Genomic DNA, 57,671 nt, shown 5'->3' with positions numbered 1-57,671 from the left:
GTGCAAATGCAAGCTTAGAGAACTCAGTCGAGACCAAAGTGCGTATTGATACAATACGTGAACTGGTAGAAAACCATGGATACCCCGATTACTTATACGAAAAAGGCAAACCAGTTATTTTAAACAATGGTATCGAGTTTTCAGCGATATATTTTGCAATGTTACTCAGTTTATTTTTCAGCGGTGGCGGGCGTGTAGTGAGTACAGATTATTGGTTAAAAAAGCGGATAAATTTAAAATAATGCAGGATTAAACTATTTCACATGCTCTTACAGCAGAATTGCAATTGTAAGAGCATGTAAGTTCAATAAATATAGGTTGTGTTAAGTGGTTCTATTATTAAAATCAATAATGCAGGAACATCACTTTTAAACCAACCCTTTTGGCATTTTTAGGTGATTTGGATGCATCACTCAACACCGATAAAGCCACCCGTTTGATGTGCCCAAAGTGCAGCATAAATACCATTTTGAGATAATAATTCCTGATGACTACCTTGCTCAACAATGCCGCCTTCATCTAGAACAATTAATCTGTCCATTTGCGCAATTGTAGAAAGCCTATGAGCAATGGCGATAACGGTTTTCCCCGTCATTAAATCATCTAAACTGGCCTGTATTGCCGTTTCAACTTCCGAATCAAGTGCACTCGTTGCTTCATCTAAGATGAGAATTGGGGCATTTTTTAATAACACACGAGCAATAGCAATGCGTTGTCGTTGGCCACCTGAGAGTTTTACACCACGCTCGCCAACTTGAGCGGCAAAGCCTTTATTGCCTTTACTGTCTTCTATATCCTCAATAAACTCGAGCGCTTTGGCTTGCTTTGTTACGTTAAGCATTTCTTCATCGGTTGCATCTGGTCGACCATACAGAATATTTTCTTTAACAGAGCGATGTAACAAAGAGGTGTCTTGCGTAACCATGGCTATATGCTGTCGCAAGCTCTCTTGTGTCACCGTGGAGATATCTTGTCCGTCAATATGAATTGCACCTTTATCAACATCATAGAACCGCAATAAAAGATTAACTAATGTTGATTTACCCGCACCAGAACGACCAACTAAACCTATTTTTTCACCCGGTTTAATTGTTAAATTAAGACCATTGATTACAGGCCCACGGTTGGTCTCGTTAGCTGCTTTACCATAATTAAAATGGACATCCGTGAAACAAATTTGACCTGTATTTATTTTTAGAGATGTGGCATCAGGTTTATCATCAACATCAATAGGCGTTGAGAGTGTTTTCATGCCATCACTGACAGTGCCAATATTTTCAAACAGGCTACTTATCTCCCACATGATCCATTGTGCCATACCATTTAACCGTAAAGATAAGCTGACTGCGATTGCTATCGCACCAGCACTGATTGCGCTCAAAGACCACAAATACAGAGAAAGCGCAGCCACACTGAAAACTAAAAGGTAATTCAGGCTATTGATGCATAAATTTAAACTTGTAACCAATCGCATCTGCTTATATACAGGCTGTAAGAATACATCCATACTTTCTTTCGCATAGTGCTCTTCGCGCTGCGTATATGAGAAAAGCTTAATCGTAGAAATGTTTGTGTAACTGTCGACTATTCTGCCTGTCATCTCTGAGCGAGCATCAGCTTGAGAGCTGGCGATACGTTTTAATTTAGGAACAAAGTACCACTGAATAGCACTATAAAGTGCAAGCCACGTAAGCAGCGGTATCATCAATCGCCAGTCAGCTTCGGCTACTAAAAATACCATCGCACCAAAGTAAACCACTATGTACATTAACACATCTAGTAGTTTCATTACTGACTCTCGAACAGCAAGAGACGTTTGCATTACTTTGGTTGCTATGCGTCCAGCGAATTCATTTTGGTAAAAACTAACACTTTGGCGAAGTAAATAACGATGGGCAAGCCAACGTATCGACATCGGGTAATTCCCCAAAAGTGCTTGGTGTAAAATAGCGGAGTGAAAAAATACGACCAAAGGTAGAACCACTAGTAGCACCAGGGCCATTTTAATGAGTTCAGGCTTTTGTTCTGCAAATAATGTTTGTGGCGTGTAGATAGCTAGCCAATCAACAAGCTGGCCCATATAGCTAAATAATGAAACTTCTAAAATAGCGAGCATTGCAGCACTGATGGACATGAAGAAAAGGGATATCTCCATCCCTTTCGTGTAATGTCGGCAAAATGCAAATAAACTTGCAGGAGGTTGAGTCGGCTTATGATCTGGAAACGGCTTGGTCATTCGCTCAAATAATCGATACATTTTAATATCTTAAATAGCAAAAATTACCGCTACTATAGCACTGTGGGTAATTAATTAAAGGGACTCTACCATGGGATTCTTCCGACAAGTACATCTTTAAACATAACCCAGTCACCCAATAAACTATAAAAGGGGTGTTTAAATGTAGCAGGTCGGTTTTTTTAAAGAAAAGGTGGCCAATCCACGCAAAACCATAACCAATAACAGGGATGAACCAGAGTAAATAAAACTGCTCAGTTAAAATTGAATAACCAAGTAAACACACAACAAGTACACTGCCAATAAAATGAAGTCGCTTACATGTTTTATTTCTATGTTCAGATAAGTAATAAGGATAAAACTCTTTAAATGAAGTAAAAGAAGTGGACTTATTGTTGTTATCCATATTTATTCCTTAATTTTTAAAATAACAGTGTAACGTTTTATTTGTAAAGGTTTACATATTTTTACAGTATACAGGTGCACTTGTCGCATTAGACTAGACAACACCCCGGTTACTAAATAACGTGCATGATTAAGTTAATAATCAAAAAAGAAGATACCATGTTAAAAAACGTCTTAGCTTGCGCAGTCATTGTAGCGCTTGGAGGGTGTACTGATGCACCTACTACTTCAACTGAAAATAATGCCAAAACTGAAACACCTGCTGAACAGTCATTAAAATACCCTGAAACTAAAAAAGGGAGCGTTGTAGACGTTTATTTTGATGAGAAAGTAGCTGATCCATATCGTTGGTTAGAAGATGATATGAGTGAAGAAACCGCTCAATGGGTTAAAACTCAAAACGAGCTGACTTTTTCATATCTTGAAAATATCCCTTACCGTGACAAATTGAAAGCAAGCCTTGAAAAATTAATGAATTATGAAAAGGTCACTGCACCTTTCGTCGAAGGTAAATACACGTACTTTTACAAAAACGATGGTTTGCAAAATCAATATGTGTTGTATCGTAAGTTAGGCGACGCTGAAGCTGAGGTTTTCTTAGACCCAAATACGTTTAGTGAAGATGGTACCACTTCAATGTCAGGCCTTACATTTTCTGAAGATGGTTCGTTAGCTGCGTATCAAATTTCAGAAGGTGGAAGTGATTGGCGTAAAATCATTATTATTGATACAGAAACCAAACAACCAATCGAAGAAGATCTCGTGGATGTTAAATTCAGTGGCATTTCATGGCTTGCAAATGAAGGGTTTTACTACTCTAGTTATGACAAACCTAAAGGCAGCGAGTTATCCGCTAAAACAGATCAGCACAAGGTTTACTTCCATAAACTGGGCACAGCGCAGAGTGAGGATGAGTTAGTCTTTGGTGGCTCTGACGCTGAGAAACACCGCTACATTGGTGCATCTGTAACCTCTGACAATCGTTATTTAATTATTTCAGCTAGCGTGTCTACTTCAGGCAATAAACTGTTTATAAAAGACCTCACTAAACCTGATAGTGAGCTCAAAACGATTGTAGGACACACTGAGTCAGATACCTACTTGCTTGATAATGAAGGAAGTAAATTATTCCTTGTTACCAATTTAAACGCACCAAACAAAAAAGTGGTCACTGTTGATGCAGCAAATCCAACACCTGACCAATGGCAAGATTTAATTGCACAAACTGATAATGTGTTAAGCATGTCAAAAGGTGGCAACTATTTCTTTGCTAAATATATGGTTGATGCAATTTCTAAAGTTCAGCAATTTGATAAGTCCGGTAAGTTAGTGCGTGAGATTAGTTTGCCAGGCGTAGGCACTGCACGTGGTTTTAGTGGTAAAAAAGAAAGTGAAACGCTGTATTATTCGTTTGCAAATTATATCACTCCTGGCACCACCTTTGCTTTTGATGTAAACACAGGTGAGTCTGACGTGTATCGCAAATCAGGTGCTAAATTTGAATCTGATGCTTATACATCTGAGCAAGTATTTTATACATCAAAAGACGGTACCAAAGTACCGATGATTATCTCGTATAAAAAAGACACTAAACTCAACGGTAAAAATCCGACAATTTTATATGGCTACGGTGGTTTTAACGCCAGCATGACACCTGGGTTTAGCTCTGCGATTGCTGCATGGCTTGAACAAGGTGGCGTCTATGCAGTGGCAAATATACGTGGCGGTGGTGAATACGGTAAAGCGTGGCATGATGCTGGTACACAGCTGAAAAAACAAAACGTGTTTGATGACTTCATCGCTGCAGCTGAATACTTAAATGAGAAAAAGTATACATCTAGTGACTACTTAGCACTGCGTGGTGGCTCAAACGGTGGTTTATTGGTTGGCGCTGTGATGACACAACGCCCAGAGCTATTCAAAGTCGCGCTTCCTGCGGTAGGTGTCCTTGATATGCTACGTTATCATACGTTTACTGCTGGTGCAGGCTGGGCGTATGATTATGGTACCAGTGAACAAAGCCAAGAGATGTTCAACTATCTTAAGGGTTATTCACCAGTACACAATGTAAAAGAAGGTGTATCTTACCCTGCAACATTAATAACAACTGGTGATCATGATGACCGAGTTGTTCCTGCGCATTCATATAAGTTTGCTGCAGAGTTACAAACCAAAGGAGCGGGTAGTAATCCTTACCTTATTCGTATTGAAACAAATGCGGGTCATGGCGCTGGAACACCAACAAGCAAGATCATTGATCAGTATGCTGATATTTATGGCTTTACCTTATATAACATGGGTATAAAGTCACTGTAAGTTATCAAACGCCGGAGTAATACCTTCGGCGTTTATTAAACTATTTTAAGCCCGTTTGAGATTCGATAACGCCGAATAAACGCCGCTCATACCTTATTCCCCTAGTTACTGCTTGAAAAAAGACGTTGATGTGTTTTAAATGCATATTCATCCGTCATGCCACTTAGGTAATCACAAATAACACGGTGTGTATTCATTCCATGATCAAGAGCATGCTGATAGGCATTTGCTGTTGTCTCTGGTAATAACCGAAGAGGATCACATGAGAAAGCTTCAAATAACTCAATAATCAATTTTTGCCCTTTGAACTCTATCTGTTGCATGTGAGAAGCACGTATTAAACGCTGGTAAATAAATGATTTTAGTGTGTTTAACAGGCTTTGATATTCACTTGATAACTCAACAGTAAAATTTAGAATAGGGCAGTCGAATGTAACCTCTGTTGGGGTAATACATGATTGTGTAATAAATAAATTAACTAACTCACCAATTACATCTTTTCGTTGTGCTTCAGAGTTTAAAAATAATCGCTCGGTTAATTGACTGGTTTCTAGCCATGGGCAGTTTACTTTTTTAAAAGCAGGCAATGCATAACTTTCCCATTCTTTTAATGTAATTTGTTCTGTTGCAATCGCATCTTCTAAATCATGTACGGCATAAGCAATATCATCAGCTAATTCCATAATAGCAGCATCAAGTGATTTAAAGCGTGTTTTTGATCTAAACGAGTCAAGCTTACTAAATTGGCTTAAGTTGCTTTTATCTTTTGCTGACAATGGGGCAACTATCCAATCAAATGTTTCTTTGTCATCTTGATAGAGCCCTTTAGCTGGGCGCCAATCATCCGCCTTTATAAACGCTCTTTTAGGATTATGCTCTGGTATGGTGTGCCATAAATCGTCGATAAACGCAGGGTATTTAATAAAGCCCAATAATGTTCGCCGTGTTAAATTCATGCCATGACCGTCACTATATGGCTCTAAGCGCGATACAATCCGAAGCGTTTGTGCGTTACCTTCAAACCCACCATGCTCTCTCATCATATAATTAAGTGCTATTTCACCGCCATGACCATAAGGCGGATGGCCAATATCATGTGCCAAACATAATGTTTCGAGTAAGCTTTGATCAGGAAAGTATTTAAAATCAGAGTGCTGTTTTTCTAAATGGCGTAACAAACCACTGCCAATTTGCGATACTTCTAAGGAGTGAGTTAAACGTGTACGATGAAAGTCATTTAGCCCTATCCCCATTATTTGGGTTTTAGCTTGTAGGCGTCTAAATGCTGCGGCATGTATTATACGGGAGCGGTCAACTTGCCAAGATGAACGGTTGTCATTTGGTCTCGATTTATTCTGATTAATGATCCTGCTTTGCCACTCTAATTCCATTAATACATTCCACTTAACGCGTTGGTTTTATGTATCGATTGTAGCGGATTTATTCAAATTAAAAATCCCCCTGTAGGTTATATTTTTCATATAGAAAGAAAAACAAATTTTACAAATTAGCCTTTATTTAGTGCCTTAGGTATAATAGATAGAATGCATGCATGGGGATAAACCATGCATCGGAGTCAGATCTCTTGGAGAATACATGCTAAAGCACATAATTAGTTTTTTACTAAGTTTGTTTTTTATTTGGGCGTTACTTTACCCATTTATTCAGACAACGGGGCCAGTTTCTGAGCCCGAGGTAGAAGCACAAACCAAACCTTCAGTGAAGAAAAAAGAAAAACCTCTGCACAGCGTCGACTTACCAATATTTAGTGCTCTTACTGATGTAAAAGAAAAGAAGCAAGCCTTCTTTGATTTCATTCGTCCACATGTAGAAGCGGAAAATAAGAAAATATTACAGCAACGCGCAACGCTGGAAATTGCTTTGATGATGCTACAGTATGATGAACCGATTAATAAAAAGCAGACTAAGCAAGTCAAAGCAATTCTTAATCAATATAAGTTACCCGACCTAATTAATACAATTTCATTAACACAGGCACTAAGACGGGTTGATATCATTCCAAAAGAAATGGCACTAATGCAAGCTGCGAATGAATCTGCGTGGGGAACATCGCGTTTTGCACGTATAGGTTTAAACTTTTTTGGCCAGTGGTGCTATAAAAAAGGTTGTGGCATGGTACCGAGTAGGCGCAACACAGGCGCTGCTCATGAAGTTGCTGCTTTTCAGTCTGTGCGTCAAGGTGTTGCTTCATATTTTAAAAACCTCAATACACATGCAGCCTACAAAGGTCTTCGTACTATACGTGCTGATTTACGTCGCCAGCAAAAACCGCTCGACGCTAATAAACTAACCTATGGTTTGATGTCTTATTCAGAGCGAGGCGAAGAGTATATAAAAGAATTAAACCAAATGATTAAACATAATAAGGCATATTTTAATGAATAATTTTAAGGCAATATTTTTCGCCTTCACTGTTATTTTCACGCTGCTTAGCACTGGCGCTCACTCTAAGGAGTTTGTTGTTTCATACGACGGATTTTATGATCGATTAAAAGTGGTTAACAAAGGGGATTTCGAATTTGCCCAAGTGAATTTTTATATCACTGATATTGCAACTGGCGATGCGTGTTTGATCAAAACAGGGCGAATTATTACGGAGCGACAGGAATTTGCACTTAATTATACAGATCAAGCACAGTTGTTGTTACCTTACGATCAACAATTAGATAAAGATAAAGCTGTTATTGTTATTGAACCAATTAATGAACAACATGATTGTCAATTGAAACTACAAATAGAGGCACGAGAGTTTGCTAATGGCGACTTGAATAAGCACCAAATGTTTCAATTAAATGCAGAGTTTGATGATTTACTATCAGATTTGTCAGGTTTTTTTATTAGTAAATTAATGAGCTTTTTATTACCAGAGCAAAAGGGTCTTGTTCTCACTTTTGCGCAAACAGTAAACATAGATGACAAAGCATTTAATTGTAAAGACGCTGTTTGCCATGTTGCTATACCAGGTGACTGGGAGGATGATAATACTGCGTTTACTACGACATCTCCTTTGCTGAAAGTGACTCCCTGGATCACTAAGTAAAAATGAGCTGAAAAGTAATGCATTGATTATCAATGCATTACTTTTAAAAATAGTCAATTTACTAGCATTGCCTAATTTACTCCCACATTAAACATATCGAATTACTAATATTAATGAATAAATCACATATTATTGAGCATTTGCGTTTTGCCCTTCAAGCGCAGCTTACAACTGCTCAAGTTGCAGCCAAAACGGCCCATGATGCAGCTACTCATGAAGAGAACATTGCCGAGAACAAGTACGATACGCTAGGACTTGAAGCAGCTTATTTGGCACAAGGACAAGCTCAGCGAGTGAATGATTGTCATTTAAGCCTTGTTGAGTTTGAAAAGGTATTCAAAGAACCTATCAAAGATAAAGTGTCTCTAGGCTCGCTTGTGGCTGTGTGTGATGAAAATGAGCATCGAAAATGGTATTTCTTAGGCCCGATGTCTGGTGGTTTATCGGTTACTGTTAAAGGGGAGTTAGTCTATGTTCTGACACCGCAATCTCCTTTAGGTAATGTTCTGATAAATAAACAAAAATACGATGAGGTTAGTTTCACTATGGCAGATGAATCTCAGCTATTAGTGATTGATGAAATATTGTAGTCGTCGATTAATTTTACTTATCCTAACGTGAAAAATATCTTGCTGGTCAGTTGATTTAAAACCATTTATAAATAGCCAATAGCAACAGCTAAAGCACCCATCTTGTTAAGTGATAGTGTTATCTAACCTAAACTTAACATGATGGGTGTTTCTATATATAACTTATTATTTTGACTTACTTTTAGGAAAAGTCGTGTTTAAAACCTTAATTGTGGTTGATAACAATGAGCAATTTTTAGCTCACTCATTTGAAAATGTCATCTCCTTTAATACATATTTACGTGAATACCCAAAACATAACGAACCCAAAACACGTATCATCAACTTGTGTGATTCGAGCCAATATTTAAGCAAAGGCTATTATTGTTCTTTGCTAGCAGAAGCTCGCAAACATCAAGTACTGCCAAGTGTAAAAACGATAAATGCATTGCGCAATGGACATTCTGTGCCTATTGAACATAGAAATGTAAAAGACGTAATATATTTCGGTCAAACGGATGATGAGTATCAAGCAAAATCTGTAAAAGCACTATTTAATTTGTTTCCTGTGCCTATTCTATTCGTTAATGAATTGGGTAAGCTCAATCAGAGATCACTCTCATCATTAACGACAGAACAACAAACTGTATTTGTTAACAAGCTAACTCAATTTACCCAAACTCAATGGCGAATGAGTGGTTCTAAACGTCGTTACAGGTGGGATATGGCCATTTTGGTTGATCATAATGAAAAGGTACCGCCAAGTGATAAAGATGCGATTGCCCGCTTTATAAAAGCAGCCGCAAAACATGGTATTTATGCACAGGCATTAAGCCTTGAAGAAATTAGCAACATCGCTCAATTTGACGCGTTATTTATCCGTCAAACAACTGCTATAGATCACCCTACCTATCGGCTAGCCTCCAAAGCACAAAACTTAGGTTTAGTTGTAATGGATGATGCTGATTCAATTTTACGCTGTTGTAACAAAGTATATTTACATGATGCCTTTAACTATCAAAAAGTACCGAGCTTGAAAACTCTTGTAGTGGCAGAACAGACTAAAGAGACGATTGAACAACTTGAGCAAAACTTTACTTATCCGTTGGTCTTAAAAATGCCTGAAGGATCATTTTCAAAGGGTGTTTATAAAGTAAGTAATAGGCTAGAGCTTGAGTCCAAATTGTCTGAGTTATTTGCATTTAGTGCATTAGTTTTGGCACAGGAATACATGTATACCGAATATGATTGGCGAGTAGGCGTGTTAAATGGACGTGCAATTTATGCATGCCGTTACTTAATGGCTCGTAATCATTGGCAAATTTATAATCATGATGCTAAGCGCTTTTTCTCTGGTGGTTTTGAAACATTACCAACATTTGAATTACCTAAAGTGGTTTTAGATGCTGCATTGAAAGCTTGTAAAACCGTGGGTAAAGGCCTCTACGGTGTTGATGTTAAAGAACATCAAGGACGTGCTTATGTTCTTGAGGTAAACGATAACCCAAGCATTGATCACAAAGTAGAAGATGCTTACCTCGGTGATGAGCTTTATATGATCATTATGGATGAATTTAGACAACGCTTAGAGTCACGAGGTCGCGGTTAATGGCCGATATTTCAATGTCAGCGCGAGTAGCAATTGAGAGTGATTTGGCTGAATTAGTTAATATAGAGCAAGAGTGTTTTTATTTAGATAGACTGAGTGCGCGAAGCTTAAAACGTTGGATAATAGCAAAGCATGGCATAATGCTGGTGGTTGAGCACAACAAAGAAATAATAGGTTATGGCTTGGTTTGGTGCCATAAAGGCACGCGCTTGGCTCGCTTGTACTCACTGGCGGTTAAACCTAGTGCCCGAGGTAAAGGCGTTGCTAAGCATCTTCTAACTGAACTTGAGAAAAGTGCAGCTATGCGTGGACGGATATATATGCGCCTAGAAGTTGCTGTTAATAATAAAGCAGCAATTGCTCTATATGAATGTGAGGGTTACCGAGTATTTGGCCAATACAGCGATTACTATGATGATCATAGTGATGCATTGCGAATGCAAAAAAATATTAGAGATACTCGGCCGCAAGTGTTGTTGGCGCCAACACCTTGGTATCAGCAAACCACTGAATTTACGTGTGGTCCGGCGGCATTATTAATGGCTATGGCACGCGTTAATCAGACACAACAGCAATCTCAGCAGTTAGAACTAGATTTATGGCGAGAGGCGACCACCATTTTTATGGCCTCTGGGCATGGTGGATGCCACCCATTGGGGTTGGCATTAGCTGCAAATAAACGCGGATATACTGTATCTGTAATGTTAAACACCCAAAACGCTTTGTTCGTTGATGGAGTACGAAGTGAAAGTAAAAAAGCTATTTTGCACACTGTCCACAATCAATTTTCACAGCAAATAGCACAGCAAAATATTGAAGTTAGCTATCAAGATGTTGAGCTTACTGATATTGAGTGTTGGCTTAGTCAGGGCAGGGCGGTGTTACTTTTGATCAGTACTTATCGTTTTGATGGTAAAAAGTCACCACACTGGGTCTGTGTAACCCATCTCGATGAACACTGTTTATATGTTCATGACCCGTATTGCGAAACACAGAAACAATTTGCCATTGATTGTCAGCATGTTCCAGTTTCAAGAGCCGACTTCAGTAAAATGGCAGCATTTGGTGTAAGTAGATTAAAAACAGCATTGGCAATTAGCTATAATGACAATTTATGAACTTGTAGATATAACTCCTTATTCATGGACTGCAATCGGCACAGCTGCTTTTTGTGGTGCTCTTATTGGTGCTGAACGTCAGCTTCGGGGTAAGCCTGTTGGTATACGTACTTCCGTACTGATTATTTTAGGCACCTATTTGTTTCTTGCATCTGCATTTATGTTACAGGGTGATGTAATTGATCATTCACGCGTTGTTGGGCAAATAATTACAGGAATTGGCTTTTTAGGTGCGGGTGTTATGTTAGCGAAAGATGGCGCTGTTGTTGGCGTAACCTCGGCTGCAACCATTTGGGTACTTGCTGCTATCGGCGTAATGATAGCAACAAAGCATACTGGTTCTGCTATTAAATTATCTGTGCTCGTTGTTGGTATTTTGTATGGTGTTGATGTGCTTGAGGCTCAGTTTAAAAGCTTGAGTAAAGGCGTGCACCGTCATGTTAAAATTTATACCAAGCGATATTACAGACACGCTGAACCACCGAAGCCGCCGAAAAGATAACGTATATCTATTTATAATCTCCCATGGCTGAAATAATTTCTTGAGCTACTAGTTCAGGGTCATCAATCATGGGAACATGACCTAAATTTGGCAAAGTGACAAATTTCGCAGTTGGGAACATTTTTTGCGCTGACTTAGCCGTTGTATCAATTGGGAATAATTTATCTTGAGCGGGCCAAAGCAATGTCATAGGGCAACCTAGTTTTGCTGCAGATAAAGCTTTTTGGGAAGTGAGAAAGTCGTGTTTAACGCTACATGCACACATATCTTTTACCGCTTGCTTGAACTGTTTTGGTGTAAGTTTTTCACCTTTTACGGCTACTTTCTTTAACGAAAAATGGCGTAATATTGCACTTTTAGACAAAATGGATACAAAAGGCAGGCAAAGAGCCGATAACCGAGATAAGTATTTAATTTGTTTAAGTGCATGTCTTTGCTTACTGCCGTTTACTTGCCATACCCCAGCAGGTGATATGGCACAAACACCGCACGCTCGACCACGTTTAGCAAGTTCAATGGCTACCCAGCCACCCATAGAGTTACCAACAATATAGGGGGATGTTAAATTGTGCTGATCAAGTAATTGTTCTATGTCATCCACAAGATCGTCAATCTCAATTTTACCAGTGGGTTTGTTTCCCCCATTGTGGCCTAATGCAGTGAACGCGTATACTTTATAATCAGTACTTAAATAAGGAATAACATCTTGCCAAGCGAAACAAGACGAAGTGACCCCATGAAGTAAAACAATTGGTTTACCTGTTCCTTGAATTATCATATGTATCCTTAATTTATTTAGCCAAATAACTTACGTCTTACTATGGCACGATAGTCAGTAGGGGTCTGCGATAAATATTTCCTAAAAACTCGAGTTAAATGCCCTTGATCGTTATAACCAACCTCTAAAGCAACTTCTTGGATTGTAAGATTAGATGAAGCCAACAGCTCTTTAGCCGTTTGTACTCGTAATTGCTGCCAATACTCAACCGGATTTTGATTTGTTGCATTTCGAAAACGGCGAGTAAATGTACGGTAACTCAAACCAAATAATTCTGCCACTTGTGCTAATGTATGCTCACCAGCCAAATTATTTTTTAGCCAAAATTGTATTTGCGCAATCAATTCATCAGGGTGTTTATCAACAGCCCCTTCAAGGTAACGTTGATCTTCATAAGGCTTCCTAATTTCATGAGAAAAGTTACGCTCCACGTGTTGTGCAGCCTGTTGTCCGTAATATTGACTAATAATATGAACAATAACATCGGCAAGCGCATTCAAACTTGCAACACTGTATAAGCGCTCAGACTGCGTAATGAAGAAATCGGGCTTTAGCAACACTTCAGGGTAGTCTCGTTTGAATTGCTCAGCATAGTGCCAGTGAGTTGTTGCAGGGTGACCATCAAGTAATCCTGCCTGTGCTAGCAAGCAGTTACCGGTACCAACCCCGATAACTTGACTGCTGTCTTGCCAGCTTTGATCAAGCCAATTTACTAAACCATTATTTTTTTTGACAACAGGGCGTGGGTTTCGCCAAATTCCCGGAACAATAATGAGATCACTGTTAGGCGCAGTGTCATAAGTACAATCAGGTACGATTGATAAACCGGTGCGATTTTTAATTGGCTGGGGGTCTTCTGCCACCAAGTAAATTTCCAATGGTCGAAATTCACCTTTATTTAAATGGCTCTTTGCAAATGCCTCGCCCGCTCTAAGCATTTCAATTGGCAGTGTTAAACTAGTGATTAATAAGTGCTGATAAACCAATAAACTAATTTTTAATGGGGTGGTTGCTATTTTTTTGTCCACTTAATTGCTCCGACCAGTTCGTTTTGGCATTTTAAGCCTGATATTTGGCTATTAAAGCACAATTTAAATGTGGGTATCCAACTAAACTGAAGATATATCCATTAACACGTTTTCTTCAAGGTAAAATATGACAGCATTACCCGTTATTGTCGGTATGGGCGGAATCAATGCCGCAGGCCGCACCTCTTTTCATCAAGGTTATCGCCGTATCGTGTTAGACAGTTTAGATGCAAAAGCACGCCAAGAAACATTTTTAGGCCTTGCCACTTTAATGAACCTTGTTAAATTAGAACAAGGGCAACTAGTCGATCAACATGGGCAAGTAATTGAACAAAACCAGATTGAGTCAACGTTTGGCGAGCAAATAATTGCAGGTACATTGATCAGAAAAATTGAGAAAAATCACTTTGATGTAGATGCCACACCTTGGCAACAAAAAATGACCCTCAGTGTGTCAAATGATGAAAAAATTGTATTTGAAACTCGCGCACGTGATTTACCACAGCCTGTCCCTGCATCTTGGCAGGTAGAGCAGCTTGAAGGTAAAAAAGTAAAAGTAACTATTGCCGCTGATTTAGAAGTTAAACATAACAGTACACGTGACAATCCGATAAAGGCTGCGGGTCAACTACCAACAGGTTTTGATCCTGCGACAATGTACAATAGCCGTTATCAGCCACGAGGTTTACAAGCAACGATCTTTGCCGCTACTGATGCCATTCGTTCAACAGGGCTTGATTGGCAGCATATTATGAATAGTGTGCAACCCGATCAGATTGGTACCTACTCAGCTTCCGTTGCAGGACAAGTTAATGATGAAGGTTTTGGCGGCTTAATTCGATCTCGTCAGCAGGGTGAACGAGTTAGCACAAAACAGTTGGCATTGGGTTTAAATACTATGTCGACAGATTTCATTAATGCCTATGTCACAGGAAATGTCGGAACGACTTTTACCACGTCTGGTGCGTGTGCCACATTTTTATATAACCTACGTGCTGCCGTTAACGATATTCAAGCAGGACGCACGCGTGTTGCTGTTGTGGCTTCATCTGAGTGTGCGCTAACCCCCGAGATAATCGAAGGGTTTGGTAATATGAGTGCATTAGCTAATGAAGAAGGTTTAAAGCGCTTAGACAATACTGACGTTGTTGATCATCGCCGCACAAGCCGCCCGTTTGGTGAAAACTGTGGTTTTACAATTGGAGAGGGGGCTCAAGTTGCCATTTTAATGGATGACGAATTAGCATTATCACTTGGCGCAGATATCATGGGTGCAGTGCCAGATGTTTTTGTTAATGCTGACGGTGTTAAAAAGTCAATTACTGCGCCTGGCCCGGGTAATTACATTACGATGGCCAAATCTGTCGCACTTGCATCAAGTATATTAGGACAAGAGTCAGTACAAAAACGCAGTTTTATTTTGGCACATGGTTCAAGTACACCGCAAAACCGGGTGACAGAATCTTTAATTTACGATCGTTTAGCGCAAACATTCGCTATTGATAATTGGAAGGTGGCAGCCCCTAAAGCATATGTAGGCCACACTATTGCACCTGCAAGTGGTGACCAACTGGCTATGGCTTTAGGTGTATTCAGCCATAATATCATGCCAGGGATCACTACAATTGATAAAGTTGCTGATGATGTGCACGCTGAACGACTCGATATTCGTACAGAACATTATAAATGTGATGACATGGATATTGCATTTATAAACTCCAAAGGCTTTGGCGGAAATAATGCAACAGCCACAGTGATTGCGCCCTCGGTTAGTATGCAGATGCTCTCAAAACGTCATGGTGAGCAAATTATGAGTGATTATGCCAAAGCGAATAAATCTGTTCAAAATGCTCAAGCAGAGTACCAGCAGCAAGCTGATTTAGGGAAGTATGAGCTTATCTATCGTTTTGGTGATGGCATGATCGATGAAAACGAAATTGTTATTACCGACGAAGATATGCAAATTCCTGGCTTTGAAAAAGCGATTGCATTCAGTAAATCTAATCCTTATCGAGATATGTTTTAAGCACATTCTTGAGTGGCAAGGCGCTTTTATAGCGCCTTTTTTAATGCGTGTAGATAATAGAACTTTGTCGTTGGCTGCATTTTTTTGTTGAATCACCGCACTTTACGCGACCGGTACAATTTCCTTGTTATAATTTCACGCTATTACAAAGGCTAATGTTAGAGAATCCTATGATCGCCAGCTTACTATTGCTCAGTGCCACTGTCACCTTAGATAGTCATCTTCCACCGCTTTTGCCATGGCAAGGTAAAAGCATACAATTAATGCAAACTGATGGTCCTTTAACAACAGATTTTGAACTCAGTGAAGGGTTTAATTCTCCTAATTACGAACAAACAATGGCCTTTGTTGATCGTTTAGTTGCTGCTAATCCTACTCAGTTTCAAGTTCAAACTATTGCTAAAAGTAATGCTGGTCGAGAAATCAAAATGCTTGTTGCAAGCGAGGATGGTTCGTTTTCAGCTAAGCAGCTAAATAACAATTCCAAACCCACTATTTTTATTCAAGCGGGTATTCATGCTGGTGAAATCGATGGTAAAGATGCAACATTTATGTTGCTCAGGGACATAGCTACAGGCAAACGTCGTGACATTTTAAATAAGGTAAATATCTTATTTATCCCTATTTTAAATGTAGATGGTCATGAACGCCGAAGTCAATTTAACCGCATTAATCAACGTGGCCCAGTTGAAATGGGGTTTAGAACTAATGCAAATAACTTAAACCTAAACCGTGATTACACTAAACTCGATACACCGGAAGTGCGAGGTGTTATGAGAATTATAAATCAATATTCTCCAGACCTTTATGTTGATGTGCATGTTACCGACGGTGCAGATTACCAATATGATGTGACCTATGGCTATAACCCTGTTTTTGCGAGTGAATCGCCGAGTGTTTCACAAGCACTCGACCATTACTTTAAACCAGTGATTGATGAAACATTAGCTAATCAAGGACACATACCGGGTCCTCTTGTCTTTGTTATGGATAAACGTGAATTTAAAACTGGGTTAGCTGGTTGGGTTGCGACGCCACGTTATTCTAACGGCTGGGGAGATTTACGCTCTTTGCCTACAATCCTAGTTGAAAATCATTCGTTAAAACCTTACAAGCAACGTGTTTTAGGTACGTATGTGTTTTTAGATGGAGCTATAACCGCTTTATCAAAGCATAGCCAGCAACTCTCTGAAGCTGTGAATAAGGAACGCGCATTTCTTCCAACTCAACTTATCGTGAAACGTGCTTATGCAAAAGAGCCAGATACGTTAAAGTTTAAAGGCATAAAGTACAGTAAGAATAAAAGTGCGCTTAGTGGTCAAGCTGAAGTTAAATACATTGGTGAAAAACAATATTACGATGCATTACCAATATTTTGGCAAAAAGACGTTGAAAAAACAGTAAAGGTTCCAGCTGTATTTTATATACCCCCGGCATATCCGCATATTATCGAAAAGCTGAAGTTGCATGGTGTTGAAGTTGATACAGTAGCTCAGAGTGAAGCCGTGACTGATTTATCTGTTGCCAAAGTAAAGCACCACAAATTTGATAATGCGCCATTTGAAGGGCGGTTTAGAGTGACGGCTGAATTTGAATATCTTAACCTAGATAATCAATTAATGACCGGTTGGTCTAAAGTTGAAACAACGCAACCTCTGGGTGAGCTTGCAACTCATTTACTTCATCCTGAAGCGCCAGACTCGTTTTTCGCGTGGGGGGAATTCAATACCATATTCCAGCGAACTGAGTATATGGAAAACTATGCACTAGCCCCGTACGCTAGAAAAATGTTAAAAGACAAACCTGCATTAGCGCTTGAATTTGATAAGAAAATTAGAGAAGACGATGCGTTTGCTAATGATGCTCAGGCGCGTCTTGATTGGTTATATCAACGCACTCCATTTTACGATCAAGCCTATTTAAAGTATCCGATTCTAATGTCGTTTAATACTCAGAAAGTCGAAAGTGCACAATAATGGATATCATTACTTTACCCGTTACAGCATTTTCTCAAAATTGCCGTATTATAATCTGCCAGACAACACGCCACGCTGCGATAGTTGACCCAGGTGGAGATGTAGATAAATTAATCGTAGAAATACAAAGCCATAATATAGAAATAAAAAGTGTATTACTAACGCATGGTCATCTTGATCATGTGGGTGCTGCAAAACAATTAGCACAGCACTTTGAGGTAAATATTATAGGTCCCCATGAAGATGAACGTTTTTGGTTTGATGCATTACCTATGCAGGCTCAAATGTTTGGTTTACAAGTTGTTGAGTCCTTTTATCCGGATGTGTGGCTTAAGCATGGGGAAGTGTGCAAAGTCGGTAATTTGAATTTTGCTGTCCGTCATTGTCCAGGCCATACTCCCGGCCATATTATTTTTTATGAACAAACACACCAAGTAGTATTAGTCGGGGATGTTATTTTTAAAGGCTCTGTAGGGCGCACAGACTTTCCTAAAGGTGATGCTGCACAATTAATTGATTCTATTAAAAGCCAAGTATTAACTTTACCAGATGAAACACTCATTTTATCTGGGCACGGACCAGACACTAAAGTAGCGCAAGAACGCATATCGAATCCATTTATTAGCGGTAAGTTTGGCTAAACACGCATAAAAGATGCATAAAAACACAAGACGCAGCTATAAAAGCGATGTATAATTTAAACAATTTAGTAAAAAAATAAAGAAATAAAATGTCTCTAAATCAAGTTGACCGCCAAATTTTGGCACTATTACAACAAGACGCAAGCCTTTCAACTGCAGATATCGCAGACAAAGTAGGACTTTCGCAATCGCCTTGCTGGCGCAGAATAGCCAAACTAGAACAAGATGGCTACATTAAGGGGAAAGTCGCTTTACTCGATGAAAAAAAACTGGGTTTTGATATGCTCGTTTACGCGCATGTGCGTCTTTCAAACCACGGAAGAACTAACCTTGCTGAGTTTGAGCGCTTAATACTAAGTTATGATGAAGTTACAGAGTGCTACAGTATGGCGGGCACTATGGACTTTATGTTACGTATTATCTCAAAAGGCATTGAAGGTTATGAGCAGTTTGTTCGTGACAACCTATTGAACTTAGAGTTTGTTCAAGAAGTTCATTCAAACGTAACGATGACATGCGTTAAACGTAGCACCTCATTACCTTTGTGAGTTAACTCCCTCCAAAATTTGATTTAGGGTTTCGCTGCAAACCCATTAAATGCACTATACTCAATAGTGCATTTAGAATAACCAATTGTTAACTTTTGCTTAATTTGATAGAATTCAGCGCTTTTTTTGATCCCTACATCCATGAGGAACTCAATGTTTAACTTACTCAGCAAAGCCCCAAGCTCTGCTAAAAACGATATATTATCAGGTTTGACGGTAGCACTTGCCCTCGTACCTGAAGCTGTTGCCTTTGCTTTTGTTGCAAACGTAGAGCCTTTAGTTGGTTTATATGCAGCATTTATTGTTGGCTTGATCACCGCTATATTTGGTGGTCGCCCTGGCATGATCTCAGGCGCAACAGGTGCACTTGCTGTTGTAATGGTAAGTTTAGTACTTGACCACGGTGTTGAATACCTGTTTGCAACAGTATTGTTGATGGGAATACTGCAGATATTGGCAGGGGTTTTCAAGCTTGGTAAATTTATACGAATGGTACCGCACCCCGTTATGCTAGGCTTTGTAAACGGGTTAGCCATAGTAATCTTTCTCGCACAACTTGGTCAGTTTAAGTCACCTGGTGAAGACGGCACAATGCAATGGATGACAGGTGAGCCAATGATGATTATGCTTGGCTTAGTTGCATTGACTATGGCTATAATTCATTTTTTACCAAAGTTAACCACCGCTGTGCCTTCTACCTTGGTTGCTATTGTTACTGTGACGCTAATTGTCATCGGATTAGATTTAGAAGCACGTACAGTACTTGATTTTCTAAAAGATATGACCGGTGATAGTGCGGCTACCATTGCTGGTGGATTACCAGAATTTCATGTTCCTATGGTGCCGTTTACCCTTGAAACTTTCCAGATTATCTTTCCATATGCCTTAATTCTGGCTGCGATAGGTTTGATTGAATCATTGTTAACACTAAGCTTAATTGATGAAATTACTGAAACACGTGGCCATTCAAACAAAGAGTGTATTGGCCAAGGTGCTGCAAATGTAACGTGTGGCTTCTTTGGTGCAATGGGGGGCTGTGCAATGATTGGTCAATCCATGATCAATATTAATTCAGGTGGTCGTTCTCGCCTATCAGGTATTACCGCTGCGCTTATGCTGCTTGGTTTTATTATCTTTGCCGCTGGCTTGATTGAAATGATTCCACTTGCTGCGCTTGTTGGTGTGATGTTTATGGTGGTGTTAGGTACATTTGAATGGGCCTCATTTAAAATGATGAAACGCGTACCAAAGTCTGATGCATTTGTAATTGTATTAGTATCCGGAGTTACTGTAATTACGGATCTTGCAATCGCGGTTTGTGTTGGTGTTATCGTATCTGCTCTGGTATTTGCATGGCAACACGCTAAACAGATTTATACTACAAACTATATTGATGAAGCCGGTGCTAAAGTCTATGAATTGCATGGTCCATTATTCTTTGGCTCAGTTAAAGGTTTTGCAGAATTATTTGATGTAAAAAATGATCCAAAAGACGTCATTATCGAATTTAAATACAGCCGCGTAGCTGATCACAGTGCTATAGAAGCAATCGACACACTTGCAGATAAATATACAAAGGCGGGTAAACAACTGCATTTACGTCACTTAAGTAAAGATTGTACGCAGCTATTACATAAAGCGCGTGATTTAGTTGAAGTGAATGTAATCGAAGATCCAACGTATAAAGTTGCATCTGATAAACTTGCTTAAACGGTCAGTTTTAAAAAAAAGCGAAGGCAATGCCTTCGCTTTTTTGTTACTGATATGTGATTCAAAGGTCAGATAAAGTAGGCTAATAGGGTTTTATAATTAAAGGGAATTGTAATTTGAAACGTTTATTTATTTTGTTAGCAGTTTATTCTTCATTTTTAGTTGCTGAGCCGAAGGTTGCACAGTCACATGAGTTTTATAATGTGTCTGTAAGTCATACACGTAATTTATTAAAAAATGTTAATCAGGCATCACCAATAAAACATAATGGTAATAAATTTCATGGCTACACTGAGTATAATATTCAATGGAGATTTAATAGTAAAAGTCGTGGCAGACAGCGCTGCATACTAAATAAAGTTAAGACGGTATTAACCTTAAAATATACTATGCCAAAACTACGCTCAGAGAGCGAAGACGTACACAAAGTATGGAATTCATGGTATCCAAACTTAGAAAAACACGAAAATGGACATGGCTCTTTAGCTGTTGAAGCTGCAAAGGAAATCGACTCTTCATTACGAGCCTTCTCTTCCCGATCCGGTTGTCAAAAGATAAATCAAGAAGCAAATGAACTCGCTTATAAAATTATGGAAAAATTAGATCAAGCTACTAAAAAGTATGATCTGGATACTAATCATGGGGAAACACAGGACGCTTGGTTGTATAGTCACCTTTAATGATATGTAAAATACGACAAAGCTCGACTGTATGGTGTGTGGGCTGTATAATTCGCGGCCTCTTTATCTTGTGTTACTGCCTGTATTAACTCCTCATCACTGAGTGAGTTTGCTTGCTCTTAATTGCTTAGGAATTTATCTTGATCTCAACCGCTAATATCACCATGCAGTTTGGTGCTGAACCTTTATTTGAAAACATTTCCGCTAAATTTGGTAACGGAAATCGTTATGGCCTAATAGGGGCAAACGGCTGCGGTAAATCAACGTTTATGAAAATCCTTAGCGGTGCGCTAACACCTACATCGGGGAATGTTTCAATCACCCCAGGTTTAAAAGTAGGTAACTTAAGCCAAGATCAATTTGCTTTTGAGCAATTCTCTGTCGTTGATACAGTGATCATGGGTGATGTTGCTCTTTGGGAAATTAAGCAAGAGCGTGATCGTATCTATTCATTGCCAGAAATGAGTGAAGCAGAAGGGATGAAAGTTGCTGAACTTGAGAGTATTTTTGCAGAAATGGATGGTTATAGTGCAGAAAGCCGTGCTGGCGATATTTTGTTAAAAGCGGGTATTGAAGAAGAATTCCACTTTGGTTTGATGTCACAAGTTGCACCAGGTTGGAAGTTACGTGTTCTTCTTGCACAGGCATTATTTGCCAACCCAGATATTCTCCTATTGGACGAACCAACCAATAACTTGGACATTCACACGATTAATTGGCTAGAGCATGAACTTAATCAACGTAAGTGCACCATGATTATCATTTCGCATGACCGCTATTTTCTTAACGCGGTATGTACGCATATGGCTGACATTGATTATGGTGAGCTTCGGATCTATCCAGGTAACTATGAGAAATACATTGAAGCTTCATCACTTATTCGTGAACAATTACTTGCTGGAAATGCAAAAAAACAATCAGAGATTGATGAGTTACAAGATTTCGTGAATCGCTTTGGTGCAAATGCCTCAAAAGCAAAACAAGCAAGTTCACGGGCTAAACGCATGGATAAAATTAGCTTGGACGAAGTTAAATCGTCTAGCCGTATGGCTCCTTCATTATATTTTGATGAAGGCAAAAGAATGCATCGCCAAGCATTAATTCTTGAGAACTTTGGTCATGGGTTTGATGGTGACGTATTGTTTGAAGGAGGGGAGCTTATTTTAGAAGCTGGCTCTAAATTGGCTATCATTGGTGAAAACGGGGTGGGGAAATCAACGTTTATCCGCTGTTTAGTCAATCAACTTGAGCCAAATCATGGTGTTATTAAATGGTCTGAAAATGCATCAATAGGCTACTGCCCACAAGATAGCAGCAAGGACTTTGACAATGACTTAACCTTGTTTGATTGGATGTCACAATGGCGTACAGCAAAGCACAATGATTTGATGGTACGAGGAATGCTAGGGCGTTTGTTATTTACCGCAGATGATGCAAACAAAAAAGCTAAAAATTGCTCAGGTGGTGAGAAGAACCGTTTATTGTTTGGTAAATTAATGATGCAAGATGTCAATGTACTGGTTATGGATGAACCTACTAACCATATGGATATGGAAGCCATTGAAGCGCTAAATAATGCATTAAAAGATTTTGAAGGCACGCTCATTTTTGTCAGTCATGACCGTGAGTTTGTGTCATCATTGGCGACGCGTATTATCGATATTCGTGATAAAAAAGTAGTTAATTTTCACGGAACCTTTAATGAGTTTATGGCTAGTCAAGCTGAAGCTGTAAACTAGCCTGAACATAAGAACTGGCGTCAGCCAGTTCTTTAATTATTGCCTGATGGTTTTAGACGTTTAACATAGCGTAAAGTGACAAAGTTTATTATGGCCATTAAAATTGCAATTTCATAACGGCTAAATGCAACTGCAATACCTATTAAACCCATATTCCATATACTTGCTGCCGTAGCTGTACCATAAATTGAACTTTTATTTTTTAAGATTGCGCCACCCCCGATAAAGCCAATTCCGGTAATAATGCCCTCTAACACCTTCGATTCAGCTTCAGATGATGTCAGCACAGACATTCCCACTAATGCATAACCACAAGATGCTACAGCGACTAATGGGAATGTCCTCAGCCCCGCACCATGGTTGGAGCTTTCACGATCAAATGCCATCGGGAGCGAGAGAATATAAGCGATCCCCAGGTGCATTAAATTTTTTACTATTTCATTCCACTGTAAATCTAATTCCATCTTAGCGATTCCAAATAATTATTTAAACTATGAATAGCAAAAATCAAACCAAACTAGTAAGAATTAATATTTTTAATTTTCAATATCTTAAGTGGGTTTAGATGTGAGGTTTTTTAGGGGGTATGAATATTTTACAGGGGTAAATACCTAAATGTAGCGACTACAGTTTATTACAGTTTTTTTGATTACAATGTTTCAGGCGGCACATATAATGCTAGCTATTGGGATTTTATGTATGAAAACAGGAACAATAGGTGATGGTCAAATTATATATAATATTATTCATTAGTTTCACTCTATCTGGTTGTACTTTTGCTGGTGTAGTTCTTGATAGCAGCATTTACAGTAAAGCAGATGAAAACTATGATGCGGATTTAGCATTATCTCACCCAAGTAAACCTCCAAAAAGTTCACATGTAATAAAAGGCGGAGATACGGTTTCGTTTAGTAATTTAGGCTTTGAAGTCGATAGCTACTTAGTTGGTCTTCTAATAGAGCACAATGAACCAGAACTCGTGTGTAAGCAAGTCTCTAAGTCACTGAAAGTCTGCGAGGAAGTTGATCCCAACCTCCCCAAAGAAGATAAAAACATTAACGTTCAAAAAACTGTTGATGAAATAATAGGTGTTCGTCAATAAAGCTACTAATAAAGTAATAACTGTGATCATACCCTGGGTACATGTTGATTTCAGCAGGGTAGTCCTTTTCATTCACAATTTTAAATAAGGCTTCAATTTTTAGTTGTTCAACTAAAAAGTTATCTGCTTCACCTTGATCAATTAGCATAGGCACAAAATGCGCAGATTCTGCGTTATTCATTAGTTCGCAAGTGTCATATTTAGCCCATGTTCGTTTATCATCACCGAGGTACTGACTAAAAGCTTTCTGGCCCCAAGGGCAATTAATCGGGTTAGTTATAGGGCTAAATGCAGATGCACTGATGTAACGATCAGGATTGCGAAGTGCAATCATTAACGCACCATGTCCACCCATTGAATGGCCACTGATTGCTTTTTTATCTGATACAGGGAAGTGTTGCTCAATTAATGCTGGGAGCTCTTCTACAATGTAATCGTACATGTTGTAGTAAGTATTGTAGGGTGCTTGTGTTGCATTAACATAAAACCCTGCACCCTGACCAAAATCATAGCTGTCTTCATCAGGTACATTATCCCCTCGAGGACTGGTGTCAGGTGCTACAATAGCAATGCCCAGCTCAGCTGCTTTTTTAAAGGCCCCTGCTTTTTGCATAAAGTTCTCATCAGTACAGGTTAAACCTGATAACCAATAAAGTACGGGTACTTTATTAGTTTGACTAGCACCGGGAGGTAAAAATACTGCGAAACGCATTTTGCAATGGGTACTAGTTGAGTCATGGCTGTATTGCTTATGCCAGCCACCACTGACTTTAGCTGTTGATATATTATCTAGCATGTTGTCCTCACTAAGATGCCATGAACTAAAGTTCATGGCATCTTATGATAAAGTTATTAGTAGTGAATTACTGTACGAATACTTTTACCTTCGTGCATTAAATCAAAAGCTTCGTTGATACCGTCAAGTGCCATGGTATGCGTGATGAAGTCATTTAAAGCAAACTCACCAGCCATGTAACGCTCAACAATTTCAGGTAACTCAGAGCGGCCTTTCACACCACCAAATGCGCTACCGCGCCATACTCGGCCTGTAACTAATTGGAACGGACGAGTTGATATTTCTTGACCAGCGCCTGCAACACCAATGATCACAGATTCACCCCAGCCCTTATGACAACATTCAAGGGCAGAGCGCATAACATCAACTTTACCGATACATTCAAATGAGAAATCAACACCGCCGTCTGTCATCTCTACAATAACTTCTTGAATAGGCTTATCAAAGTCTTTTGGATTTATTAGATCTGTTGCACCAAGTTTAGTGGCAAGATCAAATTTTGAGGTATTAATATCAATACCAATAATTCTGCTCGCACCTGCCATTTTTGCGCCAATAATTGCTGACAAGCCAATCCCGCCTAAACCAAATATAGCAACGGTGTCTCCAGCTTGTACTTTTGCTGTTTTCGTAACGGCTCCCATACCTGTTGTTACGCCACAGCCTAATAAACAGACTTCTTCAAGTGGTGCTTCTTTATTTACTTTAGCTAGGGATATTTCTGGTAGCACGGTGTATTCAGAGAAAGTGGATGTGCCCATGTAATGATAAATTGGTTGGCCATCTTTATAGAAGCGAGTCGTGCCATCTGGCATAAGGCCTTTGCCTTGAGTTTCGCGCACAGCGGAGCACAAATTTGTTTTACCTGAAGTACACATTTTACATACGCCACACTCTGCAGTGTAAAGTGGTATAACATGATCGCCAACCGCAACGCTTGTAACGTCATCGCCAACAGCATAAACAACACCAGCGCCTTCGTGTCCCAAAATAGTAGGGAAAATACCTTCTGGATCTTCACCTGATAGGGTGAAAGCATCTGTGTGACAAACACCAGTAGCTGTTATTTTTACCATAACTTCGCCTTTTTTAGGCATCATTACGTCCACTTCTTCAATAGAGAGTGGTTGTTTAGGGCCCCAGGCAACCGCGGCTTTTGATTTGATAAATTCTGACATAGTGTGTTCTCTTCCTGATAAATACAAAACGATATAAACAATAGCTTTATTTTATTTGTTTCTCAAACAATGTTAATCTCCAATTTAATAAAACACTTTTACAGTATGGTAATAATGAATCGTTGGGCAGGAATAGATGAATTTATTGCAGTGGGTGAAGAGGGAAGCTTCACTAAAGCAGCCGTTAGTTTAAATGTATCAGTTGCGCATATAAGCCGCCAAGTAACGCAGCTTGAGCATAGGCTTAATTCGCAACTATTAACACGGACAACACGTAGTGTGGTACTAACAAAAGAAGGTGAGGCATTTTTACATCAAATCAAACAATTACAACATGCTATGGATGATGCAACCGCTTTACTGGCACAGCAACAAAGTACGCCAAAGGGTAAAGTTAAATTAACTGCCCCGGTGATGTATGGTGAAACATTTATTATGCCTGTAGTGCATACATTTATGCAGCAATATCCTGATGTAGAAGTTGTAATGTCCTTGAGTAATCAACAAGAAAATTTAGTCGAAGGTGGTTTTGATTTAGCGATTCGCCTTGGTCATCTAAAAGATTCAAGCTTAAAAGCACGGCGTTTAAGTGCGCGACATTTTGTTATTTGTTGCTCGCCGGATTACTTAAATACCTTTGGTGAGCCACATACAGTAACTGAATTAAATAATCACCAATGCTTAATAGGTAACAGTAGTTACTGGCGAGTGTGTGAGCAAGGACGAGACAAACATATTAAAATTGCAGGGCGACTGCAATGTAATAGTGGCTGGGCACTTGCTGATGCGGCAAAGAAGGGGTTAGGTATCGTACAATTACCTAACTATTATATTGAGAAAGATCTAGAGGCGGGTAGTTTAGTGCCCATACTAACTCATTATCAGCCAAAACCCGAGGGGGTATGGGGTGTATACCCACCTCGGCAATTTGTAGCAACGAATGTAAAAGCATTACTCGATCATTTAGTAAATGCTCTCAATTAAATCGTTTCAGCGGTATTTTCATCCATTCTTTTAAGTGCTTTATTAAGTGCTTCAACTCTGCTCTCGCAGAAAGAATCAGTAGGCAACTTATCTTTTATTCTAAGGCGCTTTAATTGATCGCTTGTTTCACTATTTGGTGAATAGATAAACACGTCACAATTAGCTTCTAGTGCATCTGTAATTGCATTTTCAATCGCTAAAGATACTGTCACGTCGAGCATTTGCACCCCGGATAAATCAAGCAGCATTGATTGGTATTCACCAATATGGCGATGTTGTCGCGCTATCGCTTTAGAGACACTGAAAATCATCGGGCCAGATAAATAAAAGAATAATAGCTTGCCCTGTGCTTGATCTAACAGGGCTCTTTCATCATCTGTTAGCGGCACGTCATCATCATCAGCATCACTGATTGCTTTAACATGCTTTGCTTGTTCTCGGCTTAATCGTTCTATTACAATGATGTTTGAGATGAAAACACCTAATCCCACCGCAACAATCAAATCGACGAAGACAGTTAGCATCATCACGCCATACATAATCGACATTTGTAAAATACTGAGTTTGTGCGCGCGCTGTATAAAACTCCAATCTAGAATATTTATACCAACGTACACAGCAATACCGGCTAAAACCGCCATGGGAATGGGTTCTGTTAAGCTACCTGCTACAAATACGACAGCCATTAAGATAAATGCTCGCAAAATGCCAGCTAATGGCGAACGAGCACCGACCTGTACGTTTACGACTGTACCCATTGTTGCACCTGCACCAGGTAATGCGCCAAACAATCCGGCTACCATATTTGCGATGCCTTGGCCTCGTAGCTCTTTATCAGAATCATGTTCTGTTCGCGTCAAACTGTCGCCAATAACAGCAGTAAGCAACGTATCTATGCAGCCTAAAGTACCTAATACTAATGCATCAATAACCATTTCAGTGAATAAATCTGCAGAAAAGGTTGGGAAAATGAAACTTGGTAAACCGCTGGGGATTTCGCCAATACGACGAATACCGTCACTGGAAAAGAATATTATTGATACCAGTGTTACAGCAACAAGGGCAACGAGTTGCGCTGGTACATATTGTCGGTATTTTTGTGGCAGGTAAAACAAAATTGCTAATGTACAGATGCCTAAAAATAATTCAGAAAAGTGTAATGACGTAATTAATTCGGGTAAAGCTGATAATGTACCAATTACGCCGCCACCAGGTGATGAATGACCAAGTAATGGAGCAAGTTGTAATATGATCAAAATAACACCAATACCAGACATAAAGCCTGATATAACGCTATAAGGCATTAAAGTGATGTACTTGCCTAGCTTGAGAGTACCTAGCATTATTTGAAACGCGCCCGCCATCATGACGACGGTAAAACCCATCGCTAAACCTTGTTCAGGGTAGCTTGCTAACATGGTTGTGAGAATAGCTGTCATGATGACAGTCATAGGCCCTGTGGGCTCAGATATTAATGAAGTAGAACCGCCAAACAATGCGGCAAACAAACCAACTAAAATAGCGCCCCACATACCTGCTTCAGCACCCGCACCCGATGCAACGCCAAACGCAAGTGCAAGTGGCAATGATATAATCGCGGTTGTAACACCCCCGAATAAATCACCCTTTAAATTGACATGTTTAAATCGCTGTAAAGACAAAATTGGGCCCTCATCTAGATATTTGGCGCATTTTAACCCAAAACGACTTAATCAAGTATCAGATTTTTAATTATTTTTTACACTTTTGTTCATACCCAAATAAAATTGAATTTGCTAGTATGGCCGCTCTATTAGCATTACGTGTGTCTCTATAACTTATGTTTCAACCTGTTAGCCTATTTATTGGGCTCAGATATAGTCGCTCCTCCAAAGGGAACGCGTTTATCTCATTTATCTCGTTTTTTTCTATTGCCGGCATTGCGATTGGTTTGATGGCGCTTTATACCGTTAGCTCTGTTATGAATGGTTTTGAAAATAATTTAAAATCAAATATGTTGGGCCTCATACCTCATGTTGAGGTGTCATCAGAAGACAAAACACACGACCAAATGCAACGTTTACAGGCTGACATTTTGTCATCTAAATTTGTTAAAAACGTCAGTTTATATCGCCACGGTGAAGCAATATTGCAAACCAACAAAGATTTACATGGTGTTTTATTACAAGGTCTTTACGACGATAACGCCTCGCTTTACAAAATCAGCGACAAAATTGTACAGGGGCAATGGGAACAAGTTTTATCTGTTCGCTACAATATTGCTATCAGTCGATATTTAGCTCGAAAATTAAATATTTCTTTAGGTAACAAGTTACGTGTGATTATGCCTAATGCTAGCACATACACACCACTTGGACGTGTACCAAGCCAACGACTATTTACGGTGGCTGCCATATACGAGACAGGGTCTGAAATTGATATGGGCCTTGCATTTACCAGCGGCGAATCTTTACAGCGTGTTCTTAAACAAGCAAATTCAGTTGCTCCTAATTTAAGTATTTCATTGAAAGACCCTTTTTTAATTGATGATTTTACTGAAAGTACGCACTTATTTAAAAACTTTGAAATAACCGATTGGCGTCAATCTCAAGGCACACTATTTGCTGCCGTTGCAATGGAAAAGCGAATTATGTCGATGTTGTTGGCGCTTATTGTGTTGGTGGCTGTGTTTAATATCGTTTCTGCCTTAACTATGATGGTGAGTGAAAAGCAAAGTGAAGTTGCGATTTTACAGACCTTAGGTTTAACACCGAACCAAGTTCAACATGTATTTATGATTCAAGGATTATACAACGGGCTGATAGGGACCAGCATAGGAGCCGTACTGGGGATATTACTCAGTGCAAATATAAACGAGGTATTATCTGCTATTGGATTAAATGTACTTACAGGTATTCGATTACCCGTGATATTTGATGTTTCAAGTTTAATACTGATTGCACTGGGAAGTATTGTTATGAGTTTTTTAGCGACCTTATACCCGGCAATAAAGGCCGCCAAAGTTAGCCCAGCAGAGGTACTGCGTTATGAATGATTTTGTTATTGAGTGTGAAAAATTAAGTAAATCTTATCAAGATGGTGAGAACCAAGTTGAAGTGTTAAAAGGCGTTAACCTAAGGCTTACTCAAGGTGAAATGCTTGCAATAGTAGGCAGCTCAGGCTCTGGGAAAAGTACCTTACTGCATATCCTTGGTACTTTGGATAGCCAAACTGATGGTATTGCAAAAATTAAAGGACAACGCGTTGCTGATCTTTCACGAAAGGAGCAGGCTAAGTTTAGAAACGAAAATTTAGGTTTCATTTATCAATTTCATCATCTGTTAATGGAATTTAATGCGGTAGAAAATGTTGCAATGCCGCTGTTAATCAAAGGCCATAGTGCTAAAAAAGCCAATACTCAAGCACTCGCCATGTTAGAAAAAGTTGGCTTATCTCATCGTAGTTTACACAAACCCTCCGCGCTTTCAGGCGGAGAAAGACAACGCGTAGCAATTGCGCGTGCTCTTGTAACCAACCCTGCACTGGTATTAGCCGATGAGCCTACGGGGAACCTTGATAAACAAAATGCGATTAAGATTTACGATTTAATTAAAGAGCTCAATAGCACGCTCAATACAAGCTTTGTTGTAGTCACACACGATTTAGAACTAGCTGACAAACTTGGCAAGATTGCCTATTTAGACGAAGGTAAAATTGCAATAAAAGAGAGCAGCCATGTTGCTTAGTGCTTATTTGAGTAAACGATTTCGAACGCAAGCAGGTGCTGGCGAACGACAAAATGGGTTTGTCACATTTATTGCTAAAGCTTCTACCATTGGTATTTTATTAGGTGTGGCAGTGTTAATCGTTGCGTTGTCTGTCATAAATGGCTTTGAGCAACAGTTAGTTCACCGCTTATTGAGTGTAGTGCCGCAAGTTGAATATGTTGCACCGAGTCGACCTATCGAGCAGTGGTCAAGTAAAGTTGAAAACTTACAAAAACAAGCCAGTGTTACCGGCGCAGCTCCTTTCATTAGTGTTAATGGAATGGCGCAGTACAAGAGTGATTTGAAAGCGGTCGAGGTACGGGGAGTAAGTCCTGAGCTTGAAAAAAACGTTTCATCAATAAACCAGTTTATTCAAGGCAAACTAATTGACCAAATAAACACCGAAGAGGTCATACTAGGCTCGCAAATTGTCGAGCAACTGGCGTTACAGCGTGGTGATTCTGTCACATTGTTGATCCCACAAGTAAATCAAACAAGTAATGATATTTTAGCCCCTAAACGTGTAACTTTAACGCTGGTTGGTATTGTTAAAATGGGTGGTCCAATTGACAGCTCGGCAGCATTTATTCACCTTAAAAAAGCGCAGTCTTTACTAGGTTACGATGAACAACAGGTCACTGGATTGAGACTGCAAGTCAATGATGTATTTTATGCCCACCAAATAGCTTTGCGAGTAGGGCAAACCATTCCGGATTATGTGTATATTTCTAGCTGGTTTAGAACGCAAGGAAGCTTGTATCAAGATATTCAAATGGTGCGTACCATTGTCTACATTGTTGTATTTCTTATTATTGCAGTGGCCAGCTTCAATATAGTGTCTTCTTTAGTAATGGAAGTGCGCGAAAAGCAATCTAACATAGCGATACTTAAAACCATGGGCGCTAAAGACAGCACTATTCTAGCTACCTTTGTGATGCAGGGGCTTACGCAAGCCTTTGTTGGGGTTGTTTTAGGCAGTGTTATTGGCATTCTGGTGGCACTGAATATTAGCAGCTTATTTAATTGGCTAAGCCAGCTAGCAGGGGCTAATCCATTACAAGGTGTGTATTTTATAGAGTTTTTACCGAGTAAGTTAGTGTGGCAAGATATTATAGTTACAATCATAGTGACCTTTACGTTGGCTGTTTTAGCCACTATTTATCCTGCGTGGCAAGCCACTAGAGTTGATCCGGCAAAAGTCTTGGGCAATTAATACACCGAGACTGGGCGCCCTTTATGTTTTTTGGCGTTATGTTCCATAAAAATACAGCCCGTACCCGACAAGTAATGCGGGTATTGCCGAGTATAGTGTTGCTATTAATGCAGCTTTGGGGGCCATTGCGATCGCCGGAAAAAGCGCATCTCCATCATTTGATATGGCATTAGCTGCAAGTGCACTAAAGGGAATAATACCTTGTATATACAACGTCGTTACGATTATTTGCGGTCCACAACCAGGTAAAAAACCAATGAATACTGCAATCAAAGGCGCTAAATAGGCAAAGTGTGAAAACCATACTTTTAATTCAATCCCTGTAAACGTTAACAGTATTTCAAATAGCATAAATGAGGCAACAACCCACGCTGTGACAAAGTGAGTATCTTGCAATACTTTGTAGAGCTTAGAAGGAGGCTTTGGAGAGTCTTCTTCGCTGGTTATTTGTTGATAACTTTTTCCTTTGGATGACAAAGCCCAAGTGACTACTGCAAATAAAGCCATGCCAGCTCCAAAAGCGGTTATTGCGTCGTTAGCTGTTATACCAAGTTGATTCAAATCGATATTGAACGCCATAAGCAGCGCAATAATAATGCTGGGCAGCAAAGTAACTTTCCAGATAGACTTACTAAATACAATTGCCTTGTTGTACTGTAAATTACACGTCTGCTGAGTCTTTTTTACTGGCGGCACTAAAAAATCACGGTTGTGTATAATGTTGACTAAATAGCCACTTATTACACCAACAATCAAGCCGATACACATCATTTTGAGTCCATCCAATGGGTGTGTGGCTATTAATAAAAATGCCGCATCTCCCATAGTAGCAGTCAAAACTGCGACTACGGAGCCAAAACTGGCTTGTCCTTTAGTAAACTGTGTCACCACTATAATTGCACCTCCACACCCAGGTAATGCGCCTAGAAAAGCTGCAAAGCTAAGCTCTAACACGGGTGATTTTGCGTTTAAGTAAGCAAGTTCCAGTTGTGGTAGTTTTTCGATTGCAAAATAATAAATAAACAAAGTTGCCGCAACAAATACACTTACTTGGAAAAAAGCATCGCTCATTGCCGCCATTGATATCTGGCGAAGAGGAGGGTAAAGCAAACAAATCAATAAAATGATCGGCAGTAAAAAACGTTTGTTTGAAAAGATAGGCTGTCTATTAAGAGAAGTAAAAATCTTTGGTAATGTGTAAGTAATCATAAGTGCAACCTAAAAATTCTGTAGGTTGCACTTTATAATTAATCTAAATAAAAATCAATATCATTTGGCTCTTTGGAACTCAGACGTTTCATTCCATTTAGGCCATTGAGGCTGTTCAGAGATATCAAAGCCTACTTGATAGAACAATTGTAAGTCTTGAACTGCACCCGATAAATCCCACTCATCGCGGTACCTATCACAAGGTTGATGGTAACAACCACGTAAAACCAAGCTCATACGTTTACGATAATTTGCTGTTTCTTCGTCAAACGCTTCGCTTCCTCCACCAGCATACATGGCAGGTACACCCATGCTTGCAAAAGCAAAGTGATCAGAGCGGTAATATCCACCCGATGATGGTTTAGGATCGCCCGATACAACACGGCCTTGTTTTTTAGCTGCGTTCTCTAAAAGCACATCCATTTCAGATTTTCCGATACCAACAACACTGATATCTTTTACTTTTCCTAATAAATTTAAGCTATCCATATTGATATTAGCCACTGTTTTTGTAGCTGGTATTACAGGGTTAGCTGCGTAATACTTTGAGCCTAAAAGACCTTGTTCCTCAGCCGTAACGGCTAAAAAGGTAATAGAACGGCTAGGGTTTTGCGGTAACATTGAAAATGCTTCAGCTACTTCAATCATGCCACCTGTTCCGGTTGCATTATCGTGAGCGCCATTATAAATTTGATCGCCTTTACGGTTTTTATCTGTGCCAAGGTGATCCCAGTGAGCAGAATAGATAATATGCTCATCCGGTTTTTCGCTGCCTGGTAAAGTAGCGATAAAATTATATGAAATCGAAGTTTTAATGGTGTTTTTAACCGCAACAGAAGCTGTTAAATCACCCATGTCTACGTGATAAGCCCCTTTAGCTGCATTCGCTTTAGCACTGTCAAAATCAAGACCGGCCTTTGTAAACAGCTCTTTTGCTACGTCAGTCGTGACCCAACCTTCAACAGCAACACGGTCCATGTTGTTATTTTCTTTTTGGAACCCAAACTGTTCACCACTCCAAGAATTTTCAACAACAGACCAAGGGTAAGAGGCTGGTGCAGTTTCATGGATTATAATTGCACCAGCAGCACCTTGACGGCTCGCTTCTTCATATTTGTATGTCCAACGACCATAATAGGTCATTGCATCACCGGTGAACAAAGCAGGGTCTTTAGTAGCAAAACCAGGATCATTAACCAGCATTACAACTGTTTTACCTTTTACATCAAGGCCTTCATAGTCATTCCAGTTGTATTCTGGTGCATTTACACCATAACCTACGAACACAAGTTCAGAATCTTTGATTCCTTCGCTTTCGCTGATACGGCTACTGCCCATTACCATGTCTTTCTTATACTGGTAGTCTTTCCCACCAATGGTTAAAACCATGTCAGAGTCAGCTTCAAGTGAAACTAGCGGTACTTCTTGTAAAAAGCTATCGCCGTTACCCGGTTCAAAACCCACTTTTTTGAATTGGTCGGTTAAATAAGCAAGCGTCAGTTCTTCACCTTTAGAAGAAGGGGCTCTGCCACCAAACTCATCTGATGCCAATACTTTAACATGCTCAGCTAATTGCTCAGCATTAATTGATTGGTAGCCTTTTTCAACATCTTCAGAAGTGAGACTTGTTGTTGCACATCCTGCAAGCACAGCACTTGCAAGCAATGTAAGAGAAAAATAACGATTCATAGTCACTCTTTTTTTGTTTTAAGTACAACCAGTATATGAAGAACTATTAAAGAGAACCAGTTTTTGCGGTAAACTGAATAAACATAGTTGTAAAGCAAAAGGTACTCATGAAGCGGTTTACCCCTTATGAGCAATGGCATTGTGAATTAGTAAGCTCAGGTGCATTTGATCATCTCAATAAGTTGTTTAAATTAAATGAACAATCAGATTGGCCTAGTTGTAGTTGGTTTGATGGTTTTTTAAATGCAACAAATGCCAATAATAGACCGATCGTTTTTAAAGAAGATGATTACTTTAGTGCAGAAGAGCGGTATTACGAGCAAATAATTTTTGACACCGGTTTAGTCCCGACACGACAAAAAAATTGGCATGACTTATTCGGTGGTTTTATCTGGTGTTTATTCCCTAAAACGAAATCATTGTTAAATAAACGTCATGTGCAAGAGATAAACTTGCATGGGACGAAACAAAGAAGTAAGCACCGTAATGCGTTAACGCTTTTTGATGAATGTGGCGTTATTCTGGCAGTTACCGATGATATGTGGCCTACACGTTTGCGTAATCATCAGTGGCAAGAAGCATTCGTGGATTTACGAGGTGAGTGGGGTAATAGTATTTCGCCCTTTATGTTTGGTCACGCAAATTATGAAATGCTAACTAAACCGTATATAGGACTAACAGGAAAAGCCTTATTCGTAAAAGTGCCAAGTGACACATTTTGTAAAGATTTAGTTGCACAATATGCGTACCTAGATACTGTGCTTTGTGAGATGATTGAAAATAACGATTGTCTCCAAGATAACAGCCTGTTATCACCTCTACCATTACTTGGTGTGCCAGGTTGGCACGATGATAATAAAAACAGTGAATTCTACAGTAACACTGACTACTTTAGACCTAAACGAAGGATACGCTAATGATTGAAGTCATAGGGCTTAAGAAAAAATTTAAGCTAACTAAGGATCACAAAAAAAATAAAGTGGATAAAGTCGACCCGCGTGAAGATAAAGACTTTTTTCATTCTGTACGTGACGTTAGTTTTAGCTGTTCAAAAGGTGAAGTGCTCGGTCTTTTAGGTCCCAATGGGGCAGGTAAAACGACCACTTTACGAATGATTTCAACTGCACTAAAGCCAGATGAAGGAAGTATTCATATTGCGGATGCAGATATAGTGAAAAAACCTTTACTAGGGCGTAAATCAATAGGTTTTTTGTCTGGTAGTACAGGTCTTTATGGCCGTTTAACCGTTAAAGAAAATATTGAATATTTTGCTAAATTACATGGCATGAATAAAGCTGATATTAAAGAGCGCTGTGAGGAACTGTTTGATTTACTGGATATGCACAGTTTTATTGATAAGCGCGCTGAAAACCTATCAACAGGCATGAAACAAAAAGCAAATATTGCTCGGGCTGTTGTTCATCACCCCGAGGTTGTGGTGCTTGATGAGCCAACAACTGGGCTTGATATTATGACAACCCAAACGGTTATCAAATTTATAAAGGGACTTAAAGAGCAAGGCACGCCAGTTATTTTCTCTACTCACCACTTAGATGAAGTTGCACTGCTTTGTGATCGTGTCGCTGTAATTAATGAAGGTGTAAGTTGCTTTGATGGTAGCTTAGAAGAATTCAAGCAGGCAGGTAATAGCGATGAACTTAATCAAGCATTTATGAATATTTTAATGGAGAAAGCAGATGTTTGAAGTATTTAAAAAGGAACTTAGAGAGCTTTTACGCGATAAAAAAACACTTATATTTATCGTGGCACTCCCGGTGCTTATTTTCCCGCTTTTGTTTGGTGTTATGGCGTTTATGAGCTCACAAGCTGCGCTTGAGGCTGAACAAAAAGTTCACACCTACGCAATTATAAACGGTCATTACGCACAAGAATTCACAGATAAAGTGTTTTACCATAAAAGCTTTGAGCTTTATAAAGGCGAACAAACATTTACTAGCGTTGAAGACCTAACAGCAGCTGTAAAAGCGGGTACTATTGACATGGGTATATACCTTCCCACTGACGCTAAGAAAGCCTTGGATGAGGCTAAGCAAAGTAAATGGGAAGTCGTTTACAATGATGCAAAAGCCATCAACTTTTTGTTTGATAGAGTGTCAGAACTGGCAAATGATTTTGGCAATAAGCTTCAACAACAAAAGCTTTTATCATTTGGTATTAGTGAAGAACAACAGGCTGCGGTTTTAAACCCCATTGAAGTTGTTAAAGTTGATACCGCAGATAAACGTGAGAATCTAGGTGAAAAAATAGGCGGATTTATTCCTTATTTGCTCATCCCTTTAGTATTAATGGGGGCAACGTATCCGGCTATTGATTTAGGTGCAGGCGAAAAGGAGCGGGGTACATTAGAAACTCTGTTACTTACCCCAATTACACGTACTCAGCTTGTGCTAGGTAAGTTTGTTACTTTATTGGCTGCATCTATAGCGACCACCACAATAACCGTGCTCAGTATGGGAGTTTGGATAAGTATCGCAATTACCTTTATTGATTTGGCTGTCATTAAAACGGCGTTTAGTTCACTCAAAGTGATTGATTTGGCATTAATATTTATACTTCTTTTACCTATCGCCGCTATTTTCTCTTCGCTAGCGTTAGCAATTTCAATTTATGCCAGATCGTTCAAAGAAGCGCAGAACTACATGACACCATTAACAATGGGAGTCATATTCCCAATTATTATTGCATTGTTACCAAATGTAGAACTCACAGCAAAAACAGCATTTGTGCCTGTGACTAACGTTGCGCTAGCTATAAAAGAAATCATTAAAGGAACGATAGATTATACATTATTGGGTTTAATATTCTTAGCCACCGTTATTGTGGCAGGTGCGCTACTTGCTTTTTGTGTTAAGTGGTTTAACAAAGAAGAAGTACTGTTCAGGTAACCGTGGCTGAACGCGAATATCGCTATGTGCTAACGAAGATGATATGTGAAGTTTAGGGTGTGTTTACTTTTTAGGTTAAATTTGCAGCAGTCTGTTTGGTGTGGTTATTCCCTCTAAACAGACTCTGCCTAAGGTCGATTTACGCTTTGTTGCCTACATGGATGGTGGTAAGGGGCGTGAGCAGGACGCACAAGCTTTGCTCGGTTTTGACTTAGTCCACTAGGTTACAAACCTCGCGCCGTGATTAAACAGACCCTATTCTAATTTGATTTTAAGTGGTGGTAAGCTCACCACTTAAAATTGAGTAAACAATGAGCCTAAGCCGCTGATTTAGTATCTTGTAGATCAGTAATGTCTGCGGATTCGAGCACAGTTTGTTTTTCTGACCAATGAATTAATTCTATTCGGCCGTTATCATTTTCGACTAGGGCGGTGCAGTTCTCTATCCAATCACCATCATTACAGTAGACAATACCATCGACAACTTTCAGCTGTGGGTGATGTATATGACCACAAATTATGCCATCCACTCCTTGGCGCTTAGCTTCATGAACCGCTGCCTTTTCAAAAGCCTCTATTGCTTCTCTAGCTTTATGGACACGTGCCTTTATCCATGAGGCGAGTGACCAATAGTGTCCACCAAATAGCCGACGAGTTCGATTAGTCCAACGGTTTAAAAATAACAGTAAGTCATAGCCTGCATCACCAACTAGGCTAATAAATTTGTTATACCGTGTAGCAGAGTCAAAATCATCGCCATGGAGCAGTAGAAAGCGTTTGTTTGCCGCTGTGGTGTGAATAAATTGCTGATGAACTTCTACACCAAATAATGTGTTGTTGACATAATAACGAAAAGTTTCATCATGATTACCGGGTATATAAATCACGCGTGTACCCGATTGGGCTTTACGTTGAATGGACGCTAATACTTCATAGTGACTTTGGTGCCAATAAAACTGTCGTTTCATTGACCATAAATCAACAATATCACCGACTAAATAAAGCGTGCCACAATCGATTCGGTTTAAAAAGTCTAATAAGTAATTGGCTTGGCAATCTTTATAACCTAGGTGTACATCCGATATCCATACTGCAGGGTAATACACATTTGACGTATTTTCTTTTTTATCCATTTCAGTTACTCGCGGTGTAATAATTACCACGTTAAATAAATATCATGACGTTAAAACGACACTTTTAATAACTATGCATGACATAAAATAACTAATTTACTCAAAATCAGAACACATTCATCTTATTGTTTAGCCAGTTAATCGTACTCGCCTTTTTATTGATCAATTAGCTGTTACACTGCGTACCATAATGAAAATAATTATTAATTAGGTATTACTTTGAAACATCGTGTTCTTTTATTCATTCTTATTGGTATTTTAAGTAGCCTGAGCAAGCACGCTGTAGCTGCCAATGTCATCGTTAAAGCGGTTGAAATGGAACGTGCAAAAGAACAGGTTCAGGCTGTGGGTAATACAGAAGCAATCCGCTCTGTCATTTTATACCCGGCCGTAGGGGACCGTGTGACTGCGGTGCATTTTAAGCCGGGTGATAAAGTAACAGCAGGCCAAGTATTGTTGGAGCTTGATTCTCGCAGACAAAAAGCGGCACTTGAAGAGGCTAAAATCAAATTAGCTGACAGCCAGAGAATTCAAAAGCGCTTAATGCAAAGCCACGCTAAAGGCGCTGTTCCGCAAAGCGATTTAGATGATGCTAAAACAGTGACACAGCTTGCTAAAGTTACCTTAACTCAAGCTGAGACAGAGTATGAAGATCGGCAAGTTCGAGCTCCATTTGACGGTGTGATGGGACTGACTGATATTGAAGTGGGAGATAGAATCACGTCACAAACCGCTATTGCAAGTATTGATGACACACAATCTCTATATATTAATTTTGATGCCCCTGAATCTGCAATTCAAATGTTACGCAATGACGCCAGTGTATCGGTTATCCCGTGGCAAGGTAGTAAAAAGGTCAATGCTGAAATTGCGTACCTAGATTCAAGAATAAACCCGCAAACACGTACCATGCGTGTAAAAGCTAAGTTAAATAACGAAAATAATGCTTACATTCCAGGAATGAGTTTTAGGGTTTACATTGAAGTTTTAGGTAATAATTATGCAGCAGTACCTGAAGCTGCATTACTCTGGGGCGCGACCGGTCCTTATGTATGGGTTAGTAAGGACAATAAAGCAACCCGAGTCGATGTTAAAATACAGCAACGCCTTGCAGGTAGGTTGTTAGTGTCAGGTGGTCTGGATGAAAATGACACCTTGGTAGTAGAAGGTGTGCAAAGACTGCGTCCACAGCAAGAGCTCACTTTTTTATCACCTATAGCTAGTTCTAAGGAGTAGGTATGAAACAGCAACCGCTGATGCAAGATTTGCCATCGATGGCAATCCGTAGACCTATCCTTATTGTTGTTCTGAATCTATTAATCATTATCGCGGGTATTGCAGCAATCGCAGGTGTCGAAGTGCGAGAACTACCTGACGTGGATCAACCCCGAATTACTGTTTCAGCGTCTTTCCCAGGTGGTTCACCAGAAACTGTCGACACTGAAGTGACCAGTAAACTAGAAGGTGCTGTTGCTCGCGTAAGTGGCGTTAAAACAATTCGTGCTCAAAGTGAAGAGGGCAACGCGCGAATAGTTGTGCAATTTAGACCCGGTATTAATTTAGATGATGCAGCTAACGAAACGCGTGAATCTGTAGCGCGTGTGCAGCGCGAATTACCAGAAGAAGTTGAACGAGTATCAATCATTAAAGCAGATAATGATGCTGAAGCTGTTGTCTCGTTAACAGTATCAAGTAATAGCATTGCACTTGAGGAATTAACTGAACTGGTTGAAGTAGATTTAGCGCCGCAATTTTTAACCATTCCAGGTGTTGCTGATGTTCGCTTAAATGGAGATCGTCAACGTGTATTGCGAGTAAGATTAGATCCTCTTAAATTAGCCAGCTTTAACCTAACAGTCCCTGATGTTGCACAAGTACTTAGTCAAGCTCCGTTTGATGTGCCGGCAGGGAGTTTAAAGTCAACAGATCAGCAAGTTATTGTGCGTGCTGATGCAACATCTATTACAGCGGAGCAAGTGAGCGATATGATAATACGTGATAACACACGTATAGGTGATATTTCCGCAGTATACTTCGGTCCTGCAGATCCGCGTTCGATGGTACGCTTAAATGGCCAACCTGTGATTGGTATGGAAGTTATTCGCCAAGCACAATCTAATACTATCGAGATATCAGATGAAGTACTTAACCTACTTGATAAAATGAGAACTCGTTTTCCTGAACTAGAATTTACATTAACCTCTGATGATGCCCAATTTATTCGTAGTTCTGTCGATGAAGTTATTAGCTCTCTTATTTTAACTATTCTATTGGTTATCGTTACGTTGTGGGTGTTTATTGGCTCTTGGCGCGCAACTTTGGTACCTGCATTTGCTATCCCTGTGGCGTTAGTTGGCTCTCTTGCGTTGATATGGGCACTTGGTTTTTCAATTAATATATTAACCTTACTGGCATTGGTATTAGCAACCGGTTTAATCGTTGATGATGCAATTGTTGTGAGTGAGAATATTCAGCGACAACGAGGGCTTGGGTTAGGCAGACGTGCAGCAGCTGTTATAGGTACTCGTGAAGTGTTTTTTGCTGTTATAGCGACCACTGCCGTGTTAGCAGCAGTATTTATACCTATTGCTTTTTTACCTTCAACAGCAGGGCGGTTGTTTAGAGAGTTTGGCGGGGTTTTAGCCGGTGCAGTTATTATCTCTAGTTTCGTGGCGTTATCTTTAGTGCCCGCGCTGACTTCAAAACTAAAATTAAAACAAGGCGGTTGGCATCCTTTTGCAAAACTAGGCCATTGGCTAGCAGGTGTTTATACTAAAACAATCCACTGGGTGCTTGATCATGCTTGGGTAACACTCATTACGTGCTTACTGGTGGCAGGTGGCTCTGGTGCGCTGTATTTTAATTTGGAAAATGAACTTCTTCCAACTGAAGACAGAGGTAAAATACGTATATTTTCCCGTGGACCTGATGGTGTCGGGCTTAACTTTATGGATAGGCAAGCCATAAAAATGGAAGATATACTTCTGCCATTTGTTGAAAGTGGTGAAATAGAATCTATTTACACTGTGGTAGGTCAATGGGATCCGAACATTGTTTTTATTACAGTACCACTCAAGCATTGGGACGAACGCCATTTCACACAACAAGAAATCATCAATAAAATTCGTGGTCCGCTGACGGGTATACCTGGTGCTCCCGCATACCCTAATGGTTCAAATAGTTTAAACCTTCGTGGTCAAGGTGGCGGTATAGAATTGGCTTTACTAGGCCAAGATTATAAGCAGATATTTTCTGCCGCTCAGGATTTTGCAGCAAAAGTTGAACAGCAAATCCCAGGTGTTGGTTCTGTGCGTGTATCTTATCAGCCATCGCAACCTCAGCTACGTGTAAATATCGACAGACGCCGAGCTGATGAATTAGGTGTTTCATTAAACGATATAGCGATTACTCTCCGTGCTGCTATTAATGGTGATGATGTGGCAGATTTAAATATTGGCGATCAATCTATCCCAATTATGCTGCAATCACAGAACCAAACAATTCGCGATCCCAGCGATCTTGCTAACCTTTATGTAAGCGCTAATAATGGACAGTTGGTGCCTCTGAGTAGTGTCGCTAAAATAACAGAGGAGGGCGTGGCAGCCGAATTAGAAAGACATGCTCAACGTCGTGCTATTGAACTCAGTATGGAATTACCAGAATCGATGACTATAGCATCACTTGTAATTCAACTTCGTGATATATCCCAACAAACTTTACCTGATGGGATAACGTTAGCTTTTAAAGGTGAAGCCCTTACCTTTGAAGAAACGTCTAACGAAGTCTTTATGACCTATATATTGGCATTTTTAATTGTGTTTTTAGTGCTAGCAGCACAGTTTGAAAATGTGAACAGTGCAATTGTTGTTATGATAACAGTCCCATTTGGAATTACTTCCGCCATTTTAGCACTTTATTTAACGGGTACTTCGTTAAATATCTACTCTCAAATTGGACTCGTCATGCTAATTGGCTTGATTGCTAAAAATGCGATTTTACTTGTTGAGTTTGCTGACCAATTACGTGATCAAGGTCTTAGCGTACGAAAAGCCGTTGAGCAGTCAGCGTTGGTTCGATTACGTCCGATTACGATGACATTGATATCAACCCTATTAGGTGCATTGCCACTTATCTTGTCAACAGGGGCTGGTGCAGAAGCGAGAAACGCCATTGGGTGGGTTGTTTTCGGTGGTCTTGGGTTAGCGGTATTATTCACCCTTTATCTGACTCCTGTTATCTATCTTGGTTTGGCGCGTTTTACTAAACCTCGTGGCGATGAAACTAATCAACTTGCACAAGAGCTAGAGCAAGCTTGATCTATCAGGGTCTGTTGACCTTTACGGATTAAAATTTGTTTAAAATAGGGGCGGTTTAATCGCGCTGCGAGGTTTGTAACATAGTGGGCTGAGTCAAAACCGAGCTACAAAGCGTAAATCGCCCCTAGGCTAAACCCGAAGGGCAGCGCCTTTTTACCATTGATTCTGCATTATCGCCTATTTATGGGGAATACCACACCACATAGGCGCTGCCTGCCTAAATACCAAACAGACTACTGCAAATTTAACCTTGAAAGGTAAACAGACCCGAAATATTTTTAACGGCTATTTTTTGTAAAAATAGTCGTTAAGGCTCACAATAGATGTAAAGCACTCAGTAGGATTAGTTTATGCAGGCCGAACATGTTGATATAGCCACGTTTCTTCGTGAACATGCACCATTTGATGAATTACCTGACGATGCATTAAATCAACTTTCAGGTGAAATAGAAGTTGCTTACTATCGTTCAGGTAGCCCAATTTTAAATTTGGGTGATGACATTAATGATTTATATATAATTCGCAGCGGGTCGGTTGAAATCTATCGACGTGATGGAGAGTTATATAATCGTTTGACCGTCGGTGGAATCTTCGGCCAAATGGGATTATTAATGAACCGCAAAGTTCGTTACCCTGCAAAGGCTCTTGAAGATACTTTAGTGTATTGTATTGATGTGTCGGTATTTAATAAGTACTGCGATAAATATGAAGTGTTTGCTGATTTCTTTGAAGCGAGTGGCACAGTTAGATTGCACCAAGCCATTGTAGAGCAGGCTGATAGCAATGACTTAACAACAGCTAAAGTTAAATCTCTTCTTCATCGTGAAGCTGTTACCGTTGCAAAAGATGCCAGTATTCAAACAGTAGCGCAAATTATGACAAGCGAGTCAGTGTCATCTGTTCTAGTAACCGACTGTGATAAACTCGTAAGTGATGATCCTGAAGACGATGATGGTCAAGTAGTTGGGATAATTACTGATAGGGACTTAAGGACTAAAGTAATTGCACAAGGCAAAAGCTTTACCCTCACTGCACAATCAATTATGCAAACTGACTTAATCCTACTTGATAGCAACGCCTATATATTTGAGGCGGTACTAGCCATGCTCAGGGATAATATTCATCATCTTCCCGTTGTGGTTAAGAAAAAGCCCATTGGTGTTATTTCGTTATCCGACGTTCTACGTTATGAATCACAAAGCAGTTTGTTGCTAGTACGTGGCATCCTTGCTCAGCAATCGGTTGAAGACTTAGCTTATTATGCACGCCAGCTGCCTAATGTTTTTGTACGTATGGTGAATGAAGATGCAAATTCACATATGATTGGCACTGCAATGGCGGTAATAGGGCGCACGTTTAAGCAGCGGTTATTAGTATTAGCTGAAGAAAAGTATGGCCCACCTCCTATTCCTTACTGCTTTATAGCATTAGGATCTATGGCTCGCGATGAACAACTCATCGTAACAGATCAAGACAATGCACTCATATTAGATAACAGTTTTGATGAGTCGTTGCATAATGAATACTTTCAAAAACTGGCGGATTTTGTCTGTGACGGATTAGCGCAATGTGGTTATACGTATTGCGACGGTGAGATCATGGCTTCGTTTAAAAAGTGGCGCTTAACAAAATCCCAGTGGCAAGCACAGTTTGCCCAATGGATTGCAGAGCCTAAACCTCAAGCCTTACTAAATAGTTCAATTTTCTTTGACTTAGATGGCGTATATGGGAAGTTAAAATGGGCAGATGAATTAAAACGGTTTATTTCTCAACAAGGGCGAAAAAACAAACGTTTTCTTGTCAATATGGCGCATAATGCCCGAAACAGAACCCCTCCACTTGGTTTTTTTAAAGACTTTGTGCTTGAGCATAACGGCCAACATAAACGTTCTATGAACTTAAAACGACGTGGTACAGCACCGCTATCAGATGTGATACGTGTGCATGCATTGGCTATCGGTTCTAGAAAGCAGAATTCTTTTGAGCGACTTGAAGATATTATTGAGTCTAAATTACTTCCGCAAGGAAAAGCGCAAGACTTAAGAGATGCACTGGAGTACATTGCTATGATCCGTATTAGGCATCAAGCGTGGCAAATTGAGCAGCTCAATGAACAACCCGATAATGACTTAGAACCCCATCTGCTATCACCATTTGAGCAACGAAATCTAAAAGAGGCCTTTGCAATTTTGGATAAAGCACAGAATTTTCTTAAATTTAAGTACTCTACAAATGTGTCTATTAAATAGTGAAGGAGGTTAAATGCTAAGCTGGCCCAATCGTTATAAGCAGCTACTAAATCAATGCAAAACAAAACCGGTTCATGATTTTTATCAGCGCGTTGTAGACAAGCCATCAATGCCAATTGGCGAAGTACCTATGGTTGCGCTTGATTTTGAAACGACGGGTTTAGATTATTTAAATAATGATATTGTCAGTGTTGGATTAGTGCCATTTAATACTCAGCGTATTCGGTGTCGCGACAGCCAGCAATGGTTGGTAAAGCCCAGACAAACTTTGGCTGAAGACTCAATAGTAATCCATGGCATTACACACTCTGAGGTAAATCAGGCCCCTGATTTTTCCGAAATTATAACGCCCTTACTCACTGCTTTATCAGGCAAGGTAATTGTGGTTCACTTTGCTGCCGTTGAACGGCATTTTCTTTACCATGCCTTAAAAGAGCGTTTAAATGAAGGACTTGAGTTTGCGGTTATTGATACAATGGAATTGGAAAAAAGGGCACTAAAAGCACGACAAGGTCTATTAGGAAGAGTACTAAATCAAAAGCTTGATTCAGTGAGGTTAGCGGATTCGCGTTCACGATATTCTTTACCCGCTTATAACAACCACAATGCATTAACGGATGCCTTGGCTACAGCAGAGTTATTACAAGCTCAGTTGGCCTATCACTATCGCATTGACACACCGCTAAGTGATTTATGGGTATAAAAAAACGCCGCAATCAATGCGGCGTTCTTATTTGTAAATGTTACTTAGCTTCTCGGTTCTGTCTTTAAACCCATTAATAAGCTAACACACATTAATAACAGCACAACGGTAAATGGCAGACCAGTAGACACAGCGCCAGCTTGTAAAGCTTCCATAGCCTGAGTGCCTCCTACCCAAAGCAAGGTGGCCGCAATTGCACCTTCAACAGATGCCCAAAATATACGCTGTGGTACAGGCGCATCAACTTTACCACCTGCTGTAATCGAGTCTATTACAAGTGAGCCTGAATCCGAAGAAGTAATAAAAAATACCAAAACCAAAACAACCGCAGTAAATGAAAGTAGCTTGGCCATAGGAAGTTCATCAAACATTTCAAACATAGCAAGAGGCACTTGCGTTAAACCGTCAGTACCTAGCTTACCAATGCCACTGACAACTTGATCGATGGCAATACCGCCATAAATCGACATCCACAATATGGTGACTAAAGTTGGGATTAGTAACACAGCTGTTAAAAACTCTCTAATAGTACGTCCTTCAGACACACGAGCGATAAACATACCAACAAACGGTGACCACGATATCCACCAAGCCCAGTAAAATACAGTCCAACCATGCATCCAGGTTTCATCTTCACGCCCATGAGGATTACTCAGTGGAATGATATTCTCAACATAGCCCATTACGGTGGTAGGAATATTGCCAACAGCAGCTGCGAAACCAACAAGACATACAAAAGTCATTAATATAAATGCGATCAGCATGTTCACATTACTTAGAAGCTTCACACCGCCATCAATACCACGGACAACAGAAATAACAGCCAGTAGTGTGACAACAGCAATAACCAGTATTTGTAAACCAACACCAGACTCCAAGCCGAAAACATGGTTAATACCAGCTGACGCCTGTTGTGCACCTAGTCCAAGTGAAGTAGCTAAGCCAAATAAAGTTGCTAATACTGCTAAAATATCAATGATATGACCTGGCCAACCCCATGTTTTATCCCCAAGTATTGGATAGAAAATTGATCTAATAGACAGAGGTAAACCTTTATTGTAAGTAAAAAAGGCAAGTGATAATGCAACAACAGCATAAATTGCCCATGGGTGTAAGCCCCAATGGAACATAGTTGCACCCATCGCTAGCTTTGCAGCTTCAGGGGTATTGGGTGTGACGTTTAAAGGTGTTTCATACCAACCAGTAAAATAGGCAACAGGTTCAGCAACGCCCCAAAACATTAAACCTATACCCATGCCGGCTGCAAACAGCATTGCCATCCACGATAAGCGAGAGTGAGTTGGGCGTGCATTAACACCGCCTAGTCTAATTTTGCCGTAGGGGGAAAGAATGAGTCCTATACAAAACAATAGAAATATATTGGCAGACCACATTAAAAAACTATCAAAATGATTAATAATATCGAATTTAATGCCATCTAAAGTGGATTTTGCAGTTTGTGGATCACTGACTAAAACAGCGATTAAGAAAATTAGAATTAAACCTGCGCTTGTTCCAAAAACCGGGTTATGAACATCAAACCCCCATTTTTGCACATTATCCTGACCGACAGTGTAATCAGTATTATCAATGCTATATTTGTCATGATTATCGCTCATGAAAAACCTCATTTGTTTATTTTGATTTGTATTAAGCTAAATTTGGCATTAAATTTAAAGTATGGTTTGTATACGAACCATTTACTAAAAAGAACAAACTAGAATAAGTGTAGAAGTTTACTCATCAATGTAAATAATTTAACCTTAAAATCATAATTTATATTAATTATTACTCTTAGAGCTTACAGGAGTAGGTTAAATTTGTCATGGGGAGGGCAAAAATAAAAGATAAATAAAAATATCAGATACTTTTCAAATGATAATTTGCTTAGTGTTGAGAATATTTTTGTTTTGGAAAGGCTAAAATAACCACATATTTAAATTTATAAATAACAAGGGCTAGCAAAATATTAATGTTAGCAGAAAATTAAGACCGTACAATGCACAAGTTTGTACAGTCTTTATAAAATTTATTGAGAGCTAAAGTTACTTAGTATAAGCATCATTGTGAATACCCGCGGCTCGCCCAGATGGATCAGCATTATTTTGAAACGATGCATCCCAAGCTAGTGCTTCAGGTGTTGAACAAGCGACTGACTTACCATGTGGTACGCACTTAGCTGCAGCATCCCCCGGGAAGTGAGACTCAAAAATTGAGCGATAAAAATACGCTTCTTTAGAATCAGGTGTATTTATAGGGTATTTAAATTTCGCATTCGCTAAATCTTGATCACTTACTTGCTCAGCTACATAGTCCTTTAAAGTGTCAATCCAGCTGTAACCAACCCCATCAGAGAACTGCTCTTTTTGACGCCATAAAACTTCATCGGGCAAATAGCCGTCAAAACCTTCGCGTAAAATGTGTTTTTCAATTTTTCCGTCTTTACACATTTTGGCTTCAGGGTTGGTACGCATTGCCACATCAATAAATTCTTTATCCAAAAATGGCACACGTGCTTCAACACCCCATGCCGCCATAGATTTGTTAGCGCGTAGACAATCAAACATGTGTAACTTGGACACTTTACGATTAAGTTCTTCATGGAACTCTTGTGCATTTGGCGCTTTATGAAAGTATAAGTATCCACCGAATAATTCGTCAGCACCTTCACCAGAGAGCACCATTTTTATTCCCATGGCTTTAATTTGTCGCGCCATTAAATACATCGGTGTTGAAGCCCGAATTGTTGTTACATCATATGTCTCTATGTGATAAATCACTTCTTTTAGAGCGTCTATTCCTTCTTGTATTGTGAAATGAATAGGGTGGTGCACGGTTCCAATCATATCAGCGACCTTTTGGGCCGCGGCTAAGTCAGGTGATCCTTCAAGACCGACTGAAAATGAATGTAATTTAGGCCACCAAGCGTCACTTTCGTCATTATCTTCAATTCGTTTTGCAGCAAAGCGTTGTGTAATTGCAGAGATGACTGATGAATCAAGACCACCAGAGAGTAAAACACCATAGGGCACATCACACATTAATTGGCGCTTAACGGCTGCCTCTAATGCGCCCTTTACATCTTCTGCTTTAGCATCATTGTTTTTCACGGCATCAAAAGTTTGCCAATCACGTGCGTAATATGGGCGTAACTCACCGTCTTTACTGTATAAGTAATGACCCGGTGGAAACTCTTCGATGTGTTTACAAATAGGTGAAAGTGCTTTTAATTCAGACGCAACATAGAAATTTCCATGTTCATCATGCCCTGTATAAAGCGGGATGATGCCAATATGGTCCCGGCCAATAAGGTATGCATCATTTTCTTCATCGTATAAGCAAAAAGCAAATATGCCATTTAGATCGTCTAAAAACTCAGGGCCTTTTTCTTTGTAAAGCGCCAATATAACTTCGCAATCTGATTGTGTTTGAAAAGTAAAATCAGTCTTTAAGTCAGCTGCCAGTTCTTTATGGTTATAGATTTCCCCGTTAACAGCGAGAATATTTGTTTTTTCTAGGTTGTATAATGGTTGTGCGCCACTGCTTACACCAACAATTGCTAAGCGTTCATGCACTAAAATAGCTTTATCAGATGAGTACACGCCGGACCAATCTGGTCCGCGGTGACGTAATAACTTCGACATTTCAATTGCTTGACTACGCAACTGTGTGGCATCAGACTTAATGTCTAATACACCAAAAATTGAACACATAGTAACTCCTCATTCCTATCATGTGTGCGCTTAAAACAGATTTATTTTATACGCGAACCTTTGTTTTATCAGAAATAAATAACTAAGTCACATAGCTTTTACAATATTTTTAGAATAATTTATGCACCACTATATTTGTTAATGCACTAAAGAGGGGAATTATCTTTATTGTGGCCAGTGATGAGCCTATTTTATGAACGGCAAGCCAATTATACCCAAGCCACCTCAAGATGCAGAATTCAGCGTTTCACAGGGGCTTAATATCAAGGCGTTACTTTACAGGAATGGCACTCCCTTTTAAGAAGTAACAACGATGAGAGTAAGTTCCTGTGAAGCGCCCAGAGGGTTGGTTTAAAAGCGATTTATACTGCGTTATTGATTTTAACAATAGAACCACTATTACTTGCAATCATTGCCTTGCCTATATCGCTTTTAATTCCAACTGAAACAGCATCTTGAGGTGGTTTGGGTATATATGGGTATTTAATTCATTATTATGCTGCGTAAGCGCACCAAGGTGGTGCGCATTAATAAAAATTTAATAGGCGTTATTTAATGCGATAGCTAGCTGTGCAAAGTGTGCTGTCATTTTCTTTTGTGCTTTAATTGCTGTGCTCATATCGACGTATTCGAAGCGGATGCTATCACCTGGTTTTAGTTGAGCAAAGTGATGCAAATCTGCATTAATGATAGTGCCAAGTAGGGGGTAACCCCCTGTTGTTTGTGCATCGTTCAGCAAAACAATCGGCTCACCATTTGGTGGCAATTGGATAGAGCCGGGGTTAACAGCAAGTGATGGAAGAGAGTGACTATGAGACAACGTTGAATTTTCATTTGAAAGCCTGACACCCATTCGATTGCTTTGTGGTTTCACACACCAGCTTATTTCACAAAATGAGCGTAATGCATGTTCAGTTAATAAGTCAGCATGAATACTTGAGTGAACGCGAATAACATTTCGCTTTGGTGGTAATATTCCTCCTCTTTTAGGCCAATCTTTATAATATGGTTGGATTTGAATGTTATCACCTTGTTTGAGCGCTTGACCATTTGTACCACCAAACCCTGCCGCCAAGTCAGTTGAGCGAGAGCCCATTACAGGTTCACATAAGACGCCGCCTTTTACGCCAACATAGGCTCTAAAACCATTTCGAGCAGTCTTAAAGGATAAAGTTTGTCCTTGCTTAACAGCATACGTCCAGCCAGGGTAGACTGGTTTGTCGTCTAATTGAGCCTGCATGTCCGTACCTATTAAAGCGATGACGGTATCACATTTAAATAGTAACTTTGCAAGACCCAGTGTAATTTCTATCACAGCATCATCTATGTCGTTTTTCAGCAAGGTGTTTGCCATTTTTGCTGCGAATGGGTCGATTGCACCTGACTGCGATACTCCGATATGTCGAAAACCAAATCGACCTTGGTCTTGAATACTCATTAATAAACCAGGTTTCAATACTTCTATCATGACAACGCCTCATCGGATATGAATTGTAATGTATCACCGGGTGCTATCGCACACGGAGGAGCTTTTTGCCAATCGAATAAACTAAAATCAGTGTGACCAATGATATGCCAACCACCAGGTGAATCAGCTGGGTAAATTCCTGTTTGATCAGCGCCTATAGCCACAGAGCCTTTAGGCACATGCGTTCTTGGTTCAGAACGACGAGGTGTATGAAGCTCACTAGGTAAGCCGTGTATGTAAGTAAAACCAGGCTTAAAACCCAAAAATAAAACGTGGTAAGTAACACTGGTGTGTAATTCGATTACTCGCTGGGTTGATATACCGTGATGCTCAGCAATAAACTCAAGATCTGCCCCGGTACTACCGCCATATTGAGTGATAATTTTATGATGAGTGCCTTTATTTTCTTCAATGTCTGTTGTTTCCCACCAAAGTAATAACTTTTCTTGCCATTGGTTACTATCATCTGAATTAGCCAAGTATAAAGTTAATGAGTTCATAGCTGGAACAATATCAATGAAAGCAGCGGTTGCTTTGCATCGCTTTACTAAAGCCCATATCTTCTTTTGCACGGATAAAAGGGGATCTTTTAGATGGGTGGCATCTAAAAACAGAGTATGGGAACTGGTAGCAGTGATTTTAACATTTTGCTGAAAATTCATTACGTTGATACTGTAATTATTCATACTGCTAAACTAGCACAATAAAGACAATATGTTTACAGGAATAAAAGTTGAACAACAGGAGGGCAGTTAAACACGCTAATTAAAGCATGCACCATTTGAACTAATGATGCATGCTTTTGTACCCAAGCTTGCTCAAGATGCAGAGTTCAGCGTTTTTCAGGGCTCAATATTAAGGCGCTACTTTGCAATAATGGCAATTCTTTTTTACAAGGGAACACCCATTATTTGCAATCAAGGCTTTGCCTAAATCACTTTTAATTCAACTGATATTCGCATCTTGATGCTGTTTGGGTATATTAGTTATTTAATAACCATTCAGATAATAAACGAACGCCAAAGCCAGTACCACCGGGTGAAATTTCTCCTTTGCCTTTGGTTGCTAACGCATTTCCAGCAATATCGATATGGACCCAACGCGTTTCACCGGCAAAATGTTCTAAAAAGCTAGCTGCTGTTGTAGCACCAGGACCGCTAGAGCCTATGTTTTTAAGGTCAGCTATGTCTGAACTTAATGCATCTTTATAGCCTAAAGGTAAACGCCATACGTTTTCATTTACTGCTTTACCAGCAAATGTCAGTTCAGAGATAAGTGAATCATCATCAGAGAATATTGCTGCATAGTCATTGCCAACAGCTCTAATTTTAGAGCCGGTAAGTGTTGCTACGTCAATCATGATTTCTGGTCTGAAGTGCTTTCTTGCATACCACATAGCATCACTTAACACTAAACGACCTTCAGCGTCTGTATTTACAATTTCAACGCTTAAACCTTCTGCTGTGCGAACAACATCGCCAGGGGCTACAGCAAATTGTGATACCATGTTAGCAGCCATGCCCATTACAGCAACCACGTTTTTATCGGCTTTCGCCAATGCCATTGCTTTTACTGTACCTAGAACAGCAGCCGCGCCTGCCATGTCAGATTTCATTCTGGCAATAGATGCGCCTGTTTTTATACTGTAACCACCCGAGTCAAACGTAATACCTTTACCAACCAACGCAATAGGGCTGTCATTTGAACCTTTGTAATGAGCAACAACTAAACGTGCACCTTGTTGGCTACCACGGCCAACAGCTTCAAGCGCTCCCATGCCTAACTTTTTCAATTCTTTAGGTTCTAGCACCGAGACTGTTACGCCAAGACTTTGTAGTTCTTTTGCTGCATTGGCAAAATCTACAGGGGTCATTTCAGTGGCTACTTCAGAGGTCAAATCACGCGCTAAAAAAACACCTTCTTGGATACTTTGTAAAATAGAGTATTGGGTACGGGTTTTATCGGTATCAGCAACGTCAAAAGCATAGCTTATAGTGGCAGTGTTTGGCTCTTCTTTATATTTTTCAAAACGGTGATCTCTTAAATTAGCACCGTGAGCAAAGTTTGCAGCTAGCTGTGCATTATTAGAAGCACCTTTTACGTCATCAAATATAACACTGGCTGAATTTACTTTATTTGCTAAAAGTTTTGCGTGAACATCACCACCTAATTTTGCTATTGCTGCTTTATCAAGTTTCTCAATTTCACCTGTACCAACAACCAAAATACGTTCATGCTGACTACCTTTAGGGGCAATTACGTCTAATACTTCACCTACTTTTCCTTTGTAGCCTTTAACGTCAACAGTATGAGCAAGAAGTTCATTTAATTGTTTATCTACCGCTCTGAATTGTACGTTATCGCCATCTTGGCTAAAAAATACAACAACGGTTTGTGCTGAACTATCAATTTCTGTTGAAAACTTAAACTTTGCTGCACTTACTTGCGTACTAACTGCGAGTGCAAGAGTTAAAGCTGAAGTTTTTAATATATTTTTCATGATCACACCAATATAAAATAAAAGTGCTTTTTACCTTATTTCGGTCTTTATATTAAGTTTTTCACGGTGAAGCTTTGATATAAAGCGACGAGTATAGATTTATTGTAAAAAGTATTTAGCAGCTTTAATGAAATTATTTAATTACTTATTTGGTCTATTTGAGTAGTTGTGGTTTAAGGAGCTAAATATTATGGGCAAGATGACAAAGTTAATTCTGTGTACATCTTTAATAACAGTGAGCTTAACGGGGTATGCTTTAAACGCAAAAAATGACAGTCCAATGCAAGCGAGCATGCATGTACAAACGTTAGTTTTGGGCTCGGGCTGTTTTTGGGGGGCGGAAAAACGATACGAAGCTTTACCTGGTGTTGTCAATGCTGTATCTGGTTATGCAGATGGCAGCGGCTTTAAAGCGACCTATAGAAATATAACGGCTCCATCTAGACGTTTTAGTGAAAATAACTATGCTGAAGTTGTTCAAGTTACATACAATACAAACCGAATATCGACTGAAACACTGCTCAAAAAATATTTTGAAAGTCACGATCCAACTCAACTAAATCGTCAAGGTAATGACATTGGCACCCAATATCGTTCAACTATTCTGACGAGCAATGAAGAGCAACGTGAGCTTGCAAATAAGTTAAAACAGGAATATCAAACTTACCTGTCTAAAGCCGGCTATGGCGATATAAAAACCATAATTAAACCTTTAGATACCTTCTATAAAGCTGAATCTTACCATCAAGACTATATTGCTAAAAACCCAGATGGGTATTGCCCAGATCATTCGACGGGAGTGGTGTTTAACAAAGCAGATAAAGCAAAAATAGATAATAGTGCGCTGTTAATAGGCAAGCAGATAGTGATTATTGATTCAAATGACTACTGTCCTTATTGTGAAAAACTTAAAAAAGAAGTAACTAATGATTACAAAGGCACTATTGCAATCACATACCGCAAAGCAGACGAACTAGATAAGTTATCTATTTCATCACCTACTTGGGCTACACCAACGTTGATTTTTTTAGAAGATGGTAAAGAGGTTTTCTCACACCAAGGTTTTATTAACAGACTCGATTTTTATAAAGTATTAGGCGCTTTTAAGCTAGGTGATAGCGAGGCCTATAAAGTGGCTTTTAATTCACGCACAGACAGCCCATTTTGTAAGCAATATGATATTTTTAAAAATACGCCGGATGGCCAATTTGTTGATAAGCTCAGTGGTGAACCTTTATTCGATACCCAAGATAGATTCAAATCAGGCACCGGTTGGTTATCTTTTACACACCCAGTAAAAGGTTCAGTCACAGAACACGAAGATAATAGCTATGGTATGCAAAGAATAGAAATCAGATCTAAATCAAGTGGTATTCATCTAGGGCATTTATTCCCAAAAGAAGGGCCAAATAATCAGGATAGGTACTGCATTAATGCCACTGTATTAGAATTTATACCTCGGTAAATTTAATAATTTAAGTTACGTTAATAACAGACAAATGAACCTGGTTCTTTCTTTGCCAGGTACATTTTGTCGTCAGCTTGTTTTATGATTGCGTCAGAATCTAAGCTTTTACCAGGCATAACACCAGAAACCCCCATACTCAATGCATATTTAGGGTAGCTATTAGTAAACTGCTCAATGATACGATTACAAATAATCTCAGTTTGTTCGATGGCACAATCAGGTAAAATAATACAAAATTCATCTCCACCGTAACGACAGGCAAGGTCGACTTCTCTAATGCAGCTTGTCAATACATTAGCAATAAACTTAAGTACCTCGTTGCCTTTTAAATGACCTTCAAGATCGTTGATCTCTTTAAAGTTATCAACATCAATGTAAATAAAGGATAAATTACTATCGCGCCTTTTAGCAACGGCAAGCTCTCTTCTTAGCACATCCTGCATAGCACGGTGGTTATAAATGCGGGTAAGTGGATCTAAGCGTGTTTGCTCTTCTAATTGCAAGGTTCGCTCAGCTACTTTCATCTCAAGACTTTTCGCGTATTGTTCAGTCTTTCTTTTTGCTGACTCAATTTCACCCAGTAGGCTTCCAATATAGGTATCGAATACGAGTGTTGTATCAAAATAAAATAAATTTTCTAGTGTAGTTAATGTACTTTCCAATTTAGAGGGGTCGTTAATATTATTTTTTAATACAGCAACTATTAATTCTTTAAGCGTTTTTACTGCTGAAAGATACAGTTTTGGTTCAACACCTATGCGTTTGTGGACCATGCCTATGCGTAACCGGTTATTAACGTAGTTACTGTCGTAACTCCCAGAAAACAGGTCAATGACGTATTTACGTTGTGCATTTCTTAGCCGCGTAAGTGTTTCCGCATCACCAATGAGTAAAGATATTTCATCAATTTCAGTTTGTTTTTCATAAAAATCATCAACTATTAAATCGATATTATCTTCAATGAGTTGTTTATGCTGAGCTATTTGTGAAAGGGAAGATTTAGTTAAGCTTAGTAACTCCATCCTATTGGCAATTTCAAGGTCGCTGATCTGCATTTGTTCAAGTAGCGTGGTATCAGTTCTACTCATGCGTTGCTCCGCAGATGTCAGAAGACAATATTTGGGCTATTTTCAACTTTATTCCCTCAAATTGATTGGTAACACAACAAATTTAGTTATCAATAGATAGCGCTGCTTAATACCTAACTAAATTAAATACTAGGATAAAAGTTAAAGAAGTAAAGTATTCTCTAAGAGTAACTTATTGAACTGTCATAATTTAAGATGTTTAAAGGTATCTAATATCCATTTTATGAATAATTCTAACGAAGCATTTGATTCACTTGGTTCATGCTGGACTAAGTAGTATTTATCTTTTGTTTTTAAAGGAAGGTCCGTAAAACTAAATAGCCATTGCTCTTCAAACCATGTCTGGCTAATAGGTAATGGGATAAGTGCAATTCCCATACCTTGCTGAGCTGCGCGTGCAACACCAAACATACTGTCTATTTGAATAATTTGTTTAGGAGCAAAATCTTCAATGCCGGCATGTTCTGCCCATTGGTGCCAAGCCCAAGGGCGTGCTTTATGCAATATTAACGGCACTTCATTGAGTGCTTGAAAGGGGGCATCATTCCATGCTTCCCAGTTTTGTTTATTACATGCCGGTGAATATGATAATGAAAACAGTTCGTGTACAACACCTTCAATTGGCTTAGAGGATGATAGAACAATTGATAAGTCACTTTGTTTAGTCAGCTCTTTGCGCGTTTTCATGGTGTTTAATTGCAAATTTGTATTTGGGTGTTCAGTGGTCCATTCACTGAGTTTTGGCATTAATAGTTCACTGGCAAAAAACTCAGGTAAGGTAATACTAATATTTACATTTTCTTGTAGCTGACTGAATTCCGTTATGGTCTTTTCGAGTGCTTTAATCAAAGGTGAAACAGAATCATAAAAGTTTTTCCCTGCAGATGTTAACCGGATTGAACGTGTTTGACGCTCAAAAAGCTCAATACCTAGCTGCTCTTCCAATTGTTTAATCTGATGGCTCACAGCGGATGGCGTTAGGTAAAGCTGGTTAGCGGCTTCTTTAAAGCTTAACGTTCTTGCCGCAAAACAAAATGAACGTAACCCTCTGATAGGTGTTTGCATAGTCGATGTTAGTAATTCTCAATAAGGTTAGTTAAGCAATAAATAACCCAATTTGCAAAGACTTAGCTTTTTTAGTTAGTTAACAGGTTAATTTTTGCTTTTATTAGTAAAAAATGAACATATTGCGGTTATTAAAAATACAATAACCAGTGTTACTCTTTTTTAATCGCCACTTTAGCTACTTAACCTGAACTCTGGTTAAG

The 57,671-nt window shown here is 39.4% G+C and carries 46 protein-coding genes and 1 pseudogene (1 of these 47 running past the window's edge); 28 read left to right on the top strand and 19 right to left on the bottom strand.

Annotated elements, in window-relative coordinates; translation table 11 throughout:
* Positions 1–242: the 3' end of a DoxX family protein gene (locus C7Y70_RS00235; RefSeq protein WP_135472985.1), read on the top strand. 445 nt of this gene lie to the left of the window's left edge; the window shows 242 of its 687 coding nt (coding positions 446–687); the start codon falls outside the window, past its left edge; the stop codon is at positions 240–242.
* A gap of 167 nt (positions 243–409) precedes the next feature.
* On the opposite strand, the gene C7Y70_RS00230 is transcribed toward C7Y70_RS00235, so the two are convergent.
* Positions 410–2,257 (bottom strand): ABC transporter ATP-binding protein, encoded by a 1,848-nt coding sequence (locus C7Y70_RS00230; RefSeq protein WP_135472984.1) that lies wholly within the window; start codon positions 2,255–2,257, stop codon positions 410–412.
* Positions 2,258–2,322: 65 nt separating this feature from the next.
* Positions 2,323–2,642: pseudogene (locus C7Y70_RS00225) on the bottom strand (DUF962 domain-containing protein).
* A gap of 158 nt (positions 2,643–2,800) precedes the next feature.
* On the opposite strand from C7Y70_RS00225, the gene C7Y70_RS00220 reads away from it, so the two are divergent.
* Positions 2,801–4,957, top strand: a complete 2,157-nt coding sequence (locus C7Y70_RS00220; protein ID WP_135472983.1) for a prolyl oligopeptidase family serine peptidase — start codon at positions 2,801–2,803, stop codon at positions 4,955–4,957.
* A 101-nt stretch (positions 4,958–5,058) separates the two neighbouring features.
* On the opposite strand, the gene C7Y70_RS00215 is transcribed toward C7Y70_RS00220, so the two are convergent.
* Positions 5,059–6,348 carry an anti-phage deoxyguanosine triphosphatase gene (locus C7Y70_RS00215; RefSeq protein WP_135472982.1) on the bottom strand — a complete coding sequence of 430 codons (1,290 nt, stop codon included), beginning with the start codon at positions 6,346–6,348 and terminating at the stop codon, positions 5,059–5,061.
* Positions 6,349–6,553: 205 nt separating this feature from the next.
* Between C7Y70_RS00215 and C7Y70_RS00210 the strand changes: the two genes are divergently transcribed.
* The 6 genes from C7Y70_RS00210 (at position 6,554) to C7Y70_RS00185 (ending at position 11,816) form a co-directional block, all read left to right on the top strand.
* Positions 6,554–7,363, top strand: coding sequence for a glucosaminidase domain-containing protein (locus C7Y70_RS00210; RefSeq protein ID WP_135472981.1), 810 nt, complete (start codon positions 6,554–6,556; stop codon positions 7,361–7,363).
* A complete protein-coding gene (locus C7Y70_RS00205; protein ID WP_135472980.1) occupies positions 7,356–8,018 on the top strand; it encodes a DUF2987 domain-containing protein in 663 nt (220 codons plus the stop codon). The genes C7Y70_RS00210 and C7Y70_RS00205 overlap by 8 nt, the downstream gene beginning before the upstream one ends.
* Before the next feature lie 113 nt (positions 8,019–8,131).
* Positions 8,132–8,608: a transcription elongation factor GreAB gene (locus tag C7Y70_RS00200; RefSeq protein WP_135472979.1), complete on the top strand. Its 477-nt coding sequence runs from the start codon at positions 8,132–8,134 to the stop codon at positions 8,606–8,608.
* A gap of 193 nt (positions 8,609–8,801) precedes the next feature.
* On the top strand, positions 8,802–10,196 hold the full coding sequence (locus C7Y70_RS00195) for a RimK family protein (RefSeq protein ID WP_135472978.1): 1,395 nt from the start codon (positions 8,802–8,804) through the stop codon (positions 10,194–10,196).
* Positions 10,196–11,314, top strand: coding sequence for a GNAT family N-acetyltransferase/peptidase C39 family protein (locus tag C7Y70_RS00190; RefSeq protein WP_135472977.1), 1,119 nt, complete (start codon positions 10,196–10,198; stop codon positions 11,312–11,314). The genes C7Y70_RS00195 and C7Y70_RS00190 overlap by 1 nt, the downstream gene beginning before the upstream one ends.
* Complete coding sequence (locus C7Y70_RS00185) at positions 11,301–11,816, top strand: MgtC/SapB family protein (RefSeq protein ID WP_135472976.1); 516 nt, start codon at positions 11,301–11,303, stop codon at positions 11,814–11,816. Before C7Y70_RS00190 ends, C7Y70_RS00185 begins: the two co-directional genes overlap by 14 nt.
* A gap of 7 nt (positions 11,817–11,823) precedes the next feature.
* Here C7Y70_RS00185 and C7Y70_RS00180 read toward each other — a convergent pair whose 3' ends face one another.
* Together C7Y70_RS00180 and C7Y70_RS00175 are read right to left on the bottom strand one after the other, a co-directional pair.
* Positions 11,824–12,594 (bottom strand): alpha/beta hydrolase, encoded by a 771-nt coding sequence (locus C7Y70_RS00180; RefSeq protein WP_135472975.1) that lies wholly within the window; start codon positions 12,592–12,594, stop codon positions 11,824–11,826.
* 17 nt (positions 12,595–12,611) lie between these two features.
* Positions 12,612–13,622, bottom strand: coding sequence for a helix-turn-helix domain-containing protein (locus C7Y70_RS00175; RefSeq protein WP_135472974.1), 1,011 nt, complete (start codon positions 13,620–13,622; stop codon positions 12,612–12,614).
* A 127-nt stretch (positions 13,623–13,749) separates the two neighbouring features.
* Between C7Y70_RS00175 and C7Y70_RS00170 the strand changes: the two genes are divergently transcribed.
* The 7 genes from C7Y70_RS00170 to C7Y70_RS00140 all read left to right on the top strand — a co-directional run bounded on the left by C7Y70_RS00170 (position 13,750) and on the right by C7Y70_RS00140 (position 22,942).
* Positions 13,750–15,648, top strand: coding sequence for a beta-ketoacyl synthase (locus C7Y70_RS00170; RefSeq protein WP_135472973.1), 1,899 nt, complete (start codon positions 13,750–13,752; stop codon positions 15,646–15,648).
* Positions 15,649–15,818: 170 nt separating this feature from the next.
* On the top strand, positions 15,819–17,624 hold the full coding sequence (locus C7Y70_RS00165) for a M14 family metallopeptidase (protein ID WP_135472972.1): 1,806 nt from the start codon (positions 15,819–15,821) through the stop codon (positions 17,622–17,624).
* Positions 17,624–18,265: an MBL fold metallo-hydrolase gene (locus tag C7Y70_RS00160; RefSeq protein WP_135472971.1), complete on the top strand. Its 642-nt coding sequence runs from the start codon at positions 17,624–17,626 to the stop codon at positions 18,263–18,265. Before C7Y70_RS00165 ends, C7Y70_RS00160 begins: the two co-directional genes overlap by 1 nt.
* An 89-nt stretch (positions 18,266–18,354) precedes the next feature.
* Complete coding sequence (locus tag C7Y70_RS00155) at positions 18,355–18,813, top strand: Lrp/AsnC family transcriptional regulator (protein ID WP_058558840.1); 459 nt, start codon at positions 18,355–18,357, stop codon at positions 18,811–18,813.
* Positions 18,814–18,966: 153 nt separating this feature from the next.
* The gene (locus C7Y70_RS00150) at positions 18,967–20,523 is read left to right on the top strand and encodes a SulP family inorganic anion transporter (protein WP_099293912.1); all 1,557 of its coding nucleotides are present in this window, start codon (positions 18,967–18,969) and stop codon (positions 20,521–20,523) included.
* A gap of 116 nt (positions 20,524–20,639) precedes the next feature.
* Entirely contained in the window at positions 20,640–21,203 is a 564-nt protein-coding gene (locus tag C7Y70_RS00145; protein WP_167850775.1) for a DUF922 domain-containing protein, read from the top strand.
* Between the two features lie 140 nt (positions 21,204–21,343).
* On the top strand, positions 21,344–22,942 hold the full coding sequence (locus tag C7Y70_RS00140; RefSeq protein ID WP_135472969.1) for an ABC-F family ATPase: 1,599 nt from the start codon (positions 21,344–21,346) through the stop codon (positions 22,940–22,942).
* A gap of 32 nt (positions 22,943–22,974) precedes the next feature.
* Here C7Y70_RS00140 and C7Y70_RS00135 read toward each other — a convergent pair whose 3' ends face one another.
* Entirely contained in the window at positions 22,975–23,406 is a 432-nt protein-coding gene (locus C7Y70_RS00135; protein ID WP_099293908.1) for an MgtC/SapB family protein, read from the bottom strand.
* 257 nt (positions 23,407–23,663) lie between these two features.
* Here C7Y70_RS00135 and C7Y70_RS00130 point away from each other — a divergent pair, with 257 nt between their 5' ends.
* Positions 23,664–24,044, top strand: coding sequence for a hypothetical protein (locus tag C7Y70_RS00130; protein WP_135472968.1), 381 nt, complete (start codon positions 23,664–23,666; stop codon positions 24,042–24,044).
* Here C7Y70_RS00130 and fghA read toward each other — a convergent pair.
* Complete coding sequence (gene fghA / locus C7Y70_RS00125; protein WP_135472967.1) at positions 23,998–24,840, bottom strand: S-formylglutathione hydrolase; 843 nt, start codon at positions 24,838–24,840, stop codon at positions 23,998–24,000. The two genes, C7Y70_RS00130 and fghA, sit on opposite strands and share 47 nt — an antisense overlap.
* Positions 24,841–24,896: 56 nt before the next feature.
* The gene (locus C7Y70_RS00120) at positions 24,897–26,018 is read right to left on the bottom strand and encodes an S-(hydroxymethyl)glutathione dehydrogenase/class III alcohol dehydrogenase (protein ID WP_135472966.1); all 1,122 of its coding nucleotides are present in this window, start codon (positions 26,016–26,018) and stop codon (positions 24,897–24,899) included.
* 114 nt (positions 26,019–26,132) lie between these two features.
* On the opposite strand from C7Y70_RS00120, the gene C7Y70_RS00115 reads away from it, so the two are divergent.
* Positions 26,133–27,002, top strand: coding sequence for a LysR substrate-binding domain-containing protein (locus C7Y70_RS00115; RefSeq protein ID WP_210114641.1), 870 nt, complete (start codon positions 26,133–26,135; stop codon positions 27,000–27,002).
* On the opposite strand, the gene C7Y70_RS00110 is transcribed toward C7Y70_RS00115, so the two are convergent.
* Complete coding sequence (locus C7Y70_RS00110) at positions 26,999–28,666, bottom strand: SulP family inorganic anion transporter (protein ID WP_210114642.1); 1,668 nt, start codon at positions 28,664–28,666, stop codon at positions 26,999–27,001. The genes C7Y70_RS00115 and C7Y70_RS00110 overlap by 4 nt on opposite strands.
* A gap of 155 nt (positions 28,667–28,821) precedes the next feature.
* Here C7Y70_RS00110 and C7Y70_RS00105 point away from each other — a divergent pair, with 155 nt between their 5' ends.
* Genes C7Y70_RS00105 through C7Y70_RS00095 form a run of 3 tightly spaced genes read left to right on the top strand, consistent with a single transcriptional unit; the run spans position 28,822 to position 31,961 of the window.
* Positions 28,822–30,036, top strand: a complete 1,215-nt coding sequence (locus tag C7Y70_RS00105; RefSeq protein WP_099293883.1) for a lipoprotein-releasing ABC transporter permease subunit — start codon at positions 28,822–28,824, stop codon at positions 30,034–30,036.
* Positions 30,029–30,727 (top strand): lipoprotein-releasing ABC transporter ATP-binding protein LolD, encoded by a 699-nt coding sequence (gene lolD, locus C7Y70_RS00100; RefSeq protein WP_099293881.1) that lies wholly within the window; start codon positions 30,029–30,031, stop codon positions 30,725–30,727. Before C7Y70_RS00105 ends, lolD begins: the two co-directional genes overlap by 8 nt.
* The gene (locus C7Y70_RS00095; RefSeq protein ID WP_135472963.1) at positions 30,717–31,961 is read left to right on the top strand and encodes a lipoprotein-releasing ABC transporter permease subunit; all 1,245 of its coding nucleotides are present in this window, start codon (positions 30,717–30,719) and stop codon (positions 31,959–31,961) included. Before lolD ends, C7Y70_RS00095 begins: the two co-directional genes overlap by 11 nt.
* Before the next feature lie 36 nt (positions 31,962–31,997).
* Here the strand turns inward: C7Y70_RS00095 and C7Y70_RS00090 are convergent, their stop codons facing one another.
* Both C7Y70_RS00090 and C7Y70_RS00085 read right to left on the bottom strand, forming a co-directional pair.
* Positions 31,998–33,170, bottom strand: coding sequence for a putative manganese transporter (locus C7Y70_RS00090; protein ID WP_135472962.1), 1,173 nt, complete (start codon positions 33,168–33,170; stop codon positions 31,998–32,000).
* Positions 33,171–33,230: 60 nt separating this feature from the next.
* Positions 33,231–34,859, bottom strand: a complete 1,629-nt coding sequence (locus C7Y70_RS00085; RefSeq protein WP_135472961.1) for a M28 family metallopeptidase — start codon at positions 34,857–34,859, stop codon at positions 33,231–33,233.
* Between the two features lie 107 nt (positions 34,860–34,966).
* Between C7Y70_RS00085 and C7Y70_RS00080 the strand changes: the two genes are divergently transcribed.
* From C7Y70_RS00080 to C7Y70_RS00070, 3 genes are read left to right on the top strand one after another with little or no spacing between them, the layout of a single operon-like run.
* Positions 34,967–35,776 (top strand): DUF3025 domain-containing protein, encoded by an 810-nt coding sequence (locus C7Y70_RS00080; RefSeq protein ID WP_135472960.1) that lies wholly within the window; start codon positions 34,967–34,969, stop codon positions 35,774–35,776.
* Positions 35,776–36,564 carry an ATP-binding cassette domain-containing protein gene (locus tag C7Y70_RS00075; RefSeq protein WP_099293871.1) on the top strand — a complete coding sequence of 263 codons (789 nt, stop codon included), beginning with the start codon at positions 35,776–35,778 and terminating at the stop codon, positions 36,562–36,564. The genes C7Y70_RS00080 and C7Y70_RS00075 overlap by 1 nt, the downstream gene beginning before the upstream one ends.
* Entirely contained in the window at positions 36,557–37,765 is a 1,209-nt protein-coding gene (locus tag C7Y70_RS00070; protein WP_135472959.1) for an ABC transporter permease, read from the top strand. The genes C7Y70_RS00075 and C7Y70_RS00070 overlap by 8 nt, the downstream gene beginning before the upstream one ends.
* 317 nt (positions 37,766–38,082) lie before the next feature.
* Here the strand turns inward: C7Y70_RS00070 and C7Y70_RS00065 are convergent, their stop codons facing one another.
* Positions 38,083–38,898 (bottom strand): UDP-2,3-diacylglucosamine diphosphatase, encoded by an 816-nt coding sequence (locus C7Y70_RS00065; protein WP_135472958.1) that lies wholly within the window; start codon positions 38,896–38,898, stop codon positions 38,083–38,085.
* A gap of 219 nt (positions 38,899–39,117) precedes the next feature.
* Between C7Y70_RS00065 and C7Y70_RS00060 the strand changes: the two genes are divergently transcribed.
* From C7Y70_RS00060 to C7Y70_RS00045, 4 genes are all read left to right on the top strand, one after another.
* The gene (locus C7Y70_RS00060; RefSeq protein WP_237113946.1) at positions 39,118–40,134 is read left to right on the top strand and encodes an efflux RND transporter periplasmic adaptor subunit; all 1,017 of its coding nucleotides are present in this window, start codon (positions 39,118–39,120) and stop codon (positions 40,132–40,134) included.
* A 2-nt stretch (positions 40,135–40,136) separates the two neighbouring features.
* Entirely contained in the window at positions 40,137–43,214 is a 3,078-nt protein-coding gene (locus C7Y70_RS00055) for an efflux RND transporter permease subunit (protein ID WP_135472957.1), read from the top strand.
* Positions 43,215–43,564: 350 nt separating this feature from the next.
* Positions 43,565–45,463, top strand: a complete 1,899-nt coding sequence (locus tag C7Y70_RS00050; RefSeq protein ID WP_135472956.1) for a DUF294 nucleotidyltransferase-like domain-containing protein — start codon at positions 43,565–43,567, stop codon at positions 45,461–45,463.
* 13 nt (positions 45,464–45,476) lie between these two features.
* Positions 45,477–46,166: a 3'-5' exonuclease gene (locus C7Y70_RS00045; RefSeq protein WP_135472955.1), complete on the top strand. Its 690-nt coding sequence runs from the start codon at positions 45,477–45,479 to the stop codon at positions 46,164–46,166.
* 44 nt (positions 46,167–46,210) lie between these two features.
* Here the strand turns inward: C7Y70_RS00045 and C7Y70_RS00040 are convergent, their stop codons facing one another.
* The 5 genes from C7Y70_RS00040 to C7Y70_RS00020 all read right to left on the bottom strand — a co-directional run bounded on the left by C7Y70_RS00040 (position 46,211) and on the right by C7Y70_RS00020 (position 53,847).
* The gene (locus C7Y70_RS00040; RefSeq protein ID WP_099293859.1) at positions 46,211–47,785 is read right to left on the bottom strand and encodes a BCCT family transporter; all 1,575 of its coding nucleotides are present in this window, start codon (positions 47,783–47,785) and stop codon (positions 46,211–46,213) included.
* A gap of 426 nt (positions 47,786–48,211) precedes the next feature.
* Complete coding sequence (gene asnB / locus C7Y70_RS00035; protein WP_135472954.1) at positions 48,212–49,879, bottom strand: asparagine synthase B; 1,668 nt, start codon at positions 49,877–49,879, stop codon at positions 48,212–48,214.
* A gap of 538 nt (positions 49,880–50,417) precedes the next feature.
* Positions 50,418–51,347, bottom strand: a complete 930-nt coding sequence (locus tag C7Y70_RS00030; protein WP_135472953.1) for a biotin-dependent carboxyltransferase family protein — start codon at positions 51,345–51,347, stop codon at positions 50,418–50,420.
* Positions 51,344–52,033 (bottom strand): 5-oxoprolinase subunit PxpB, encoded by a 690-nt coding sequence (gene pxpB / locus C7Y70_RS00025; RefSeq protein WP_245321305.1) that lies wholly within the window; start codon positions 52,031–52,033, stop codon positions 51,344–51,346. The genes C7Y70_RS00030 and pxpB overlap by 4 nt, the downstream gene beginning before the upstream one ends.
* A 296-nt stretch (positions 52,034–52,329) precedes the next feature.
* Entirely contained in the window at positions 52,330–53,847 is a 1,518-nt protein-coding gene (locus C7Y70_RS00020; RefSeq protein WP_135472952.1) for a leucyl aminopeptidase, read from the bottom strand.
* A gap of 190 nt (positions 53,848–54,037) precedes the next feature.
* On the opposite strand from C7Y70_RS00020, the gene msrA reads away from it, so the two are divergent.
* The gene (msrA, locus tag C7Y70_RS00015; RefSeq protein WP_135472951.1) at positions 54,038–55,312 is read left to right on the top strand and encodes a peptide-methionine (S)-S-oxide reductase MsrA; all 1,275 of its coding nucleotides are present in this window, start codon (positions 54,038–54,040) and stop codon (positions 55,310–55,312) included.
* A 20-nt stretch (positions 55,313–55,332) separates the two neighbouring features.
* On the opposite strand, the gene C7Y70_RS00010 is transcribed toward msrA, so the two are convergent.
* Positions 55,333–56,403: a GGDEF domain-containing protein gene (locus C7Y70_RS00010; protein ID WP_135472950.1), complete on the bottom strand. Its 1,071-nt coding sequence runs from the start codon at positions 56,401–56,403 to the stop codon at positions 55,333–55,335.
* Positions 56,404–56,586: 183 nt separating this feature from the next.
* Positions 56,587–57,468, bottom strand: coding sequence for a LysR family transcriptional regulator (locus C7Y70_RS00005; RefSeq protein WP_135472949.1), 882 nt, complete (start codon positions 57,466–57,468; stop codon positions 56,587–56,589).
* Positions 57,469–57,671: the final 203 nt, after the last annotated feature.

The organism is Pseudoalteromonas sp. KS88 (assembly GCF_004766475.1).
In the GTDB taxonomy this organism is placed as follows: domain Bacteria; phylum Pseudomonadota; class Gammaproteobacteria; order Enterobacterales; family Alteromonadaceae; genus Pseudoalteromonas.
Note: the sequence above shows the minus strand (reverse complement) of the source record. Positions and strands in the feature narration are given on the sequence as shown.

What these genes read in the sequence shown, in the direction of transcription:
- C7Y70_RS00230 (WP_135472984.1), bottom strand. Translation starts at nt 2,257, where the DNA reads ATGTATCGATTATTTGAGCGAATGACCAAGCCGTTTCCAGATCATAAG.
- C7Y70_RS00220 (WP_135472983.1), top strand. Translation starts at nt 2,801, where the DNA reads ATGTTAAAAAACGTCTTAGCTTGCGCAGTCATTGTAGCGCTTGGAGGG.
- C7Y70_RS00215 (WP_135472982.1), bottom strand. Translation starts at nt 6,348, where the DNA reads ATGGAATTAGAGTGGCAAAGCAGGATCATTAATCAGAATAAATCGAGA.
- C7Y70_RS00210 (WP_135472981.1), top strand. Translation starts at nt 6,554, where the DNA reads ATGCTAAAGCACATAATTAGTTTTTTACTAAGTTTGTTTTTTATTTGG.
- C7Y70_RS00205 (WP_135472980.1), top strand. Translation starts at nt 7,356, where the DNA reads ATGAATAATTTTAAGGCAATATTTTTCGCCTTCACTGTTATTTTCACG.
- C7Y70_RS00200 (WP_135472979.1), top strand. Translation starts at nt 8,132, where the DNA reads ATGAATAAATCACATATTATTGAGCATTTGCGTTTTGCCCTTCAAGCG.
- C7Y70_RS00190 (WP_135472977.1), top strand. Translation starts at nt 10,196, where the DNA reads ATGGCCGATATTTCAATGTCAGCGCGAGTAGCAATTGAGAGTGATTTG.
- C7Y70_RS00185 (WP_135472976.1), top strand. Translation starts at nt 11,301, where the DNA reads ATGACAATTTATGAACTTGTAGATATAACTCCTTATTCATGGACTGCA.
- C7Y70_RS00180 (WP_135472975.1), bottom strand. Translation starts at nt 12,594, where the DNA reads ATGATAATTCAAGGAACAGGTAAACCAATTGTTTTACTTCATGGGGTC.
- C7Y70_RS00170 (WP_135472973.1), top strand. Translation starts at nt 13,750, where the DNA reads ATGACAGCATTACCCGTTATTGTCGGTATGGGCGGAATCAATGCCGCA.
- C7Y70_RS00165 (WP_135472972.1), top strand. Translation starts at nt 15,819, where the DNA reads ATGATCGCCAGCTTACTATTGCTCAGTGCCACTGTCACCTTAGATAGT.
- C7Y70_RS00160 (WP_135472971.1), top strand. Translation starts at nt 17,624, where the DNA reads ATGGATATCATTACTTTACCCGTTACAGCATTTTCTCAAAATTGCCGT.
- C7Y70_RS00155 (WP_058558840.1), top strand. Translation starts at nt 18,355, where the DNA reads ATGTCTCTAAATCAAGTTGACCGCCAAATTTTGGCACTATTACAACAA.
- C7Y70_RS00150 (WP_099293912.1), top strand. Translation starts at nt 18,967, where the DNA reads ATGTTTAACTTACTCAGCAAAGCCCCAAGCTCTGCTAAAAACGATATA.
- C7Y70_RS00135 (WP_099293908.1), bottom strand. Translation starts at nt 23,406, where the DNA reads ATGGAATTAGATTTACAGTGGAATGAAATAGTAAAAAATTTAATGCAC.
- C7Y70_RS00130 (WP_135472968.1), top strand. Translation starts at nt 23,664, where the DNA reads ATGGTCAAATTATATATAATATTATTCATTAGTTTCACTCTATCTGGT.
- fghA (WP_135472967.1), bottom strand. Translation starts at nt 24,840, where the DNA reads ATGCTAGATAATATATCAACAGCTAAAGTCAGTGGTGGCTGGCATAAG.
- C7Y70_RS00120 (WP_135472966.1), bottom strand. Translation starts at nt 26,018, where the DNA reads ATGTCAGAATTTATCAAATCAAAAGCCGCGGTTGCCTGGGGCCCTAAA.
- C7Y70_RS00115 (WP_210114641.1), top strand. Translation starts at nt 26,133, where the DNA reads ATGAATCGTTGGGCAGGAATAGATGAATTTATTGCAGTGGGTGAAGAG.
- C7Y70_RS00105 (WP_099293883.1), top strand. Translation starts at nt 28,822, where the DNA reads ATGTTTCAACCTGTTAGCCTATTTATTGGGCTCAGATATAGTCGCTCC.
- lolD (WP_099293881.1), top strand. Translation starts at nt 30,029, where the DNA reads ATGAATGATTTTGTTATTGAGTGTGAAAAATTAAGTAAATCTTATCAA.
- C7Y70_RS00095 (WP_135472963.1), top strand. Translation starts at nt 30,717, where the DNA reads ATGTTGCTTAGTGCTTATTTGAGTAAACGATTTCGAACGCAAGCAGGT.
- C7Y70_RS00090 (WP_135472962.1), bottom strand. Translation starts at nt 33,170, where the DNA reads ATGATTACTTACACATTACCAAAGATTTTTACTTCTCTTAATAGACAG.
- C7Y70_RS00085 (WP_135472961.1), bottom strand. Translation starts at nt 34,859, where the DNA reads ATGAATCGTTATTTTTCTCTTACATTGCTTGCAAGTGCTGTGCTTGCA.
- C7Y70_RS00080 (WP_135472960.1), top strand. Translation starts at nt 34,967, where the DNA reads ATGAAGCGGTTTACCCCTTATGAGCAATGGCATTGTGAATTAGTAAGC.
- C7Y70_RS00075 (WP_099293871.1), top strand. Translation starts at nt 35,776, where the DNA reads ATGATTGAAGTCATAGGGCTTAAGAAAAAATTTAAGCTAACTAAGGAT.
- C7Y70_RS00070 (WP_135472959.1), top strand. Translation starts at nt 36,557, where the DNA reads ATGTTTGAAGTATTTAAAAAGGAACTTAGAGAGCTTTTACGCGATAAA.
- C7Y70_RS00065 (WP_135472958.1), bottom strand. Translation starts at nt 38,898, where the DNA reads ATGGATAAAAAAGAAAATACGTCAAATGTGTATTACCCTGCAGTATGG.
- C7Y70_RS00055 (WP_135472957.1), top strand. Translation starts at nt 40,137, where the DNA reads ATGAAACAGCAACCGCTGATGCAAGATTTGCCATCGATGGCAATCCGT.
- C7Y70_RS00050 (WP_135472956.1), top strand. Translation starts at nt 43,565, where the DNA reads ATGCAGGCCGAACATGTTGATATAGCCACGTTTCTTCGTGAACATGCA.
- C7Y70_RS00045 (WP_135472955.1), top strand. Translation starts at nt 45,477, where the DNA reads ATGCTAAGCTGGCCCAATCGTTATAAGCAGCTACTAAATCAATGCAAA.
- C7Y70_RS00040 (WP_099293859.1), bottom strand. Translation starts at nt 47,785, where the DNA reads ATGAGCGATAATCATGACAAATATAGCATTGATAATACTGATTACACT.
- asnB (WP_135472954.1), bottom strand. Translation starts at nt 49,879, where the DNA reads ATGTGTTCAATTTTTGGTGTATTAGACATTAAGTCTGATGCCACACAG.
- C7Y70_RS00030 (WP_135472953.1), bottom strand. Translation starts at nt 51,347, where the DNA reads ATGATAGAAGTATTGAAACCTGGTTTATTAATGAGTATTCAAGACCAA.
- pxpB (WP_245321305.1), bottom strand. Translation starts at nt 52,033, where the DNA reads ATGAATAATTACAGTATCAACGTAATGAATTTTCAGCAAAATGTTAAA.
- C7Y70_RS00020 (WP_135472952.1), bottom strand. Translation starts at nt 53,847, where the DNA reads ATGAAAAATATATTAAAAACTTCAGCTTTAACTCTTGCACTCGCAGTT.
- msrA (WP_135472951.1), top strand. Translation starts at nt 54,038, where the DNA reads ATGGGCAAGATGACAAAGTTAATTCTGTGTACATCTTTAATAACAGTG.
- C7Y70_RS00010 (WP_135472950.1), bottom strand. Translation starts at nt 56,403, where the DNA reads ATGAGTAGAACTGATACCACGCTACTTGAACAAATGCAGATCAGCGAC.
- C7Y70_RS00005 (WP_135472949.1), bottom strand. Translation starts at nt 57,468, where the DNA reads ATGCAAACACCTATCAGAGGGTTACGTTCATTTTGTTTTGCGGCAAGA.